Origin of the sequence: Nostoc sp. ChiVER01, from assembly GCF_034531155.1 — a bacterium.
In the GTDB taxonomy this organism is placed as follows: domain Bacteria; phylum Cyanobacteriota; class Cyanobacteriia; order Cyanobacteriales; family Nostocaceae; genus Nostoc.
Genome location: NZ_JAVRBS010000025.1, coordinates 1 through 57,671, shown reverse-complemented (window position 1 = coordinate 57,671; position 57,671 = coordinate 1). Strand labels below are relative to the sequence as shown.

35 protein-coding genes (1 of these 35 running past the window's edge) are annotated in these 57,671 nt (G+C 41.7%); 20 read left to right on the top strand and 15 right to left on the bottom strand.

Translation table 11 applies throughout. From position 1 onward, the window contains the following. The 4 genes from RMY00_RS26685 to RMY00_RS26670 form a co-directional block, all read left to right on the top strand. Positions 1-593, top strand: partial view of a bifunctional 3'-5' exonuclease/DNA polymerase gene (locus RMY00_RS26685; protein WP_322650430.1) — the final stretch only. The gene continues 1,186 nt to the left of window position 1, outside the view; only the last 593 of its 1,779 coding nucleotides appear in the window; its start codon lies beyond the left edge, outside the window; its stop codon occupies positions 591-593. Between the two features lie 380 nt (positions 594-973). After that, complete coding sequence (locus tag RMY00_RS26680) at positions 974-1,276, top strand: hypothetical protein (protein WP_069069453.1); 303 nt, start codon at positions 974-976, stop codon at positions 1,274-1,276. A gap of 282 nt (positions 1,277-1,558) precedes the next feature. Continuing rightward, the gene (locus RMY00_RS26675; protein WP_221704341.1) at positions 1,559-1,774 is read left to right on the top strand and encodes a hypothetical protein; all 216 of its coding nucleotides are present in this window, start codon (positions 1,559-1,561) and stop codon (positions 1,772-1,774) included. A 124-nt stretch (positions 1,775-1,898) separates the two neighbouring features. Next, a complete protein-coding gene (locus RMY00_RS26670; protein ID WP_322650429.1) occupies positions 1,899-2,078 on the top strand; it encodes a hypothetical protein in 180 nt (59 codons plus the stop codon). Positions 2,079-2,170: 92 nt separating this feature from the next. Here the strand turns inward: RMY00_RS26670 and RMY00_RS26665 are convergent, their stop codons facing one another. From RMY00_RS26665 to RMY00_RS26655, 3 genes are all read right to left on the bottom strand, one after another. Next, the gene (locus RMY00_RS26665) at positions 2,171-2,464 is read right to left on the bottom strand and encodes an HNH endonuclease (protein WP_094345565.1); all 294 of its coding nucleotides are present in this window, start codon (positions 2,462-2,464) and stop codon (positions 2,171-2,173) included. A gap of 340 nt (positions 2,465-2,804) precedes the next feature. Next, positions 2,805-3,494 (bottom strand): hypothetical protein, encoded by a 690-nt coding sequence (locus tag RMY00_RS26660; protein ID WP_322650428.1) that lies wholly within the window; start codon positions 3,492-3,494, stop codon positions 2,805-2,807. A 142-nt stretch (positions 3,495-3,636) separates the two neighbouring features. Further along, positions 3,637-4,719 carry a site-specific integrase gene (locus RMY00_RS26655; protein ID WP_322650427.1) on the bottom strand — a complete coding sequence of 361 codons (1,083 nt, stop codon included), beginning with the start codon at positions 4,717-4,719 and terminating at the stop codon, positions 3,637-3,639. A gap of 235 nt (positions 4,720-4,954) precedes the next feature. Between RMY00_RS26655 and RMY00_RS26650 the strand changes: the two genes are divergently transcribed. The 4 genes from RMY00_RS26650 (at position 4,955) to RMY00_RS26635 (ending at position 9,935) form a co-directional block, all read left to right on the top strand. Then, the gene (locus tag RMY00_RS26650; RefSeq protein WP_289791823.1) at positions 4,955-5,341 is read left to right on the top strand and encodes a four helix bundle protein; all 387 of its coding nucleotides are present in this window, start codon (positions 4,955-4,957) and stop codon (positions 5,339-5,341) included. Positions 5,342-5,491: 150 nt separating this feature from the next. Next, positions 5,492-5,986, top strand: coding sequence for a hypothetical protein (locus RMY00_RS26645; RefSeq protein ID WP_322650426.1), 495 nt, complete (start codon positions 5,492-5,494; stop codon positions 5,984-5,986). Between the two features lie 48 nt (positions 5,987-6,034). After that, positions 6,035-9,313 (top strand): caspase family protein, encoded by a 3,279-nt coding sequence (locus tag RMY00_RS26640; RefSeq protein WP_322650425.1) that lies wholly within the window; start codon positions 6,035-6,037, stop codon positions 9,311-9,313. Positions 9,314-9,455: 142 nt separating this feature from the next. After that, positions 9,456-9,935, top strand: a complete 480-nt coding sequence (locus RMY00_RS26635) for a hypothetical protein (protein WP_322650424.1) — start codon at positions 9,456-9,458, stop codon at positions 9,933-9,935. 151 nt (positions 9,936-10,086) lie between these two features. Here the strand turns inward: RMY00_RS26635 and RMY00_RS26630 are convergent, their stop codons facing one another. Next, complete coding sequence (locus tag RMY00_RS26630; RefSeq protein WP_322650423.1) at positions 10,087-11,727, bottom strand: hypothetical protein; 1,641 nt, start codon at positions 11,725-11,727, stop codon at positions 10,087-10,089. Between the two features lie 14 nt (positions 11,728-11,741). Next, positions 11,742-13,943, bottom strand: coding sequence for a CHAT domain-containing protein (locus tag RMY00_RS26625; protein ID WP_322650422.1), 2,202 nt, complete (start codon positions 13,941-13,943; stop codon positions 11,742-11,744). 46 nt (positions 13,944-13,989) lie between these two features. Between RMY00_RS26625 and RMY00_RS26620 the strand changes: the two genes are divergently transcribed. The 9 genes from RMY00_RS26620 (at position 13,990) to RMY00_RS26580 (ending at position 24,940) form a co-directional block, all read left to right on the top strand. Continuing rightward, the gene (locus tag RMY00_RS26620) at positions 13,990-14,166 is read left to right on the top strand and encodes a hypothetical protein (RefSeq protein WP_322650421.1); all 177 of its coding nucleotides are present in this window, start codon (positions 13,990-13,992) and stop codon (positions 14,164-14,166) included. 16 nt (positions 14,167-14,182) lie between these two features. Next, positions 14,183-16,585, top strand: coding sequence for an NACHT domain-containing protein (locus RMY00_RS26615; protein ID WP_322650420.1), 2,403 nt, complete (start codon positions 14,183-14,185; stop codon positions 16,583-16,585). 91 nt (positions 16,586-16,676) lie between these two features. Then, positions 16,677-17,738, top strand: coding sequence for a trypsin-like peptidase domain-containing protein (locus RMY00_RS26610; protein WP_322650419.1), 1,062 nt, complete (start codon positions 16,677-16,679; stop codon positions 17,736-17,738). Positions 17,739-17,745: 7 nt separating this feature from the next. Then, positions 17,746-18,999, top strand: a complete 1,254-nt coding sequence (locus RMY00_RS26605) for a hypothetical protein (protein WP_322650418.1) — start codon at positions 17,746-17,748, stop codon at positions 18,997-18,999. 84 nt (positions 19,000-19,083) lie between these two features. Beyond that, a complete protein-coding gene (locus RMY00_RS26600) occupies positions 19,084-20,166 on the top strand; it encodes an XRE family transcriptional regulator (protein WP_322650417.1) in 1,083 nt (360 codons plus the stop codon). After that, positions 20,154-21,068: a MoxR family ATPase gene (locus tag RMY00_RS26595; protein ID WP_322650416.1), complete on the top strand. Its 915-nt coding sequence runs from the start codon at positions 20,154-20,156 to the stop codon at positions 21,066-21,068. Before RMY00_RS26600 ends, RMY00_RS26595 begins: the two co-directional genes overlap by 13 nt. Then, a complete protein-coding gene (locus tag RMY00_RS26590) occupies positions 21,058-22,224 on the top strand; it encodes a hypothetical protein (RefSeq protein ID WP_322650415.1) in 1,167 nt (388 codons plus the stop codon). Before RMY00_RS26595 ends, RMY00_RS26590 begins: the two co-directional genes overlap by 11 nt. Beyond that, positions 22,215-22,853: a Uma2 family endonuclease gene (locus RMY00_RS26585; RefSeq protein WP_322650414.1), complete on the top strand. Its 639-nt coding sequence runs from the start codon at positions 22,215-22,217 to the stop codon at positions 22,851-22,853. The genes RMY00_RS26590 and RMY00_RS26585 overlap by 10 nt, the downstream gene beginning before the upstream one ends. 56 nt (positions 22,854-22,909) lie before the next feature. Beyond that, positions 22,910-24,940: an NACHT domain-containing protein gene (locus RMY00_RS26580; RefSeq protein WP_322650413.1), complete on the top strand. Its 2,031-nt coding sequence runs from the start codon at positions 22,910-22,912 to the stop codon at positions 24,938-24,940. A gap of 62 nt (positions 24,941-25,002) precedes the next feature. On the opposite strand, the gene RMY00_RS26575 is transcribed toward RMY00_RS26580, so the two are convergent. From RMY00_RS26575 to RMY00_RS26530, 10 genes are all read right to left on the bottom strand, one after another. Then, positions 25,003-25,773: an HIRAN domain-containing protein gene (locus tag RMY00_RS26575; RefSeq protein ID WP_322650412.1), complete on the bottom strand. Its 771-nt coding sequence runs from the start codon at positions 25,771-25,773 to the stop codon at positions 25,003-25,005. Continuing rightward, complete coding sequence (locus tag RMY00_RS26570; protein ID WP_322650411.1) at positions 25,770-26,690, bottom strand: HipA-like protein; 921 nt, start codon at positions 26,688-26,690, stop codon at positions 25,770-25,772. Before RMY00_RS26570 ends, RMY00_RS26575 begins: the two co-directional genes overlap by 4 nt. A gap of 100 nt (positions 26,691-26,790) precedes the next feature. Next, entirely contained in the window at positions 26,791-28,101 is a 1,311-nt protein-coding gene (locus tag RMY00_RS26565) for a clostripain-related cysteine peptidase (RefSeq protein ID WP_322650410.1), read from the bottom strand. A gap of 76 nt (positions 28,102-28,177) precedes the next feature. Next, positions 28,178-29,965 carry an Hsp70 family protein gene (locus RMY00_RS26560; RefSeq protein WP_322650409.1) on the bottom strand — a complete coding sequence of 596 codons (1,788 nt, stop codon included), beginning with the start codon at positions 29,963-29,965 and terminating at the stop codon, positions 28,178-28,180. 29 nt (positions 29,966-29,994) lie between these two features. Then, a complete protein-coding gene (locus RMY00_RS26555) occupies positions 29,995-31,869 on the bottom strand; it encodes an LpqB family beta-propeller domain-containing protein (RefSeq protein ID WP_322650408.1) in 1,875 nt (624 codons plus the stop codon). Next, a complete protein-coding gene (locus tag RMY00_RS26550) occupies positions 31,866-32,645 on the bottom strand; it encodes a hypothetical protein (RefSeq protein ID WP_322650407.1) in 780 nt (259 codons plus the stop codon). The genes RMY00_RS26555 and RMY00_RS26550 overlap by 4 nt, the downstream gene beginning before the upstream one ends. Then, positions 32,645-33,832 (bottom strand): CHAT domain-containing protein, encoded by a 1,188-nt coding sequence (locus tag RMY00_RS26545; protein ID WP_322650406.1) that lies wholly within the window; start codon positions 33,830-33,832, stop codon positions 32,645-32,647. Before RMY00_RS26545 ends, RMY00_RS26550 begins: the two co-directional genes overlap by 1 nt. After that, on the bottom strand, positions 33,829-37,938 hold the full coding sequence (locus RMY00_RS26540; protein WP_322650405.1) for a caspase family protein: 4,110 nt from the start codon (positions 37,936-37,938) through the stop codon (positions 33,829-33,831). The genes RMY00_RS26545 and RMY00_RS26540 overlap by 4 nt, the downstream gene beginning before the upstream one ends. A 113-nt stretch (positions 37,939-38,051) precedes the next feature. Further along, on the bottom strand, positions 38,052-39,263 hold the full coding sequence (locus tag RMY00_RS26535; RefSeq protein ID WP_322650404.1) for a CHAT domain-containing protein: 1,212 nt from the start codon (positions 39,261-39,263) through the stop codon (positions 38,052-38,054). Then, a complete protein-coding gene (locus tag RMY00_RS26530; protein WP_322650403.1) occupies positions 39,260-43,312 on the bottom strand; it encodes a protein kinase domain-containing protein in 4,053 nt (1,350 codons plus the stop codon). The genes RMY00_RS26535 and RMY00_RS26530 overlap by 4 nt, the downstream gene beginning before the upstream one ends. A 276-nt stretch (positions 43,313-43,588) precedes the next feature. Between RMY00_RS26530 and drmD the strand changes: the two genes are divergently transcribed. The 3 genes from drmD to RMY00_RS26515 all read left to right on the top strand — a co-directional run bounded on the left by drmD (position 43,589) and on the right by RMY00_RS26515 (position 57,496). After that, positions 43,589-46,864 (top strand): DISARM system SNF2-like helicase DrmD, encoded by a 3,276-nt coding sequence (gene drmD / locus RMY00_RS26525; protein ID WP_322650402.1) that lies wholly within the window; start codon positions 43,589-43,591, stop codon positions 46,862-46,864. Continuing rightward, positions 46,861-51,921, top strand: coding sequence for an Eco57I restriction-modification methylase domain-containing protein (locus tag RMY00_RS26520; RefSeq protein WP_322650401.1), 5,061 nt, complete (start codon positions 46,861-46,863; stop codon positions 51,919-51,921). The genes drmD and RMY00_RS26520 overlap by 4 nt, the downstream gene beginning before the upstream one ends. Before the next feature lie 91 nt (positions 51,922-52,012). Next, positions 52,013-57,496 carry a DEAD/DEAH box helicase gene (locus RMY00_RS26515; RefSeq protein WP_322650400.1) on the top strand — a complete coding sequence of 1,828 codons (5,484 nt, stop codon included), beginning with the start codon at positions 52,013-52,015 and terminating at the stop codon, positions 57,494-57,496. The last annotated feature ends 175 nt before the right edge of the window (positions 57,497-57,671 follow it).

Sequence of the window (57,671 nt, the reverse complement as noted above, 5' to 3'; positions counted from 1 at the left end):
ATCGCCAGGGGGCTGACTTACATCGATTAACAGCATCTTTAGTAACTGGAAAACATATCAATGAAGTGACTGAGGAAGACCGCAGATTAGCAAAAGCAATAAACTTTGGATTAATTTTCGGTATGGGCGCTGCCAAACTCCAAATTTACGCCCAAGTAAAATATGGGGTGGCAATGACATTAGAACAAGCAAAAGCTTTCAGTCAACGATTCTTTGAAGCTTATCCTGGAATAGCTAGGTGGCATGAAAACATCAAACGTAAATACATCCAAGGCATTAAGGAAAGTCGTACACTGGCAAATAGACGACGGAGATGGGTAAACAAGCCCCGACTATCAGAGCTATTTAATCATCCAGTACAAGGTTTAAATGCCGACATCAACAAATTAGCTATGGTAAAACTTTCAACGCCATTAGCTAAATTCAGAACAAAACTCATCTGTGTAAGGCATGATGAAATTGTACTGGAATGTCCAGAGACTGAAGTTGACCAAGTTAGCCATATATTACACAATTGTATGGTTGCTGCTGCCCAAAAGTTTCTCAGTCCTATTCCAGTTGTTATAGATATTAAAACATCAAATAGCTGGTGAATTATCCCAACTTGCCCAGTACGACTGAAGTTGGATTTGCAGTCAAACTATTCTGATAAGATTAGTCAAAAACTCAATTGCCCTCCTCACAGTATAGCTTGTGCAAAAATGTGGTTATAGGGCGTTTTTTTTGAACCGAAGCACCGCACCATCCCTACCCTATCCACTCTATCCACTATTTATGGCTATTCCTGAATCGGTATTCTAGCCATTATAAATAAAGGAACTATTTTAACTATATCTGCTTACGCAGATTGAGAGTGAATCAAAAGTTTAAAACCCGCTTAATTGGGTTTTATTTGTGTGTCTATAAACTCTGTAACTGACAAATAGCTGATGTAATAAATGAGTTACAAAATTTACCTATTTGAGGTGTATTAATGTCTAATCCCCGAATTTTAGGGGCAAGAGAAATTCATCTAATTTCACTCTACAGTCACTGGGAATTTGGTATGAAACCAGAAGAATTTTATGCCAAATGGGATGTGAGTTATGAACAAATTGCCTTAATATGCTGTCGTTCTGATTCTACGGTCAGAGGTTGGTTTAAGCAAGGTAAGTTTAGACGCTATCCTCAGCCTAATGATTTACGACATTTGGCATTCATGGACTTTTTACTGGAACATTTTGAAGAAGTTCCCGAACAACTTTGGCAATTGCTATGTCTGACTCATTCGCCTTGATCTCAATAACATTTCTATTCTACATATAGCAATCCGGTTTGATTACTGAAAGGTTTTTAAAACAAAAACTTTGTCCTGCAAGGTTTTCAGACTCAGTACACAATATTTCATTCCAGTCGGAACGCTATATATCTGTCCAATAAATCTAATGCACGCATAATTCTAATTGTCAATATCAATTTGACCTGTCTTTGAGTATAGCTCCTCGTTTAAGGTAAAATTTGGCGATTTAAAAGCACATAGCAAGCATGGTTATTTTACAGAATTTTTAAGGGGTAGAATATGACTTATTCTGAGCAATTAAAACCGTGGTGTATTGTCCGTGATATTCCCAATCAAGAAAATATTGTTGTGACAAGATTCCGCCGACGTGATGATGCTGTTGCTTATCTGCAAGTGTTGAAGCAGTCAGCGAGAAATATTGCTTTTAAAATCATTTTTAAGGCTCAAAACGTCAATATGCCACGGGAGAATGAAGCTTTGAACGGTTCCTTTTGAGAAGATTTGAAAATAGTAAAAGTACTAAGTTAAAACATCCTCTTCTTCTGGATCAGCACTCATAACAGCCCGTTCAATAAAAGTAGGGACTTGGGCTAAAATAAGCTGAAGATTACCTACAACAGTGGCAAAGGTGTTTATGCGATCGCAAGAAGGCGGGCGGGTACGCCATCGCGCTCATCTGCTTTACCGCTCCCACTCTCATCAACCACCATGCGATACTCCCGGAGGGAGCAGCCCTTTGGGCGATCGCAGTCCTAAAACTGACCGACAAGTGTTTGCTCCCGCAACTGCACTCTCATAGCGTGAGTGTGAAAGCGCAAATATTACAAAGGGCAATCGACTTCATGTAGTGCAGGGTGCGTTCATCAAGGTTCTGTAATGTTCGTGCATCACTCATTTGAACAATGACAATTGACCAGGAGAAATATTGCCTCGTCGGAATCGATGGTAGTAAAGATGACAGCCACTACATAACGGGGCAAGATTCTCTAAGCGATTGTCAGAAGGGTCAAAATTAAAGTGGTGTACCTGAAGTGTATAGACTCGGCGCTGGGATAAAGTTAGCTCTGGTGGCTTTTGTCCAGGACGCAGGCAAACGCGATTGCATCTAGTACAGCGCCAATCAAAAGATTCTTTGATAGAGGTGGCGATTTCTTTCCAATTCTGGGGATAGCGGCTGGTACTCATGAAAATACTTGAGAGAGCAACAACATGAGGTAATTCTAATCGATTAAGTACTCTTAAGTGGTATTTGTGGCACAGAAACCTGTTTAGAACTTTGACGAGTATAGTACAGACAGCTTTTATACCAACAATATAATCAGGACTAAATGTGATTGAGAAGTGGTGAGATAGAAAGCGATCACCTAACTATCTCCTAAGTACAAAAGAATATTTATTACGCTTTCAATAATATTTAAAGCTGCTATTTTGAACAAAAAAAATTCTAGCACTCGTGAGAGAAACTAAACTGGTGTTATGCCAAAAATCAACAAGTGTGTAGGCGTATTTAAAATTAATAAAAATACTAACTTACCGAATGATATGATCCCGTATTTTCGTTAAATTCCCATCCCATACCCGATTTATCCTTGCCCTTGCACCATGCCACAAAAAGCGGTGGGTGTAGCTTATTTCGCTGCTCCCGTATAGTTTCTACGCTTACACCAAGTCTTGAAGCTAAACCTTCTTCCGTCAACGGTTGCATTCGGGGAGTATGCACAATGAATGATGAATTGTTGTTGTACGATTTATTGCCCCGCTTTTGTTGATTGTTGAGATGATTTTGAATTTTAATAATCGCCTCAGTAAACTGTGTCATTCGGGCTGTTATCCCCTCAATTTTTTCTGATAAATCGGCGAGATTATGGATTGCTTCGGTTTCGTTGCTAGATTCACTTGAAAACTGTGACTCCAGCTTATCAAGTCGTGAGCAAATAGCTAATATCGTTTCATTCGTAGGACTGCTGTTACTATTATTACCATTAACTAAGTACTCCTCAACACTTGCCTTAATCTTAGAGTCGAGGCGTTTATCTAAATTATCGCCACCAATTGCATCAAGGTTATCTAGATCATCTAGGTAGAGTTCGATAAATTGGGTCAGCGTGGCTGTTGCCGTCGTCCCTTTCGACTTACAACGGGCAATAAACTGCTCCCACATCTTTTGGTCGCAGTTAAAAGATGCCAGTTTCTTGTTTTTCCCTGTTTGGCTCATGTCTAGGTAATGTCTAGGTAAACCGGGACTGGACGCGACCGAGTGAGCGCGTCATCCCGAAAAGATAACTACCTTGACACTATCATTTTGGAGCGCATGAGCGCGATGGCGTACCCGCCATGAACCGGTGGCGATTGCTTTTTTACCGATGTTTGCTTTTTTTACGCAGTGCGTGAGAAGTCCCAACACGCCCGACATGGTGAATGTACTTTGCAGTCGTCGCAGGAGAAGCATGGCCCAAATCTGCCTGCAAGTCAAAATCAGAAGCTCCATTTTTCTTAGCCAGCGTCGCGTGAGTGTGGCGCAGAAAGTGGGCACTGAACTTAATTCCCGCAAAAGCAGAAATTTCCGCCATCATTAACCGCAATCCGCGATCGCTTAAAGGTTTACCTCTGTCCCGCCGGCTGGGACTAGGAAACACCGGCTGATCGTTGCTGGCATCGCCACGGTAATCCAGTAGCACTGCACTCGTCTCCGGATCGAGACTAATGGTTCTGGTTTTATTTCGTTTCCCCGTCACAGTTAACAATAGACAATCTCCATCCTCCCGAAACTGCCGCCAAAATAACCCCGGCGTAACTATACGCTTACCATAATCAGAAGTTTGCCGCGCAATTTCTCCCGCCCTCACTCCACTGTAAAAGACGAGAGTCAACAGCAGCCAATGCATCTTATTAGTGTTGTGTTGCAAATCTACTTCAATCGCCGCTTTTTCCAACTTAGCAATCTCGCGTTCCGACAGAATGCGCTCTGCGAGCTTATCGTCCCACTGGATACTTAAGTCCTTGCCCAAGTCGATAGCAAAATAACCAATAGAAGCTCTAGTACCCCATTCCCACAAACTTTTAATCGCCGCAGTGTATTTAGCTGCCGTATTTTTACTAATTCCATAAGTATTTTTCTGTCCCCGTACTGGCTTTTCATCCTTTAGCCAAGCAAGATAAGCGTGTAGATGGAATAACGTTACCATCCTCAAATCAGATATCCCAAACCGCGACTGCATATAATCGGCAAGCTCATAACCAATTTGCCGATATGCCCGTCGCGTTTGGTCGCTTTTAATAGTGACAGAATGCACCCATAGCTCAATTAGCTGCTCCGTCGAATTAATTCTCTGGCGGTTGGGAAAATAATAATCCACAAGCGCAACTCGGGCTTCATCAAGCGGTAGAGTCACCACCTCCACAGCAAGTGATTCCACGCTTTTGACGGGTAAATTTTCCATAATAAAATTCCCCAACCCCCACTGATAATTATGATGCCGAGAATGACAATTCCCGGTATCTTCCCGGTATCTTTATGATAGTTGTTTCCCAGACACCATCAAATTGCCCATCTAGAATCATCTATATCGTATATACGCGGATATCCCGTATGCGATGATGGTAGTGAGAAGAGTAGGGGAAGTCGGGGGAGATGGGGAGGTAGGGGGAGTGAGTAAATATTACAACTTGAAGCAAATGGTTAAAGAACTGGTTAGAAAGCATCAAGATTTAGAAATTTACAAGATGGCATTCGATACGGCGATGCAAATTTTTGAATTATCGAAAAAGTTTCCTGTGGAGGAAAGGTATTCGCTTACCGATCAAATTCGTCGTTCATCCCGTTCTGTGTGTGCGAATTTAGCTGAGGCGTGGAGGAAGCGTCGATATGAGGCAGCATTCGTCGCTAAATTGAATGACTGTGAAGCAGAAGCAGCCGAAACTCAAACCTGGATAGAGTTTAGTGTTAAATGTGGTTATTTGGATGTTGAGATTGGTCGAGAACTCTACGGAACCTATAACCAGATTTTGAGTGGATTAGTCAATATGATTAATCATTCTGAATCTTGGTTAATGAAACACTAAGAGACTTGCAAGTAAATAACTATTCCATCGCTTTTGAAGCTGGGGGAGAAAGAGCATTTCCTTCCGCTACTCCCCCTACTCCCGCTACTTCCCCCACTTCCCCTACTCTTCTCACTTCTCACTTCTCCACAACAAAAGCGCGAGGGACTGGTGGAATATCCGCAGATAAATATAAAACTTCTCTCAGAAGAAGACCGGGAGTTGGTGAAGCAGGCCAAGCAGCGTGCTGAGGATTTGCGCTTAACTTTTAAAGAGTTTGTGCTGGATTGTATTAGAAACGCACTCTCTGAAGAGAGTCCGGATGATGCAGATAGTGCAACTGCTGCCGAAATTGAAGCTTTGAAAGCTCAAATCGCCGCCTTGTCAGAGAAAGTGAGTATTCCCTCTGCGACCAAAACAGAAGTGCATACCCTCCAGGAGCGGTTAAATCAATTGCGGGTGGGTATTTCAAATGAAATTAAAAAGGATAGGGAGCAACTTGCTTCTTTGGCGCTGGCGCTCTCCCGACTTGAAAGCCAAATTGAACAGCTGGTGCCTTCTTTAAATCTTCAAGTGGATGGCGAAAGTAATGACGACAGTGATAGCGACTGGCTGTTTGGGGAAGGTTCTGGTGGTGTGGGAGGAGAAGATGTTGAGAGTTTTTGAAATTCGCTATAAAACAATTATATTGACCAAAAAATAAGTCCCAAGGTAATGAATCGAGATGCATTGGTAGTGGGAATTAATCAGTATCCTTTCTTAAAAGATACTCCAACAAGCAAAGCGAAACATCTTTTTACCCCTGCTAACGATGCCGAAGCGATCGCGCAACGTTTAGAAGAATATGGTGATTTTCGCGTGCGGCGACTACCAGAAACGATTCAGGGTGAACAGCGTCGAGTCACATCTGATGGTTTGGTCAAATCTGAGACTTTGGAAGATGCGATCATCCAATTATTCAACCCAGTAGGCGAAAATATTCCAGAAACAGCACTGTTATATTTTATTGGTCATGGTTTACGCAAAAATCGCGGCGGAGTAACTGAAGGTTTTTTAGCTGCCAGCGATGTTGATCCCCGAAAGAATCAGTGGGGTGTTTCCCTGCGATGGCTGCGAGAACTGTTGCAAAAAAGTCCCGTCAAGCAGCAAATCGTCTGGCTGGACTGCTGCTACAGTGGAGAACTATTCAATTTTGTAGAAGCAGATTTGGGGACATCGCTTCAGGAACAAACGCGGTTTTTAATTGCTGCATCCAGAGAATTTGAATTTGCACAGGAAGATATTCAGGGAAAGCACGGGGTATTTTCCAAAGCACTTTGGCAAGGACTCGATCCCAGACAACAGCCAGATGGTTTAGTCAACAATGACAAATTAATTGAGTATATTGCTCAAACCCTCAAGGATGTTCCCCAGCAGCCGATTTGGTATAATCCCAACCGGGAAATTATGCTCACTGGTGAACGAGAAGATGTTCTCATCCACATCCCAAATGGAGTTTGTCCTTACAAAGGGTTACGCTTCTTTGATATTGAAGATGCTACCTATTTTTATGGGCGGGAAGTATTGACCCAAAAGCTGATTCAGCACGTTCAAGTGGGTAAAGGAAATTTTTTGGCAGTACTGGGCGTATCGGGGAGTGGTAAATCTTCCTTACTGCGGGCGGGGTTGATTTACCAGTTACAGCAACAGCGCAGATTACCAGGGACAGAGGAATGGAAAATTCGGATTTTTAGCCCAGGAGAGCAACCTCTGGTGAGTTTGGCAACAGCATTTATGGATGAGTCAGCCACAGATATGCAGCGTGCAGAACAGCTAAAAGTGGCAGACGAGGCGATCGCACAAGGAGAAACGGGACTAGCACGATTAATTAGAGCATCGCGATCGCCTCGCACCCTACTAATTGTCGATCAGTTTGAAGAGATTTTTACCGTTTGTCAGAGCCACAGCGATCGACAGCAGTTTATTTCTAGTTTATTGGGGGCGCTCAAACAAACAGAAGATAAACTCTGCATAATATTTGCTATGCGTGATGATTTCTTGGGTAAGTGTGCTGCATATCATGAGCTAACTGATTTGATTCAAACTAATCTGGTGATGGTAACTCCCATGTCTTTAGAAGAGTTGCAGCAAGCAATCCGAGAACCGGCAGCGAAACTAGGACGGAAGGTAGAAGAAAATTTAATCAATGCTATTCTCAAAGACTTGGGAGTTGAGGTAGGACAACCCACACAAGAAGCTGAACCGGGAATATTGCCTTTGTTGTCATATACTTTAGAGCAGCTTTGGCAACGACAGAAACTGAATTGGTTGAAGCTAGATAGTTATCACCAGTTAGGCGGGGTGCGAAAAACTCTAGAAAATTTGGCAGAACAAACTTACAAGGAACTTTCGCCTGAAGAACAACGGGTAACGGACTTGATTTTTATTAATTTGACTCAGTTAGGGGAAGGTACACCAGACACACGCAAGCAAGTTCCGCAGCGAGATTTAGTTTCTTTGGGTAAATCTGCACAGTTGGTACAAGTAATTCAAAAGCTGGCACTAGCGAAGTTAATCGTCACTAGCGAACAACGCAGAGGTGAAGAGAAGGTGGCGGTAGTGGATGTAGCTCATGAAGCTTTGATTCGCCATTGGTCAAGGTTGAGGGAGTTGCTGGATAATAATCGGGAGGCGATTAGAACTGAGCGCAGAATTCAGGCGGCAGCTGAAGAATGGGAAGATAAAGGTAAGTCTGTTGATTACTTGCTTACAGGGTTAAGATTGGCAGAAGCCGAGAAGTTCTTGCAAGAGCAAGTTGATATTGTACCACCGTCAGGTTTGAGTCGTGAGTTAATAGAGTCTAGTCAGAAAGAGCGCGATCGCCAACAAGCAGAAAGCGATCGCCGACAGAAACAGACTGTGATTGGACTGGTATTTAGTTTATTAATGACCGCAGGTTTTGCGCTTATGGTCAGTTTTCAACTGTGGCGTGTTTCAGAACAATTAAATGCTAATAAATTACTGGAAAATTTAAAATTACAAATTAGTAAATCAGTTGCTCTTTTAGGTACAGAAAATCTTATGATAAAGAAGATAGCTATAACTGATAAAATGATTTGGCTAGCTGTATATAATAACAAAGAACAGGGATTAGGTTTATGGCAATATAATTTACAAACTCAGCAGCTAGTAAATCGATATTTAAGTAACAGTGAAGTTAGTTCTCTCTGGACAGAAGGGGAAGAAATTTGGATAGGTGTAAAAGATCAAGGTGTACTACATGGAATGATTAAAAATGGTAGTATGACATTTCAGCTTGTACAAACAATAGCCAACAAAATCACGATTTTTAGTTTAGTTAGGGACAAGCAAGGACGCTTATGGATAGGAACTGATAATGGAATTTATCGAGAGTCTGCCAAAGGATGGGAACATATAACCAGTATTCAATCTCTATGTAAGAATTTACCAAATTCATCTCCTAAACTATATGTAGAAAAAATAGTGATAAATTCAGAACGTGACATTTTATGGATGGCAACCCAGGAGGGTCTTATCCAATGGCAGTTAGGAAAACATAATGATTCTCCAGAATGTTACTCTCAATCACAACACCAGTCAAATACTCTAAAAGAAATTCCTAATGACTTAACTGCTTTAGCGTTTAATGACAAAACAAGCATTCTAGCAATTGGTAGCTTTTATGGAGATGTCAGCCTAATTTTAAAAAAAATAGATACTCACAATATAATAGATTATAAGTTAATCAATTATCCAAGATTGCCAGATACAACAATAAACGACTTAGCAATACTGCCTAATAATTCAATATTAGCTGTAAATAAACAAAGTTATGTTTCTCTATACGAAAACACTAATAATACGTGGAGTAAATTACCTATAGGAGAAGGTAAAGTTATAGAAATACATACTATGATTTTGGGAAAAGATAAATATCTCTGGCTGGGAACTAGAAAAGGAGCTTATCGTTCTAAAGAACCTATATTTAAATGAAATGAAGGATAAATATCAAACTAAACAAATTTTAGAGCGATTATTTTTATTTCTTAACTTATCTAGTGAAGGGAGAAAAATATATTATTATATTGAAGTTAATTAAAATTATGAATTAAGATTTTAAAATACAAGGAAGACAATGAATATTGAATTTTCTAAGGCTATTACTAACATCAGAACTGATTTGCGTATAGGTTTGTCTGACAAGGTTAATTACAGTAAGCAAGATACTAACTTATTTAAAATCAGTCGTACACAAGAATTGTCCAGTGAAGATTTACAATACCTTTTATTTGGTCAAACTTCTGAAAATATAATTCCATACGGTTGGATTGAAGCTAGCTGGAATTATATAAATAAATTTCGTTGTAGCTTTGGTTTTAATCTTGAAGAGGTACTGTTATATTCTATAGTTACTATCGTTGGTACTCCAGATATACCCGTACCTGTAACTCAAGAACAAGAAAATACGATTAGAGAATCTCTAGAATCTATACCAGAATTTAAAATTGAAAGACTATGGGTAAAATCGCCAGAAGAACTAGCAATTATTTTAGATAATCGGGTAAGACAGGATCAACGCTTTGAAGGAGGTGATGTAGGCCCTTATGCACCTTAAAAAAAGAAGTCTGGTAAAAATTTTAAAGAGAATATACTATAGATACTAGCACTCCTGTTCTATAGGCCAATACTGAAAAATTGAAGTTGTATAAGAGGCATATGAGCTTTATTTGGGAAGGACATGTAGTAGAGAATAAGAACAAATTTGCTCATTTCTCTTTTGTGTTTTCCCCCGCCAAATTACTCAAACTACGGCTGGCGACATCTGCACTCAATCCCCAAAGTATCAATTCCAAATAATTAGAAAAGGGGTCAGCACCAAAAGTTATCCCCTTTTCTACATATAAAGCGCGTATCCCTACTAACGATAATCCTACTAACAACGTTAAAGATAACAGTGGTCGCACAATCCAGAGTGTTGTTTCTGCTCGTAACTCATTAGATACTCCCGCGATCGCTATCAAAAGTCGGCGCAACCACGCAAACCTATTTGATTTAGTTTTCTGCCCAGCAGCAGCCAATATAGCCGCAGCCGCTTCATTTGCAGCTGCTGTCAAACTAGGATCGGGTTTTTGATCTGCTCCCATCATGGGATTACTGATTTCTACAAGACTATCCTGTATTTGTTGCAGCAATTCTTTAGCTTGATCATCGTTCTCAGATTTAATCCTATTTCGAGCTTCAGTAATTTTGGCTAATATTCCTTTTTCACCACCCACAGCAGGGTCTTGTTCCATACCTTCTAACTGCTGTTCGATTTTTCGGAGGCTAGTTAAGCAGTTAAGACGCTCTTTAATCTTGGCTAAATCTGCGTTCACTGTTTCTAAATCCATCTGAGAAACAGAATTCCTAACTTTGTTGACCATCGGAGTGAGAATTTCTTGGTCTTGTTGGTCAACTTGAGCAATCATGTTCTCTACTTCGTAGACTTTCGCCAAAGCATCCGATTGGGGAATCCCCTTCTCTTGCATATATTTGAACAATCTGCCTAAAACTATACCCACCAATAAAACAAAAATTGGCATCGCTGGGCCAGTACGCATACTTAAATCCACTGGAATCGACAGTCTCCCCTCTCGACCTTCCATTGTCAAGTAAACTGCTCCCGTATATCGGTCGGGAGGAATTTGCGATCGCTCCCACTTCAAAGGTAAGCTAATAATTTTATTAGCAGCTAAAGTTTGGGGACTTAGCGGGGGTTCTACCTCGGTTTTGGTAATTTGATAGTTAGTTTGCTTCCCTTGTAAAATTACTTCAGCACTGGTAAGAAGCACAGTTGCTTGATTGGGGTTATCTAAATAAATTAGCCGTTGAGCTTGGAAAGCACTGTCCGGGAGTAATAAATGAGCTAAACCACAATCCCAACTGCATCGGACTAATTGCAACTGAACTTGTTCTGAATCTTTTACAGGTACTAATGCAGGTCTAGCTTTTGCTTTCACTGTTAAAGGAATCACCAAAGCCTCAGACCGCTTTTGACTAGGTAAAAGTATTTCAATCTGTCCTTGATAAGTTCCTGGTAACTTTACACCATTGAGCTTCACCTGAAAATCTGTTGGTAAACCCGCTTCTAGCTTGCGTTCCCCGATTAACTCTATCTGCTGACGACCAATTACCTCATCACCTTCGGTTCGCTTCAAATCTGAGGGTAGGAATGTCCAAGCAGTGATACTCCCTCCAGAAGCTGTTAACCGAATGTTGCTAATTAAGGCATTCTCTTCCCCAAGCCAACCTTTAACTTCTAACGGCTTGTCTTTGGCATCAACTTCAATTTTGACGTTAGTTTGAGCAACAGCCGGAGCAGGACAAATGAGTAAAATCAGCAGTGCAGCAGTAATCCAGCGTTTCATGAGTAGTCAAGCAGTTAATTATGGGCGAGCGCACGAGCTAAAGCAATCTCATAAGGAGCATACAATGAATACACTAAACCCAAAGGATTGAGGTTTTGCTGAAGCATTTCTCGCCGCACTGTCAGCATAGCTTGTCCTAAAGGTTCTCCGCGAAATACTCGCTTCAGCAGGGTAATGGCATAGAGTTCTGCAAATAATTCTGGTACAGGGCATTCCGTACCAATTACGCCACTAGCACCGGCCGAGCGAAAGTCATCAATTAAGCTGATGTAACTCTCCGGCCCATAATCCCCAGTAGCGCAGCCGTTGAGTAAGACTAAAGGGCGATGCTGCCAGTTTACCTCGCAGGCTTCGAGAAAATTACTGGAAATTTTGTCATCGCTCAGTTGCAAGTAAGGCAGCTGCTCGATTTCATCTATACCGCCGTGACAATAAAAGTACACAATATCTAAATCAGAACTGTAAGTTGCCCAAATATTCTCCAGTTCCATGATTTCTTCAGCTACTAGCATTTTCACGTAACCAAGTTGTTCAATTTTAGGCAGGTGGTTTTTCCAAAACCTAAAATCCCGCCAGACGTTGAAATTGATATACAAAGGTTGATTATTGGCAATTTGCCATACAAGGCTAGGCGTTTGAGAAAGTTCACCACTTGTCCAAGCTGGTAGTTGCTCTATGGCATAGCGATAGCCCCAAAAAGCATGGGGACAAACAACTTTATAATTATCTTTAAAAGGGCAATCAGTACAGTCTATGTCATGATTGAGAAATTCTTCGCAGACATGAACTTCTTTACTGGTCATTACCTTACGCTCATACAGTAGCGCCCAAGGGATTGTTGACTTTCCCAATCCTAAAATTGGGTTAATGGGGTTGACTTGGATGACACTATCGGGTTTCAATGCGGCGCGTAATTTTTCGCCACTGTCTTCACCTAACGTTCGACCTTTGTTTTCGGGGAGCAATGAGCGATATAAATATCGTCCAGCATCGGCTAACTGAGGTAGCCAGGTATTCAGCAACTTCATATCGCCTTGGGTTTTAAACTGATAACCCTCTTTTGTCGCCGCCATTGAGTGCAATTTTTGCCGCACTCTGGCGATCGCATTTCCTAACCCAGATTGTAAATTTGTACTGTAAGATACTAGTTCTTGATTTCCCTGTGTTCTGTCTAGAAAACGTAGGTCAGTGCTACCATCTCGTGTATCAACTTGTACATCTACAGTTAAGAATCGCTCAGGCAGCAGTGCTAGCTTTTCATGAGTCAGCAAGTCAGTGGTAGTAAAGGTAATGGTAGCAGTTTGAGGTGGGCGCAGTGACTCTGGGATTTCTGCCCTGGCTACGGGGATGATGAGGACTGCAAGTTGCTTTGACTGGAGCAGATATCCGCGATATAACAAGTCCACCTGAATGTAGCCTCGACCTTCAAATAAGTTAGGTTTAACGGTGAACTGTACAATATCCGATACACCACTGCGGGGTAAGGTTAGCTTTTTGAGAGTTGCATCAATGTTAAAGTCCTTAGAAGCCACTACTAAATCTAGAGGTAGGGATTCCGAGTCATTCCACACCTGAGCCAAGGCTTGATCTGGAAATGGAGTCGGCTCATTCTCTATTCCTTTTCGTTCTGGGCTGATGTCTACAAGCAATAAATAAGTCTGTCCGTGAATTAAGGGTTCGCTGGGTGGAACAGTTATGTGATGGCGTAGCCCCTCGCAGGCATCGTCAGGGTTAACAAAGTAAGTATTAAAGTAACGATAGTTTTCTACATAGTCAGAGATTTCTTGTATAAAAAGTAGCTGCTTAACAGTGTGGTCTTGGTTGGAAAGACGCAGGATGGAACTGGTAAGGCTAATTACCGGGTTTGGTAGATTGTTAGGTTCACCTTTGATTTGACCATCAAAGGTGGTAATTTCTTTTGTCTCTCCGAATAGTTCTTTCTCTAAGTAAGCTAGACTTGGTAACAATTCTCTGGGGATTCGTCCGTCTAAAGCATCTAATTTGACTTTTCCTGCTTCAAAAAGCTGATGTAAAGTGGAATTTGCCTGAATTATAGTAATTAATTCTGGTTCAATAAACTCCCAGTAATCAGGATCGAGAGCTAGTTGCTGTCCTACATCTTGCAGAAGTGCTTGTTCATCTTCGCTCAAAGGAATTTCCAGTTTTTTCAGCGCCAGTAACAGAGCTAGTAGAATTTTGGTAACGGAAGAATTCATTGAAGTAGGTTGCTTGTAATACTTTATACGGTTAAAATTCTTAGCTATGAGAAGAGAAGCACTTATAGTTGGTATCAACCAATATCCTTTTTTAAAGGATACACCGACAAGTAAAGCCAAGCACCTGACTACCCCAGCAACGGATGCGATCGCGCTCACAACCATAAAACCATCAGTATTTTCTACAGTATACTTAAGCGTGTCACCTACAAAGTTGACATAAATTAAAGGTTGAGTCGATGGTGAAATTAGACCCCAGCACTATCAATAAATTTGTAGAAATCCTCAGACCATTTGTAGAGTCTGAGAAAGAACGCCAATCTTTCCTAATCGCTGCCCTGGGTAACGATGCACCTGCGTTGCAACACATTAGTTGCGGTGGTTCTGTAGCAACTTTTATACCCCATATGTTGAGTAAGCTAGCATATTTTGGTGGTAGAGAAGCACTTTGCGCGGTCTTGGAATATGCGCGGGAGCAAATGAGCGTCCATGAAAATATTCAGCAACGTATTGATAAACTTATTCGTCAACTTAATTTACCAGCTTCTACAACAAACGATGTTGATGGGCTTGTGCAAAAAGTAAGGAATGGTCTATATGATAGAATCCAAAACTTGCATGGAACCATACAATTATTAGATATCGCCCATCCAGTAGAAATTGACCGTCTTTATGTTGATGTCAATATTCTTGAGGAACCTTGTAGCTACTCTCGTTTAGAAATTGATGAGTTGTTACGGGGTCGTGAGCAAAGAGAAGATTTTAATCGTTTTGGTTTATCCAAAGTGCGCGAGAGAGTCACGGGACTTCAAGCGGTAAAGAAATACGCAAAATTAATGATATTAGGAAAACCGGGATCGGGGAAAACTACCTTTTTGCAGCACGTTGTTATTGAATGTAATCAGGGCTATTTGCTAGCTGACCGTATACCAATTTTAATTCGGCTTAGGGATTTTGTAAGACAAGCCAAAAGAGTAAGTAATTTTAGTTTCGATTCTCATATAAGTTCCTACTTGCGGGAAGTTGCTTCTCAACAAGAAGTGACAGCGCTACTTTCAGCAGGTAAGTTTTTATTGCTACTGGATGGACTTGACGAAGTTCCCGAAGAAAACAGTGATGCAGTGGTAGATGAGATTGAGTTTTTTCTAGATAACTATGACCAAAATAACTTTATTATTACCTGCCGAGTTCAAGCGCAAAAATACAGACTCAATCGTTTTAACTATGTCGAAGTTGCTGATTTTAATTTGAAACAAATAGTAAAATTTGCTCACAAATGGTTTGCGGCTAATTCTCGGAATGGATTACAGGAAGCCGAAACAAAATCATCAAAGTTAATAGAGCTATTTAACTTGCCAGAAAACCAAAAAATTAAAGAATTAGCAGTTACCCCTATTTTGCTAAGTTTAACCTGTAGAGTATTTGATGACAAAGGTAAATTTTACTCGAAACAATCTGAACTTTATGAACAAGGATTAGAAATCTTACTGTCAAAGTGGGATAATTCTAGGAGAATTAAGCGTTATTCAGTTTACCAAAATTTATCTATCGAACAGAAGCGGAAACTATTAACTTATTTAGCTGTTCGTAAATTTGAACAAGAGCAATATATGTTGTTTGAACAAGATGAAATTCAAAGTTACATAGCTGAGTATCTCGATATTTCGCTAGAAGATAGCCAAATACTACTTGAGTCAATAGAAGCACAGCATGGTTTAATAGTAGAACGGGCACAGCGAATTTACTCTTTTTCTCACTTGACATTTCAGGAGTATTTTGCAGCTAAATGGTTTTGTGAACAAGCTGATTGGCAAGTACTAGCGAAACATATTTCTGAAGCACGTTATCGAGAAGTATTTTTGGTTACTACTGAGCTATCCTCTAATAGTGGGCAACTACTAAAAATTGTAAAAAATGAAATTGATTCTATATTAGATGCAGATAATGAACTTCAGAATTTTCTTGCTCGTGTTTATGCAAAATCCCAGTCTATTAATATTCCCTATCATTCAGCAAAAATTAGAGCTTTCTATTTTTCAATAAATCGTAATGATATTCTTGACTTTCAATCTACTTCAAATTTTTCCTCAACATCTACCTTTGATATTAATATTAATTCGGTAATTAATCCTGAATATGCTCCTGATTGTGTCCTTGACTATGAACTTGCTTTATTGCTATACAACGCCTATTGTATAGCTGCTGATCCACCTATGATAGATGCTTCTAGCTATTCCCATGTTAATCAACAGTTTCTTCAAGGATATGAAAAGCTAACTACATCACAAATTAAAGCTGAATTTAGATTAAAACTTGAAAAGATAAAAAACGTACTACCTAGCTTTTCATGGGAAGACTGGGAGAGTTATAAAAACTGGGGGTTAACAGAAGGTCGAATTTGGGCTAATAAACTTAGAGAATTAATAGTGACATATCGAAATGTTAGACATAGCCTAGACTATCTTAAGAATGAACAATGGGAATTACTAAAACAATACTATGATGCCAATAAACTATTAATAGATTGCCTAAATAGAGCTAGTACAGTGAGTGATACGGTTCGACAAGAAATAGAAGATACTTTATTTTTACCCCTAGCTGAGATTGAGAAATACAAAACGACACAAAGCAACTTGGAATAATAAGTGCCAACTACATATCACTGCTAGTTATCACATATTTATCTTGTTTTCAACTAAAATATAACCTCCTTAACCTAGAGGATCAGTAACAGTGACCGTACAGCTATCCACACCTGACTTTCAACAGCTTACCCGCATCGTACAGAATTTACCCGACTTTGCTAACGTGCGCGATCGCCGTCGTTTAGTCGCAGGTGCATTACAAGGTGTAGCCCAAGCAGATATTATCCTGGCGCGGTTAGATTTGGATGGTGCGCCAATGGGTGTTTCTGTGGAAGTGGTGCGATTTTTAGCTCAATTTGGACGAGTCGCTTACGATAAAGAAGCCCTTGCTGTCTTCCTCAACTATATTCAGCCTTACACTGGGGATGAAGATAAAGACTTTATCGTAGAACTATTTCAGAACTACCCACTTGATGTTCCAGTCAGTCTTAGCCGTGGAATTGGCAACTGGAAGGGAATGGATAGTATGGCTGATATCAAAGAAAAGATTATTGGGGAAAATACATTACGCGATATCTACATTTTAAACTTAGCTCTGGAAGCCTCCAAAGCTGTAGTGCGTATTGCTACTATCAAAGGTGCGGGTACAGGGTTTATGATTGCACCTGATTTACTAATGACGAACAATCACGTCATTAAAACTCAGGAAGTAGCGGAAAAAAGTAATTTTAGCTTCAACTATCAACTAGATATCAATGGTAAAGAATGCCCAACACAGATTATTGGGGCTTTACCGGATGGTGCTTTTTACACTAACGAAGAACTGGACTATACAGTAGTAACCCTGAAAGAAGTACCTGACTTCGGCAAACCCTTAATCTTCAAAAGTAAATTAATGCGGCGAGATGACCGCGTAGCAATTATTCAGCATCCTGGCGGTCATTTGAAGAAAATCTCCATACAGAATAACTTTGTTGCTTACGCCGATAATCAAGTATTGCAATATACTACTAGTACAGAACCAGGTTCATCGGGGTCGCCTGTTTTCGATGATGATTTTCAGGTGGTTGGTATTCACCATAGCGGTGGTATGTTAGTAGAACCAAATACCCAACAAAGGTATTTACGTAATGCAGGAACGAGTGCGATCGCATTGTTGAATGACCTCCAGAAAAATGCACCGGAGATTTACGCCCATTTATCGAGATAGTTAGACAATGGCGATAAGTAGCGACTTAATACAAAAAATATTACCCTTACTTAGACCCCTGATGGAGAACGAAAGCCAGCGTCGGGGGTATTTAATCAGGGCATTGGGGACTAATACGCCTGTGCAGTATCATCTGGTTTTGAACACGCCCACGAATAATTTTATTCCTAATTTGATAAATGAATTAGTTGCCTTTGGGGAAATTTCTCCTGGTAAACCTGCACTTTGTGCTTTGTTAGAAGTCATTCGTGAGGATGTAGGCGAAGACGTAAAGGTAAGCATAGATGATCTGCTAAAAGCTATTAGAGCAGAAAATATTTGTAATACATCCCGTATTTCTAATACTATTATTCAACAAGTTGACCAATATTTATCTAACAATGCCTCAATTCCTCTGGAGAGGTTATTGCTGCAAGAGGCGAAAGATTTAGTTAAGGTTTTGCAGGGTAAAATTGATGCTTGTCCTGTAGTAATATCAACTGATAATAAGTCTCAGTGTTTGCAATGTATTGAGTATTTAGAAGCAAAAAGTGAACCATTTCTGCAAATCATTGCAAGAATTATTTATCATGACCATAATTCACAGTATGTACCATCGCTGCTTAGAGCATTCAAAATTATTGCAAATCAGGCTTTACCCTCTCAAAATAAATTTCCAGATGAAAAAAGCAGATTTATTAGGTTATATCCTTTAGCACTTGCAACATATATGGTGTTTATCTTGGGAGTTGAAGAGAATCGAAACCAGTTACTCAGAGATATTTTAAGTATTCAACTAAATAGACAATTAGATTTCCTTCCTAATCTTCCTCTAACTTGTACTTTGACCTATCTTTATCATTACTCAGATTCCATATTTAATACTATTTTATGTAGGACTTCTTCTGTGCCTGTTATTGAACGAATTAAACAAGTTCTGCTTCCTTGGATTGATGAGTTTGTACTGGATGCAGATACTGCCTTCTATCGAGGAGAATTTGTGCTAGGTCTAGCAGACATCGAATCTGAAAAACCTGAGTATTTACCGGAGGAGAGAATCCTGACATTGAGGGGGCGTTATCTGTATGCTTTTGAAGCAATTCCAGTTATTCAAGAATTTATACGTAATTCTTCACGGTGGCTTCTGGATTTATATCCTTCTCTAGAACAGTTACTTTGGATTTTCGATTCAACAGCTTCACGACTTGATGTAGATGGATGGGGTCGTGTTAATGGCTTTTGTAGAGGGGCATTCGCAACTTATAGAGGTCAGCGATATTAATGAGCAGTTCTAAGTCAGTAGGTCAACCTGACTCGGAATTTATCGGATATCTTACGTTTTAATTTTTTTGCAGTTAGTTAAAACATGGCAATAAATAGTGATTTAATGCAAAAAATATTGCCTCTTCTCACCCAACATTTCAAGGATGAGAAGGATTGCCAATCTTATTTAACAAAAGCTTTTGGTCTTAATGAAACTATATCCAAGCGTATTACATGGAATACTTCAAAAGATGTTTTTATAACTGATATGGTTAAGGTACTGGATATCTATAGCGAAATTACCCCCGGCAAACCTGCAATTTGTGCTTTACTAACAGAAATCCGTAAAGATGTCGGCGTAGATATCCAGATAAACATTGATAAAATTATTACAGAGTTTCAAGGTTTCCAAACACCAGCGCATTTACTATTTGACCTGCTGTTGCAAATGGACTTCAAATCACAGGCGCGGCTAGTTAAAAAAGTTATGGAATTACACCGAACTGCTGCTTTTTTAGTTCACGGCGAACCTTACTGCGGACAGCAACTTTTGGTAAATCGTTTGTTCCGGTTGAAGCCAGAGTGGAAAAATATCTCGCCAATTAAAATCGACGTAAGTCACAACGGTGCAGGTAGAAGTATCCCTCACCTGTGGCGACAGCTAGCATCTTGGTTTCGTTTACCGAAAGATGTAAAACCAAAGGAGATTACTCACAAAATTTGCGATCGCCTGCTAACTAAAGATGTGATTTTTATATTTTACACCGTGGATTATATGCCGCCAAAGGTTTTAGTGGCATGGCTGCAAGAATTTTGGGAACCACTGGTGACACAAGTTGAAGCAAATTCCCTTCCCACTCAACAGAATACACATTTACTAATGTTTCTGGTAGATAATAGCGGCAGTGTTTGTGAATCAAATGTCCTGTTGGCAAAGCAATTCGATGAACCGGAGTATCCCCGCATCCCTCTGCACTTACCACCCGTTAGTCCCTTTGGGTTAGATGTTTTGGATGATTGGATTGACATGGTAATGGCGATGGAGAGTATGCGAATACCTACTGGGTTAACAGCCAAAATATTGTTAGAGAAGACAGAAAACGGTGTCCCAGAATTTGTTTATGAAGAAATTTGCTGCCACTGTGGTCATAGTTGGGAAGGAGAGTTAGCGAAATGGTTGATTTAGCAAGTGTACTCACCGCCAATGGTAAGCAATATTATGCAGGCAAGCCAATTTCACCCCAGGAGTGCCAACAGTATGGGCTTTCTCCTTACTTGCCATCTTCAGAACTTATTAAAGCAGTTAACCTTGCCATTTTCTTAGAAAAACGTCCCTTATTGCTCAAAGGTGAACCGGGATGTGGTAAAACCACCTTAGCGCAGGCGGTAGCTTACGAGTTGGGTTTACCCTACGAAACTTGGTATATTAAGTCTACAACCAGAGCCAGGGATGGACTCTACACTTACGACGCTGTTGGTCGTTTGCACGATGCTCAACTTGCTCGCATGGGGGAAGCTAGCAATTCCAAAGTCGAGAATTTAGACAATTACATCAAACTGGGGCCTTTGGGACGTGCGTTTAAAAATGAACAACGCACTGTAGTGCTGATTGATGAAATTGATAAAGCTGATATTGACTTCCCCAATGATTTGTTGCGAGAGTTAGATGAACAGAGGTTTACGATTGAAGAAAAGGGAGAAGAAGTAAAAGCAAATTACCCTCCCATTGTCATCGTTACCAGCAACGATGAAAAGGATTTACCTGATGCTTTCCTGCGGCGGTGTTTGTTTTATTATATTCAGTTTCCTTATTCACAGTTAGCTAATATTGTCAAGTCACACTTTTTGGAATCTTCTCCTGATTTAGTAGAAGCTGCGGTGAAGCGTTTTAGCGAATTGCGGCAGAAAATGGAGAAGGGGAAAGCAGGTAAAAAAGTTAGCACCAGTGAGTTGTTGGATTGGTTTGCAGTATTGCGGCAATTTCCTGAAGATGAGGTTTTAAAACAGTTGGAGGGAGAAATACCTTTTCCAGAAGTTCTGTTGAAGAAATGGGAAGACCATTTGCGGTACTTGAAGTATGAAACTTGAAGAACTACCCCTACTGGATATTTTTAACAACCTGCGATCGCGGCATGGTTTACCGTTGGGTGTTGAAGAATATCTGGTGGTTGTACGTAGTTTAGAAGCGGGTTTTGGAATTAGCGATCGCCAAGAATTAGAGCAGCTTTGCTGCATGTTATGGGCAAAATCTGAGGAAGAAAATCGCCTGATTCGTCGGTTATTTGAGCAGATGTGGAAGCAAATTGAATCGCACCCAGTAAATTTTGATTCACCTACACAAAAAAATTCTCAAAATTCCATAGACCAAACGCCATCAAGCACTGACACACCAAATTCAATTTCACACTCATTTACACAAAAAAATTCCCAAATATCTGAAGAACCTTCAATTGATGAACCATTACCTGATTTAGAGACAACTCCCACTATTACCCCAGAACCAGTGCAAGCCGTCCAAGCAATGCGGAGTAGTCGCGGGGATAGGGAACTCAAACGCCCTCGTTATATGCTTTTGACAGAGTATTTTCCCGTTACTAAGCGACAAATGAAGCAATGCTGGCGTTATCTGCGTCGTCCGGTGCGCCAAGGAGTAGCCACAGAGTTAGATGTTGAGGCGACGGTAGCCAAAATTGGGCGTGAGGGTATTTTACTCCAACCTGTAATGATGCCTCCGCGTACAAATCGCACGGATTTGGTGTTACTAATTGACCAGGAAGGCTCGATGGTGCCGTTTCACGATTTATCGCGGCAGTTGGTGGAAACGGCACAACGGGGAGGACGATTGAGAACAACCAATGTATTTTATTTTCACGACTACCCGGACGAATACCTATATCGTCATCCGGCAATGCTTGATGCCAAAGCTGTTTCTGAAGTGTTAGAGGAAATTGGCGAACGAGCGGCAGTATTAATTATTAGCGATGCTGGCGCAGCACGGGGGAATTTTGACCAAGAACGGGTTGATAATACTAAGGCATGGATTGAGCAGTTACAGCAATCAGTGCGTTATTTTGCTTGGCTCAATCCGATGCCGAGTGAATGCTGGCGACAAACAACTGCTGGGGAAATTGCCCGTTTTGTGCCGATGTTTGAAATGAGTCCGCAGGGGATGAATGCGGCAATTAGTGTGTTACGGGGTCGATATATTGTAGTAAAAGAGTTGGATGAATCTTTATGCTTTTAGAGTTAAGACAATTGAGGATTCAACCGGGACAGCAACTGTTACTTGAGGACGTTAGCTGGCAGCAATTTGAAAATATTTTGGCGGAATTAGGAGAACATCGCGCTGCCAAAATTTCCTATAGTCATGGTTTTTTAGAAATTATGGTTCCCTTAGCCGAACATGAAAAAGCCAAAGAAATTATTGGCGATATAGTCAAAATTTTACTGAATGAACTAAGTATCAATTATGATGCTTTAGGTTCAACCACCCTAAAAAACGAAAAAATGAGTCAGGGAGTAGAACCGGATACTTGTTTTTACATTCAAAATCAAGCGGCAGTTATTGGTAAAAATCGCATAAATTTAAGTGTAGACCCACCTCCAGACTTAGCCATAGAAATTGATTTAACTTCTCGCACGCAATTGGATAATTACCAAATTTTGGGAGTACCAGAACTTTGGCGATATGGAAAACAAGGCTTAGAAATTAACGTCTTGCAAGGTGGAAAATATGTAGAGTCAAATTTTAGTCCTACTTTTCCAGATATTCCGATAATTGAGCTAGTAAATCAATATGTCCAGCAAAGTCAAGTTGTTGGTAGCAGCCAAGCAATTCAAGCTTTTAGAAATTGGCTGCGGGATAATATTTAATTGTGCCTTTTATTTGGAATGAGTTATTTGCAATGGCAGTCACTTGAGGTTATTTGATGCCTACCACAAACAAGGAGCGGGAAATACGAATCGCCCAAAGAAGGGTTGAAGGGTTTGCCCAGCAGTTTGGGGAAGCACACCGCAACTTGGCTCGTCACGCGGCGTTTCCTTTGGTACTTACACCCGATTTACTCTACCAAATTTGGGCAAACTTTGTCCCTGAAGCCTCTTGGACGGCGGTAGCTCATGTGTTGCTGTCGCGGTTGTGTCGGCAGGTGGGTTATGAGATGTATGAGATGGATATTCCTGACCGTAATTTGTTGTTGCGGGAATTGAAAGAGCAATTTGGACAGGAAAGATTTGATGATCTGGGGGAGTTTTTGCTGGATTATGTGGCGCAGCGACTGACTGATGATGACGCAGATACGAGGGATTTGCGGGAGGTGCAGGAGTGGACGGCGTTGGCATATACTAAACCGGATGAGGCGGCGCGGGAGTTAGCAGAGATTATCAGTTTAAGAGTAAAGCTGGAGGATGTGACGGAAGTTTTTCGTCTTACCCCATTGATAGAAACTTTTGCAGAACCATTGACAGAAGCAGGATATGAGCCGTTATTAGTTTATACACGTGGAATAGGTAACTTTTTTCATGGAAACCTGAAGACAGCGCAAACACAATTGAGTAAATTGAATATCAGCGATGGTCAAGTCAAATTTGCTGGAGTAAATTTAGAAATTCCAACACAAATTCTAGATTTGTCAAGATATCCTGCTCTACCAAAGAATGAAATAGCCCAGAATGTTCTAGGTAACGACAATACTATAGTTCAGGGTAATAACAACTTGATGGTAACTATTCAAGAGTTAATCCTTGGGCAGCAGACAACAAAACCAATAGGCAACCCTGCTCGACCAAAGAATGAACGGATACTACTAGCATCAGTCAAGGAAGAAGTTACAGCACGGTTAAAGCAATCTCTACACAATGCTGTGCTGATTAATTTGGGAAAACAGTCACAGCCGCAACAGGTGAAGCGACCTTGGGATGCTGAAATAAAAATTGGTTTAAAGCCTGCTGAACCTCTCCCAAATACCACAACAATTTTAAAAGTTTTTGACTCGGAAGAAATTGCAGGTAAACTATTAATTTTGGGTGCGCCAGGGTCGGGAAAGACAACCACACAATTAGAACTGGCTCAAGAATTAATTAAACGTGCGGAAGAACAGCCTGATTATCCTGTTCCCGTTTTATTTAACTTATCTTCTTGGAAAGATGACCGACAATCTATAACTAATTGGTTGTTGGCAGAACTTAAATCTAAATATGGTGTTTCAACTAAACTTGGTAAAGAATGGGTAGAGAATAAGCAATTACTACCATTACTTGATGGTTTAGATGAACTTGAACCGCAGCGTCAAGAAATTTGCGTCTATGCAATTAATCAGTTTTTAGCAAGCGAAAATAGAGCATTTTATCTAGTTGTATGTAGTCGAAGTGAAGAATATAGTAATTGCATTACCCAATTACAACTTAACGGTGCTATTTATTTACAGCCCTTAAGCAACAGTCAAATTCGTGATTATTTAGCCTCTGTAAATTATATAGAATTTTGGTCAACTATCAGTAATGACTTAGACTTACTAGATTTAGTTAAAACTCCTTTAATACTTAGCATTAGTGTTCTAGCATTTGGAGAACTATCTGCTCAAGAATGGCAGCATTTGAACTCTACATCAGACCGTCTTCAGTATTTACTAGATGCGTACATAACACGGGTGTTTACACGGAATATTCAAAGTAGAGTTTATACCAGGGATAATATACCAAGTTTAAAACAAACACGGATTTGGTTAATTTGTCTGGCAAGAACGCTTCAGGAACAAAGTCAAACGATATTCTCAAGCGAAGAAATACAGGCGCTAAGTAGGTTACAAAAGTATTGGCGTGGTGAGATGCCTTGGAACTATCGCCGTTTTTTAGACTATGCTACCGAGCGATTAATTTTGCAAAGAATCGGAAGGCAATATATGTTCATACATAAGTTATTACAAGACCATTTTGCCCAAATGTCACTACCTCAAGATTAAGTCTGATGTGATTTAGAGCATTTCCCATTAACCCTGTTTTCCTAAAATTAAGCAATTAAAATTCACGAAGACATAGCAGCACTCGCAATCTCTGCAATAAGCGGCTGATACTGAGAACTTGAGAAAGGGCGAAAATCATCTTGAGCATCGACACTCATTTTACACAGCAGGCGAAATTGAAGTGGAGTTAGAGGTTTATTGACACGCTCTACCCAAACCTCTAAGTTAGAATTTTGTCGAAGCAACTCAAAAATTTCTGCCAGCAAATATCGTGGACAATAACCGACGATATAATGGTCTTCAGTGTTTAAAATTAAAGCCTGAGAATCGTAGGGATTTTGAAATTCGTGAGCTAGCCATAACTTTTGCCCAAATTCAAGCTGATTAATCCGCTCAATCGCGCTGCTTGGCAGATGTCGCAGCCCATGCGAGAAAAAGTAAAGATGGTACTGTCCTTGTTCATCAACTTCTGGACAAGGAAAAACAGCGAGTGTATCTGTTTCTCGTTCGCCACCACTGCGGGCTAAAATTGTAATTGGGTCATTTTCATCATTCGGAATATTGAGCCATTCAATAAAACTTGAGTAATCGGGACGCGATCGCGACATTAACCGATTAGCAAACACTGGAAATAATTGAGTTGATGTATAGATTTCATCTAAGCGTGGAAAGGAAGACAAAGCTTTAAAAGCAGATTTCTCTTCAGCCTCTTTTACACCTTGGGTATAGACAAATTGATAGATACCTTGGTCAAATGTTAACCGACCAATGGGGAACCAAAAGCGACTAATAGGGTCTTGCCAAGCTAAAAATAATGTTTTCGTTGTCTTCAAGATAGTGTTTCCCTCAAGGTAAGTAGCCTGTGTTTGTTGATTTCCAGAATGGACTGAGCAAAATTACTCGCTTCGGGAGAGATGCGGGAGAGGTTAATACGATTAAAAATATCTAAAATATTGGCTTTGGAAATATTTTCAAGTCGCGCCAACCACACACAAGCTGCTTCGGGATAGCGATTAGCAACGAGTGAGAACACATCAAAAGTTTTAAGAGTCTTTCTATTATCAACACTGCCATAAAACGCTGAGAAACATTTGTTTGCATAAGCCTCAACTGAGCGTTTCTGTCTTTGAGAGTCAGAGAGGTCGCGTCCTAAACTTGAAGCATGGTCGTAAGTAGGTGCTAGGTGTTCCGTTTCTTCTGAAGTCGATGCTGTTTTCATTCGGACAATCCCCCAGTTTTCGTGGTGACGGTCTCCATTACCAATCCACGCATCTAGCAGAAGATAGCCAACAAACACATCTACTGCTGTTTGGATGCCAGAGGGCGGTGTCCAATCAATGGGTAAATTTACAGATTCGCCTGCGATCGCCCTCAGCACTACATCTATTGTATGTTGTGATATACCATAAGTCCCAAACGCAGGGTAGTTCGGCACAATTGAGGAAAGAAGCTCGTTACCATGAACAAGCGTCCCCCCTTGTGATAAAAAGTTGGGTGAGACTACACCGCGCGAGCCTTCCCAAGTTGAAGCCAATTCATAAACAGCATGGGGAAGTCCCAATAGGGAGCATAATTCTGATGCGACTTTTTCTGCCCAGTCTTCCCCCAGGTTTTCTCGGCTTTGCTTATAAAGACAACGACCAAGTTCTTCGTGGTCAAACCAAAACTTATATTTGCTACCTAAAGTTTCATTTGAGGATGCTTCATAAGCTTTTTGTGTAACAAGTAAGATTGGAAATTCCGAGGTCATAAATCGAAGATATCGCAGGCTAACACCTGGAAACAAAATAATACTACATTTTCCTATCTAACTGGGTCAAAATATTTTACTTTCACTTGATACGCAATCCTTAAACCAAATCATTAAGCCTCTGCAAAAACTCTCCCCACCCACAACTAGCAAAATCTGACCTCTCGTAAAACTGACAATAACCTCTCATTGGCGAATAAATCGACAGCCCCTTCACACGTTCAAATCTCACACCTGAAGTCATATTTGCTAAAATTAATTGCGGTTCAACTTTAACAATCATCAAATCCATTACTTCATCAATAATCTGGGTTAATTCATCACTATCCCCAGCATATTTATCCCATAAAACATTTAAAAAATCATACAAATCTACAAAGTCACTATCCTTAAAACGCACGGCTTTACGTTGAGCATGGTACAGCGCTTTCTCAGTATAAATATCTTCTTCTACCACCAATTGACGCAAAACATCTGCCAATCTTCCCAACGCCTCAGCTAGTTTTTCAACCACTCTCAAATTAGTTGCTGATTGAGTAATTTGAGTGACACTGCCCCGCGATTCTCCCTCGTAGTAGCGCCCGTACTCCTGTACAATTAACTTTGCCAATACTTCCGATGTCATTTCTGGATGGGCGGTTAAATTCTGCAAAATTGCTGTGTAGGGATAACCTGTTAGGGGTTCTACCTCTTGCGATGCAACCATATAATTAGCATTTGTTCGTAACTGGTAAGCCACTTCCACCATGCCCATTAAACAGGCATCCATGCCAATTAAGCTAACTTTTTTACCCGTAATCGCTTCTGCTTCCTGAAAAGCCTGCTGAAGTTTGGCATTATCCAGGAAATCTAAAGACGAATCATCAAAAGCGATCGCTCGTGAATCTTCATCATCTAGTTGCAGCACTTCTGTAATTGAGGAAAGGAAAAAAGCACGGGACAACCGCCGATTATTTCGGGTAAGCGATCGCACTTCATCCTGACTCGCCTGAATTTCCACACTACGCGATCGCGCAAAAGCATAGATGTCATCTTCTTTCCAACCAGTACCGTGATTCCACAAAATCACCGCGTAGTTTTCTGCGGGATAATTTTCAATTCCCCAAACAATAAAGTCTCGTAATGAGCGAGGATCGCCCGTATTCTGCTCTGGGATATTTTCAATTTGCCTGGGTTCTTCTGAAGGGCGAATATATATGCGGTATGTGTGTTCGCGGTCAGATAAAGTATCAAACTGCACCAAAACAGCCACATCTGGAGTAGACCCCACAGCTTCCATCTCTGCAATGTCTTGATAGCCTTGCGCCTCCATCGGAGCCATCAAGCGTTTACCTTGAAGTTTCTCGAAAACCTTACCGTTATCTCCGGCCATGTAGACCATCATAGTCCAGCGACGATTATTTTGAGTCATGTTTCAACATTCTGCATTTAGAGTTCTTCTTTTTATACAAATCTATCGCTGCGATTACCGCAAATTCCACAAACTATTAGTTGATGATTTTGCTTTTGAGTTCGGTAAGTAGTTCCTCTGCTTGGTTAACGTCGCGGCTATTAATAGCTGCTTTCAAGTTTTCTAAAGTTTCTAACAGTAGATTGTCAGATGTTTTATCTTGATTAATCACACGTTGCAGTCGGGTTATTTCTTCTTCTAACTGAAAAATTCGATTGGTAACAGCGTCTTCATTTTCATGCACTTTCGCTTCTTCAAGTTTCTGGTCTACCTCTTGTTGAGTCAAGCGATAAAAGCGGTCAAATGTCTTCTCTACAGGTTGTCCATCGGTGGTGATATCTTCTGCTAATACATGGAGAATACCATCATGGTCAACTTTGAACATACAATTAACCCGAACCTCCCCAGCCGGACGAGTAGTTGCTAGGTTGAGAACCACTTCACCGATAAATTCATTGTCCCCGGCAATTGGTCGTTCACCTTGATAAATGCGAAAGCGGATACTTTCTTGTCCGTCGCGCTGAGTAGTAAAAGCTTGGGAACCCTTGCGCCACTTGGTAACTGGTATCGGTTCATTGGCACAAATAATCGCATCCATCTTGCTGTTAGCTAACTCAATTCCCAAAGACAAGGGTGTTATGTCCCAGAGTTTCACCTCCTCCCGAAGATAACCACATAATCTTGCCCCCTGAACCGCCGCACCTCTGGCTACAGCTTCATCTGGATTTACAGAGTCGTTGATTGTCCAACCGTAGCGATCGCGCAGTGCTTCTTTGATAGCAGGTAATCTGGTTTGTCCACCAACTAATAACACTTGGTCAATATCCTTGGCTTGTAACTTTGCTTCTTTCAAAGTTGCATCGCAGATATCTAAGGTGCGGTTGATAAAAGGTTGCACAAGTTTTTCTAACTCAGTACGAGTTAATATTGCTTTTAGCCCCAAATACTGTTTTTCTACAGTAAAAAGATTTGGAATACTAATTTGATACTCTGTGGCTTGAGTCAGGGCAATTTTGGCAATTTCTGCTGTTTTTCTGAATTGGGAACGCAAGCTATTATCTTCTGCAATAGGTAAATCTACATCATGCTGCTGCTTGAACGCTTTCTTCATCCAACTCATAATTGCTAAATCTAAATCATCCCCACCTAAATGGGTATCGCCGCTAGTAGCCTTTACTCGAAACAAACCATGTTCAATTCTCAGAATTGAAATATCAAATGTACCACCACCCAAGTCATAAACCGCCACTGTTTGGGGTTCTGTACCCAAGCCAAACGCTAAAGCCGCAGCCGTTGGTTCATTAATTATTCGACGAACCCGTAACCCAGCTAATTCTCCAGCTTCTTTCGTAGCCTGACGCTGAGACTCGCTAAAATAAGCCGGAACAGTAATGACAGCTTGGGATATTGTTTTACCCAAAGTTGCTTCAGCATCTTTTTTCAGCTTACGCAGTACTTCGGCAGAAATCTGTGGAGGTGTAAAAATTTCTTCACCAACACGAACAGCAACTTTGCTCTGCTGCATTTCTGCAATAGTATAAGTAACTTGAGTTTGGTCGATGCGTACCCGTTCGTCACGAAAGGTACAGCCCATAAAGCGTTTTACGGAGTAGATGACTTGACTGGGGTGAGTGGTGATGAAACCCAAAGCTGATTTACCAACAATGGGTTGATTTGTTTGGCTATCGAACATCACAACAGAGGGAGTGAGGCGATCGCCTTCTGAGTTGGATAAAACTCTCGCTTGTCCTGTGTCTGGTTCCCAAATGGCGATCGCTGAATTGGTTGTCCCTAAATCAATCCCTAAAATATCTACCTCACTCACCGTCTACTCCCCTTTCAATTTTAGATTTTTTAATATGTGTAGCAACTTAAACCAGAAGGTGTACCTACCCATAATTTAGTCTCTTTATCTTTACCAGTGCTGATGGTAAGTGCTGTAACTCGATTTGCTCCTAAGCCACTATTGTGGATGTTAAATTCGTTGATTTTCCAGCTATTACCCTGACTTAGCAGACAAAATAGCCCCCTATCTGTCCCAACCCATAAACTGCTATTGTTCCTATCCCATACCAAGGCTGTTATGACTCGGTTTTCAAGCTCAGGTATTAGTTCCCAGTTGTCAACATTGCCTATGTATAACCCCTGACTTGTACCCACCCAAACCTGTTCTGACTCATCTCTATTAATTGCTAGTAGCGATCGCACATCTGCGCTACCTAAGTTACCAGTAATTGGAGTCAGTCCTTTTGTATCAGTTTTATATAACAACAATCCTGCCGAAGTACCTAGCCAAACATGGTCTGTGACAGCTTGGGCAATTGCTTGCAGCCATCCCCTCACAGGTAGTACTTTGTTAGAAATTACTTGTACCCAAGCTGAATTTTTGTACTGATAGAGACCATCTAACCCAATTGCCCAGTAGCGATCGCTTCCAGCAGTTAGGGTTAAAATTGGTTCAGAAATATTGGGCGCGGTTTGCAGTTCATTCTGCTGTTTTAAGCTATGTAAACCACTACTCCAACTCGCAACCCAAACAGTTTCTTGGTCTTGGCTGGTGATGATAGCGCGGATATCTTGACTGGCAAGTTGTCCATAGCGCCGCCAACTTTCGGTAAATAAGTCATATCGAAATAAACCTAGTGCCGTACCAATCCATAAAATAGAACGGTCTGCAAATTGCTGCACTGACAGTGCTTGCACTAAACTACTGAAAGTGGGTGGAGATTTTTCGCGGGAAGCTAACCCAATGACATCAGGGGGATTGTCCGTTAAGTGCAAAAGTATTTGTTTGTTCTCTCCGCGCAAGAGTCCATCATGAGTACCAATCCATACTTGATCGTCTCTACCTGCTAGCAAGCTGGTAATAGATGCATTAAATCGCTTTTCTGTCAAGGGTGTCCAACCAGTTTCTGTTGCTAAACCCACCTGTCCGCCACAGGCTGCCCAAACTCCTTGCGGATGGGGAGCTATGGCAGTAACTTCACCAGGATATGTAGTATCAATTTTGTGTAGTTTGTTCGTTGATAAGTCAATGCGTACCAGTCCGCGAAAAGTGCCTAACCACAGGTTTTCACCTTGACGAGCTAGCGTGAGAACATCTGGCTGCACGCTGTCGCTAGTACGCACCCAACTAGCATTTTTGTAATTATAAACGCCTTGAGCATTGCACAGCCAAATATCATTTTCGTCAACAATAGACATTGCTCTTGGAGGAAACCCAGCAGGAGGTAATTCGATAGCGGGTTTTCGGTCTGGAGTGTTGATAGCATAAATACCGCTAGCAGTTCCAGCCCAAAGTTTACCAGTAGAGTCCAAGGTCAAACAACTTACCTTTACCTCGCCCAGAATGTGGTAAGGTCGCCAAGTATCATTTTTTAGATAATAAATTCCAAATTGTTCGTGAGCAGCCCAAACTTGACTCGCACCATCTACGGCAACTGCTAACACTGAGTTACCTGGCAAACCATGTTCGCTGGTATATCTAACAAATCGATTTAATTCCAGCTTCCAGTGCAGTATCCCTCCCCCAGTCGCCAACCATAAATCTCCGTGCGTTGGGTCAAAAGTTAAAGAGCGCACATGGCGCTGACTTGCCAAGTTACTCCATTCTAAAAACGTTTTATCGCTAGGTTGTTCCTGTTGCGGTGCAGTATCAGCAACGGGGATAGGCAAATCTTCTCCCCCTACTGGCACAGGTAAATCAAGTTGGTAGTCTTTACTACTCATAATTTATTGGTGCTGGTAATACGCCCCCACTCCTCTTTTAATTTGTCTAACTCAGCTTGTAATTCATAATTCTGGTCTTGCTGCTGTTCGATACATTGATTGAGAAAATTATGCCAGTGTTCTTGACTTTTTTGCTGTTGCTGCCAAAGTCCATAACGTGAATCTTTATACAAACGTTCTGTTGCTTGCTTTAAATTTTGTAGCTGTCGGTTTAACGCTCCCTCCCAAATCTTCAGACGTTGGTATTGCTGTGTCAAGTTTTCTTGGGAGTTACGAGTTATCCAAACTACCCCCCAAGGTAATTCTTCTAAAACATCAGCTAAACTAGCGGTAGCGTCACTACATAAACCCTGGAGATTAGCGAGCAATTCTGCATCCTCAGCGTTGACATCAGGATCTAATAACCGAAAAATATGCTCCAGTAGCATATCTTTATCAATCGCTTCTTGGTCTTTGAGACTAAATTCTGTTGTCTGTTCTTCCTGGTAGAGAAAATTATCGGTTGCGACATCTTGCTGTTGCGTATCGTCTTCATCCTGGGTGAAACGTTGAATTTGGCTACGAAGAGAGGCAATTTCTGCTTGTAAGCGCATAGACTGGCGACGTAATGCACCAACAACAGCCTGAAATTCGTTGTAAGCTGCTGCGAGATTTGTTTCCAATGGTGCAATTGTTTCCCGTACAGTAGTAATTAAGAAGCGCAGTTGTTGCAGTTGCGTCAGTAACTTATCTAATTCTGCTTGGGTAATTGCTGAGGTAGATGGGTAGTTTGTCATCAGGCGACACCTACTGTAGCCAGAGGTTGAGTTAGTCGATAGTAAGACGGACTATAAAGACCATAAGCCAGACCTAAAGGATTATTGTACTCTTCTATAAAATATCTGCGGGTAGCTTGTAGGGCTTCCCCAATTGTCATTTGTTTATCTATAAAAAATGTATAAAATTGTTGAGCAAACGCCGCAGCAAAACGGTCGGGAACAGGACAAGCGGTTGCAATTACTGCCTCCGCACCACGTTTAATAAACATTTGGGGTAAGTTAAAAGTTTTGCGTAAGGCATCAGTTCCACCTGCTGACTGACAGGCATTTAGAAAAACTAATGGTTGGCACTGAAATCGTTTATCTTCTTTTACCAAAATAAAAGATATAGCCCCTAATTTAATCACTAAAGGTTCGCCTTCTTCTCCTTCATCCTTTAACAGAGAAAATAACAGCGTATCTACATCTAGTTCTTCTGATAGACAGTGACAAGCAAAGTGCAAAATATTATGGTTAGCTTCTATAAAATAATCTAGTAGGTTTTCTCCATTTTCAATTTTTGTTAATTTACCTACTGCTGAAAGCAGAGAACAACGGCTATTTTGCAAGGTGCGAATCAATTTTTGAATTAGTAGCCATTCATTTTGATGAGCTTCTCGCAGTCGATGATGCAGACAAAACATCATATCTAATGGTGTGGTTCTGTCTGCCAAAAAGCGAGAGATATCTTTTTCGGGAGTGAGAATTCGAGCCGGGGTGTAGCGCAGTCCCCAAAACATTTCTGGATTAGCTTCTTGATAATTATCCCCTGCATATAGTACTTCCCAAGGAAAAAGTACCCGCTCAGATATAAACGTAGGTGCTGGGGTTTCGCTGCCCATCATTTTACAACGACCTTCGATAATTTGACGGGACCCTTCCTCTTCAAAAAATCTGCGGTAAGCTGCTAAACCCCACTTTGCCAGTTCTCTCATTTCTTGCTGGCAAGTTTCTGCATCTAATTTGATACTTTTGGCTTGATTAATTGCTCTTTCTAGTCTCCAAAAAGACTCTAAAACATTATTTGTAAACTTTAGAAGTTCTTCATCACTGGCAGTTATATTAAACTTTTGCCAACCAATATTATAATAATTTTCTTTAGGGATTACAATTGGTAAAAAAGATGCCATCGTTTGATGGCGAATAGCGCTACTAATACCGCTCATTCTTCTCTCCCGTTTTCTATATTGAGAGAGAAATTTAGGCTATGAATTGGTCGCATCCCATCTGCAAAGTACACCTGAACTAAAGCTGAGGTATCAGTAATTTCATTTGGTACAACTAGGGTAAACCAGCCTAAATAATCACCTTTAGCAGTGAGTGTCATCGTGACAGGTAAATCTGGAATCACTTGCAGACCATAGGTTACGATGTGTACTTGTAGATTTTCAAAGACGAGATTTTCTGCTACTTCGATGACTCTATCTTCATGCCACACAGGGGGATTTCTTCGCAGAGTAACACGAAAACGAGCGATCGCACCAGGGGATAAGGGGTCATCAATTTCCCGTCCTATAGGTTCGACAATAGCATAGCCATCACCAGGAACGGGACGGTAAGGACGCGCCATTGGGTCGCCAAACAGAACGTAGGCTAGCCAGTCGAGGGAATCAGGTGCAGATGCACGGGCTAACTGACGGCTAGTATAAAACGCTTCACCCAAGGAAGCACCAGCCCACAGACGGTTGTAAAAGCAGCTTATAAAGGCAGCTTCTACTGCTGGTTCTACAGCCCAGAGTGAACCTGTAAAGCCGCTACATCCAGCGCGGATAAAGGCGGATGCCCATGTGTTTTCTAATGCCGTCAATTCTGATATATCGGTTTTCACGTAACTCAAGGTTACAAATGGGCGATTGCGCCGCAGGTTTAGTTTGGCGGGACGCATTTGGAGTTCTATGTCTTCTGTGTCGTTGATATTATCTAAGGTTACGGGAGCGTTACGAAGGTTGACTGCATCTGAGGACTGACTGTAGCGAATTAAATGCAGACCCCGCATAGCTTCAGTGGAATCATGCAATACACCTGCTGGTAAAGGCTGCGGTAGAGGTGCGCCGGGGGCTTCGAGGAGGGTAGCCCACAGTTCTGGTTGTTCGACATTGGCGTAGTGGGCGACGTTAACTGTACCTACAGGAAACTCGTAGGGTCTGGTGTCGTTTAATTCTTGTAGCCATCGGCCAATGATGAAGCGTTCCGCGAAAAATCTTTGACCATCATATAATAATTCCCAAGGTATCCAGGCTTCTTGGTCGGCGAGAATTAAAAGTGTAAAAGTAGAATTTTGGGGTATTAAACTGCGAAAGTCGCTTTGTAGTTCTGTGGGGAAGAGATGCTGAAGTAGGTATTGACCAAGGGAAATTAAACGAGATTTTCCCTCGGTGGGTAAACTACCAGATATGTTTTCGAGTGTAGTTGCTAACGATCCATGCACCTGTTCTATCCAACTGCTAGAAAATGAGTCTGATGTATAAATGTTATTATCGGGAAAGACTGAGGGAAAGCGGAAGCTTTTTAATTGATATTGGAATTTGCAGGTGGAGTTGTTTTCGTTCCAGATTGTTTGGATGCGGAGGATAAAATCTGGTTGCGGAACAGGACGGGGTTGGGCAGTAATGCGTTGAGGGGTGAAGGAGACTTCATCAATGTTGGCGACTTGAATTTGGGTTTCTAGTTTTGTCTCGAAGGTATCGCCTCGGTAGATTTCGGCGGTGATGGTGGCGGAACCTGGGCGGAGGGCGGTGAGTCGGAAGTGGGCGGTTTGGATTTCTTGGGCAGTGTCAGGATCTAGAGGTAGGCTGGCGGTGTTGTCGCCGTTGAGTTGTAAACCTGGGGCGTTGAGGATGATGTTTAGTTCGTTGTCAACAGCAGTTTCATATATAATTTTTATAACATGGGTATTTTGATGGTCGGATAAATTAGAATTTAAACTGATAGTAATTTCTAAATCTGTACCTACCGACACTAACATCGGTGCAGTAGATATTGCTACATAATATGTTAAGTTATAGTCTGAAAATTTATTTTTTGTAAAAAGTGATTCAAATGTTTGATTACTCTCTAATAAAGGGATAGGTTCTCCAGTCTCAATGTAGGTACTTAGTTGATCAAGTATTTGAACTCTTTGAGCGTTAATCAAGTTATATTTTGATTGCTGCTCTGGCATAGCTTGGATTAGTTTATGGATTTCCTCTAATCTTTCCTCTAATCTACTAAACTCAGATGAAACTTGATTATTAACTGGTTTTAAATCATTTATATTAATATCTTTATTGACAGGTTGAGGACGATAGCTAGATATAAAAGACTTTAAATAGTCTAATCCGGGAAATACCGAATTTTCCATAATCACTACAGGGGGAAGTAATGAAATTGGATTGTTATGAGTATGGATTTGCTGAGATTTAATATCAATTACCCAAGAAACAAAGACAGCACTTCTTTCCGAGTGGGAGATTTTTGTTTGCTTTTTAATAAACTCTATTAAAGAATGAGGACATTCATCTTCAAACACCAAACCTAAAAGACCATTTGGCATTCTAGGGCCAGGTTTTAAACCAAAATCATAAGATACGATTTGCGTAATGTTGAAAAACTTATCACCTAGATCCACAATCTGCTTTTCGGTGAAGCCATCAGCTTTGGTAAAAGCCACTAAATCTACTGATAGAGGAGTTTCCTTCAAGCCTATAAAGTTAAACTGTGCAAACTCTTCGTTTCGAGATAAGTCATAAACTTGTTTGTCACTAATCAAACGGGTTCGCAGTTCAGAAATAAAACTAATTTGCTTAGATATTCTAGTTTTATCCGTTGAAACTAAATTTTGGTCTTCTTTTCGTGTCAGTTCTTCTTTAATCTGTTGCTGTAAATTATCAATGCGTTGCTGTAAATCTATACCTACTTGAGATCGCACACACTCTAACAATGCCCAAATCGCTTGTTTTCCTGGAGCTACTTCACCATAATCTACAAGCTTGCAAACTATATCTGGGATAAAACTTGCCACAGCACCACCCCAACTAATTTGTTGCAACACAGGTGCATTAGTACCCAAAGCCAAAACTAAAAAGGGACGACGGTGTTTCTCTTCTTCCAAAAAAGGTCGCAGCAGTTTCACCAGTTCATTGATAGTGTTAGCATCTAAGGATTGATTTTTTGAACGCGGTTTAGCCCTTCCTTGAATCAGCTTAATTACTTCGCCGTGGTTGCTAATCAGTGGAGATTGGGGAATTTTCGTGGTTTCGTCGTACTCTTGTAATTTCTGTTCAACCGCGACTGTCAGCCTCAGGTTTGTGATCCATTCAAACTCTGGAACTAGATGGGGGTTAAGTCCTGCCAGAAGCGCCCCTGTAAGAACACCATGTTTACCATCTAACTGCTGATAGCCGACTTCATAATCGCGGGATGCAGCAATCAAAAAGCGATCGCACTTCAAACTTTTCCCTCCCAGTTCGGTATCGTTGAAGTTGAGCAATTCTCCTGCAAAACAGCAATCAAGCCAGATAATCTGCTGTTTTACTTGGCTTTGCTGCAATATATCCCATAAATCTCGTAGCGATAAACCCCATAAGTTTTTGTTAGGGCTAGCATCACTAGTTGCTAAAAAACCTTGCGTTAAACTTTGTCTTAATTGCTTTCGCAGTCCATGTCCAGCGAAAAATAACAACGCCGTCTCTGGAGGCTTCGCACTTTCTGGGATAAATAAATCGAGGATTGCTGCTTCTAATTCTTCTGTCTTAACTACTTTATCTGGGTCAACCTGCAATTTCCCATCTATAATGCTGGCTGGAAAGCGCTTGACTCGGAAGTTACCGTGGGTTTCTAAAAGTTGGGCGATCGCTTCTGCATCAGCAGATGGGGTAGTCAAGTGCTTGGCTTTACTTGTCAGTGTATCTTTTAAAAAAGGATATTGATTGATACCAACTACTAAAGCGTCCCGTCCTCTAAATGGGTATAGAGGATATCTCTTAAATAGAGCAGCGATAAACTCTTGTTCCTCATAGCTAACCAACGGCTCAATATAATTGAGGAAAACACCCAAAGCTTCTCTTCTATAAGCTACCTGTCCAAACTGGGACAAAAAACGCACCACTTCCACAGCAACAGCCATCGGCGAGCCATCTAAATCTAGTCGAGCTAAAATTACATTAGCTTGGGGTACACCTTCTAGTACACCTGCGACTAAATGACGACGCGCACTCACATTAGCAAAGCCAGGTGAATTTTGGACTATGCGGGTGAGGCGTTGAAAGTCAGTTGTTGAAAGCTGAATGCTCAATTGTCAATACTCCTAAGCAAGAAGGTTGCTATATTTAGGCAATCGACCAGCAAAATTATTGGCATCGTAATTACTGCTGAAGCAGTTCTTTCAACGGGTTGCTGAACTGCCAATCACGAGGAAGGATAGGCTATTGATTGCGCTAATTGATAACTCGCCGGACTATAAACACCATAAGCCAACCCCAACGGATTATTAAACTCCTTCAAAAAATACCACCTCGTCGCCTGTAATGCCTCCCCAATTGTCATAATTTTAACAACTACCTCACCAGTTATTTCATCTTCGACCACCATCCCCCTTAGAAAAAACTCATAAAACACCTTCGCAAACGCCGCCGCAAACATATCCGGAACCGGACAAGCCGTAGCAATCACCGCCGCCGCACCATGCTGAATAAACACTTTGGGTAAATTGAAAGTCCTCCGTAACTCATCCGCACCCCCAGCCGACTGACAAGCATTAAGAAACACCAACGGCTGACAGAGAAATTTCCCCTGGCGCAACAAAAATTTGTAAGTTTCCAACTCTAGCACCAAGCCATTTTCTGTTATCTCTTCATCTTGAATAAAAGAAATCAGCAGCTTATCACCCAGTTTACTTTCCTTACAATGGCAAGCAAAATGCAACATATTATGGCTAGCTTTGTAAAGATATTTAAGTAAATCATCACCTAAGGGATCGCCGGATCTACCATTAGTCAAATTGCAAGCTGTACCCAACAACGTAAAACGGTCTTTTGCTGTCAGCCTCACTAATCTTTCAATTTCTGGCCTTTCTTTTTTATGAGCATGAAGCAACCTATGATGCAAGCAAAATAACATATCAGAAGGTTGGGCTTGCTCCAAAACATAATCTGCGATATCTTTTTCTGGGTTGAGAATTCGAGCCGGGGTGTAGCGCAGTCCCCAAAACTTCTCAGGATTTCCCTGTTCGTAGTCCTCTTCACTCCCCTCAAACAAAACTTCCCAAGGAAAGGGCGTAACTTCAGAAACAAAGGTTGGAGCTACATTTTCATTTAAGCGACTGGTGAGGATTTTATTTGGTCTATCTTCACCAAAAAATGCTTGATAAGCTATCCGTCCCCATTCAGCTAGTTTAATTAAGTATTTATGACATAAATCCGCATCTAGTTTGAGGCTTTTTTCTTGATTAATAGTTATTCTTAAAGCATCAAAGATGTCTAAGATTTCTTCTGTATAAGTTTCCAAAAATTTATCAGTAGGTCTGGTAAAATCCCAGCGTCCAATCCAGTATTTATTTTCGTCAATTACGATTTCCAAAGCAGCTGGCGTGACAATTGGACTCACAGTTCCTCTGCTCATAACTGTTCCCCAACCTTCAACGAAAACCGCAAATTGTGAACAGGTTCTATCCCATTCTCAAAGTAAACCTGAACTAAAACTGAGCGACTTTCCATCTCAGCAGGGGCAGTAAGTGTAAACCAACCTAAATAATCTCCGGTAGCTGTGCGCGTCATAAGTATTGAATCACCAGGAGTAACCTGCAATCCGGACGTGACGATAAAAACACGTAAATCATCAAAACTTAAATCTTCAGCCACCTCCATTAAACGATTCTCGTACCATACAGGAGGAGTACGGCGCAGGCTAACGCGAAACCTGACTGTGCTTCCTGGGGATACTGGGTCGTCAATTTCTTGACCAATGGGTTCCACAACCGCATAGCCCTGTCCCTGTACTGGTCGATAAGGACGCGCCATTGGGTCACCAAATAATACGTAAGCCAGCCAGTCTAAGGATTCTGGTACAACGGTTTTAGCCAATCTACGAGCTGTTTGGAACGCCACACCCAAAGTTTGCCCTGCCCAAATGCTGTTATAAAAAGCACTAACAAAAGCTGCTTCCACATTCGGTTGCACCGCCCAGAGAGAACCAATAAAGGCACTACAACCTGCTCTGACAAAGGTAAAAGCCCAGGTTTGCTCTAATGCTGTTAATTCCGCTTGTCCTGCATTTAGATAACTCAAAGATACAAGGGGATGATTGCGCCGCAGACTCAGTTTGGCTGGTTGCACCTCACGCTCAATATCCTGAATATCGCTACTGCTATTCACCCGCACTGGCGCATCCTGGCGGTTTGTTGTGTCCACAGATTGACCATAGCGAATTAAATGCAAGCCACGTATTGATTCAAACAAAGTAATATCATTAAATATACCAGCTTGCATGGAAATTGGCGGCGGTGCGCCTGATGAGTGCAAAAGCTCAGTCCAAAGTTCCGCTTGTTCCACACTAGCATAATGGGCAACATTGACCGCACCCACAGGAAACTCATAGGGTCGTGCTTTTTCTAACTCCCAAAGCCATCGACCAATAATAAAGCGATCGCCTAAAAATTTCTGCCCATCATGCAACAGTTCCCAAGGAAACCAAGCATCCTGGTCAGCTAAGATTAGTAAAGTGAAAGGCTGATTAAAACTGGCTATGGTGCGAAAAGTATTTTGCAGTTCTTCTGGAAGTAAGGATTGAAACAAATACTGACCGAGAGAAACAAGGCGAGAACGGAAATCTTCTCTGAGGCTACTTGCTGCTTCCTCAAGGGTAGCTTTTAATAATGAGTGCGATCGCTCGACCCAAGTAGCAGACAAAGACTGCGAATTGTAGTCAACATCATCCGCAAATAGCAGGCGTGGTTGATAACTATCGATGTGATAATTGAAAGTACACGCGGATATATCTGCGTTCCAAGTAGTACGTGCTTGGAGAATTATATCTGGTTGGGGAACGGGGCGCGATCGGGCAGCAATTAGTGGGCGTAGTTCTGTGCCTTCAAATGCGGTAACTTCTACTTCGGTTTCGAGAGTAGTTTTGTAAGTTTCTCCACAGTAAAGCTCTGCTTTGATTTTGGTGCGTCCTGATCGCAGGGCGGTAAGATTGAAAGTTGCGCTCTGGGTAATATTGGCTGTGTCGAGGTCAAGGGGTAAGCTTGTAGCATTATCACTATTGAATTGGAAGCCAGGGGCAGTGAGAAATATGTTGAGTTCGTTTCCAGTGACTTCGTTGTGGGAGATTTCTAGAATGTATGTTGTGTTGTTATCCTTTAATAAGGTGAGACAAATCGCAACTTCTAATTCTCCACCAATTATTAATGAATCTGACGATATATTTTGTAATAAGTTATATGCTATAAATTTGGATTCAAACTCAGGTGACAGCGTAATTATTTGATCATAATTGGTCAATTGTCGAATAGCTTGCAATACCTCAGTGGCAGACTGATAGCGTTCTCTAACTTTAACAGCTATCATTTTTTGCAAAATTTCAGCAAGTTCATTGCTAATATTTACCTCATAGAGCCATAACATTTCCCCTGAAACTGCATCATACTCAAACTGACGTGGTAATTTACCAGTTAACAAATAAATACAAGTGACACCAAGAGCATAGATATCACTAGCATAAACCGAACGCCCTGCCATTTGCTCTGGTGCTGCAAAACCAGGGGTTCCACTAATAAAAATCGACTGATTGGAGGTCAGCAATGATGCTATTCCAAAGTCTATTAAACATAGACTTCTATCTTGGTTACGACGAACTATTTGAGTAGGATTAATATTTTTGTGGATTACCTGTTGACCATGAATATATTCTAATATTGGCAGAAAATCTTGAAGAAAATCTATGATATTAACTTCGTTCAATAAACCAGATTTTTGTAATTCTTGTTGTAGTGTATGACCATCAATATGCTCACAAACTAAATAAAAAGCTTCTTGAAATTCAAAATAATCTAAAAGTTGGGGCAAATTTGAGTGATCACCTATTTTACCTAAAATTATGGCTTGGTTCTCGAATTGTAATTTTGCATTCTGCCAAATTGATGTATCTTTATTCAGTAAAATAGTTCTATTTTTAGATGTAAATTGTTTAAATATGGCAATTGGTTCACCTGGTAGAGCTTCATCTTTAATCAAAAATTGATTAATTAATTTTTCAAATTCTGGAGGGTATAATGCAAAATTATTATTATCTTGGTCACTTAAAACTTTAATAATTCGATAGCGTCCTTTGATTAACTCACCTATAGATAAAGTATCTGGAGGATTTGTAACTATGGTATCTATTGAATCTGAATTATCCGACAATATATTATTCCAAAAAATTTCATAACTAGGTAAAGGTTTATTTCCTGCTTCTTTTACCCATCGTGTATCGGGTTTCCAAACTTCATTAGCTCCATCACGGCGACGCGTTTCAACAGTTACTTTACTAGCCTCTATTTTGAGAAAGTTATATTCCCAAGGGTAGCCAGAACCTGATTCTTGGAGTGACGCGCCAAAAACTCCAGCACCAATGATATTTATCTGCTGCCCACTAGTACTATATTCATAGCGATAAGAATTATTCTCATTCCGATGAATACCACCATGCAAAACTAGGCGAAATCCAGCATTAGCTAAACGCTCCATTACGCCACTATCGGTGATGCGATCGCCGAAAATACTATTGAGAGAATGATGCCAAACTGCAATTTTTAAACAATCTTCATAGGCTAGATTGCGGCGAATTAAACTCAAAGCATTGCTGAGTGCTTCTGAATTGATACTTGCACGATATTTGTTACGACGATGATCTATCTGCCAAGCGGAATTTAGCCCTAAAATCAGCAAATTTTGCTCTGGGAGATGCTGTAAACTGTATTGTTGGTTGTATTCTAGGGGATAAAGTTCTCCTTTGATAACTTCATAAAAACGGCTAAAATTAATAAAACGTTGTTTATATTGTTCTTTATCTAAACCCTCAATAAATTCTCCATTTTCATCTGTTAAATATTCCTCAATTCCTTCTTGAGAATATTCAGTATTAATTCTGGAGTAAGCCGCTTCTGCTAATTGCCAGTTAACGTCGTGATTACCAGGAACAATTACAATCTTCTGCGATTCAAGGTTAAATTCTTGAGATAAACGGTTTATAAATAGTTGAGCAGCAGCATATTCATCAGGAGTAGACTTACTAGCGATATCACCAGAGATGATGAGTGCGTCAAGACGGGAACACCCTAATTCGTAGCGTAAATCTTCAGCTAATTGAGCATACCAAGTACGGGCGTTATCAGTTGTGCCAAAGTGTAAATCAGAAAGGTGGAGGACATTAATTAAATTTGTGGATTTAGCTGACAAAATTTCTCTTACGAGTCTTTCGATTGCTTCAACATCAAAACGTTGATAGGTGCGATCGCCAATAGTTATAGCCTTTCCTTCTCCTATATTTACGTTATATTTACCAAGCTTCATTAGAACCTGCGGTTCATTTGCTATGAGTAACCTACGTAAAATTTCTATGTCCGCTTCAGTGTGTATTCTTGCGGTAATGCGGTTAATAATCTCAGTCAAATCATCGGGATTGCTCATCTCAAACTTTTAAATGACTCTAATTTATTACAAGTCCATGAAGTCTATTGAATAATGCACTCGAAAAATAGTTCATAAATACTACTAAGAAAATTACCGCACACTTCAAAGCATAAGAGCAAGCAACCTAAAATTTCAATGATTTTGAATATTGTAATATTTTCCCTTCTGCCCTGTATTATGTATCACTAATACTTAATCAACTCTCCGGCTATTTGAACCTCCAGTAGCTAAAATAGTGGGTCAAGCAAATCTCCGACAAAGGATGAGAGCAAAATGACGGCAAGCACTAAAAAAACAGGTAAAAATTTAACAATTCCCCAAGTGGGTATGCTTGCCACCGTCCGCAACCGCCGTGCTTTGGTTGCTTCTGTTGAACCGTTCGGCGGTACACCAGAAGGACAGCTACACCTTGTTCGTTTAGAATACACTGACTCAGATGGTATAGCTGAAGATAGTATTATTTGGGAGCGGGAAGTAAACGCCACATTGCTGGAGCCTACAGCCCTTCCCCAAGTAGCAACACAACCACCCATGCCTGCAACTGACTTTGATGCTCTACAACGGGCAGCACGGTGGACGGCACTTTCTCCTTTTCTCAACCACGATCGCACAACGCCAGAACTTCATTCTCCCATCGCCTCACCATTTTTTGGCGCAGTGCAGATTGAAGATTTTCAATTAGTGCCACTGCTGAAAGCTCTACGTATGCCTCGAATTTCTTTATTACTGGCGGATGACGTTGGACTAGGGAAGACAGTTGAAGCAGGCTTGATTTTAACGGAATTACTTCTACGTCGCCGCATTCGACGGGTGTTAATTATTTCTCCTGCCGCCCTCCGTAAGCAGTGGCAGCAGGAGATGAAAACTAAGTTTTCGCTGACGTTTGATGTCATCGACCGTGAGGAAACTCATGCCTTGCAGAAACGCTTAGGGCTAGATGCTAACCCTTGGCGGACTTACCCGCGTATTATTACTTCTTACCATTATTTACGCCAGCCTGATGTTTTAGAACAGTTTCGTTCTGCTTGCAGTCAGCCAGAAGGTTCTGCACAGTTACCTTGGGATTTATTAATTGTCGATGAGGCCCATAACCTCATGCCGTCAAACTTTGGTGATGATAGCGATTTATCTCAAATGTTGCGGGCTATTTCTCCTTGGTTTGAGCATAAGCTATTTCTCACTGCTACACCTCACAACGGTCATACTCGTTGTTTTTCTGGTTTGCTGGAACAACTTGACCCAGTGCGATTTACTCAAACTAGCGAATTTACAGACGCAGTTAAACAACGAATATCAGAAGTTGTAGTGCGTCGTCTGAAGCGGGAAATTAATCAACTGGATGAACAAGCAGGACGTACACCAAGATTTTGCGATCGCATTCCTCAACCAATTCCCCTATATTTCGGTGCGGAAGAGAGAAACTTGTCCACAGCCTTTGCAGAGTTTCGTGCTGCTGTAAAATCTGCGATCGCATCTTCAAAAAGAACTGAACAAATAGCCGCATTCTTCGCTATCGAAGTTCTCAATAAACGCTTGCTGTCCTGTCCCTATACCTTCGCCCACTCCTGGCATAGATTTAAAGCTGGTATTGAGCAAGAAGATTCAGCAGAACTGGCGGAAGTGCAAGCAGCGCGACGAGCAACTTTGGAAGACCTTGATGATGACCGGGAAGTAGAAGGCCGTCTGCAACACGCTGCTAAAACGACAGGTGCTTGGTTTAAACCTTTGCTATCTCGTTTAACCGCAGAAGTAGCTAGTATTGATGTTGCTCTGGAAGAATTGGGACTTATTTCGCAACACGAAGATTTTTTACCTAATCCAGAAGCCGATGAACGTTGGGAACGTTTGCTCAAGGAAATTAAAAAATATCTCCGCAACGGTAACGAATGGGTGAAGGAAAATCGGCTGGTTATCTTTACCGAATATAAAACCACCTTGGATTATCTCGAACGCCGTCTCAAAGAAACCTTTAAAAAAGACCCAAAAGCAATTCGGGTGTTATTTGGTGGGATGAGTGACACGCAACGGGAAGAAATTAAGCAAGCTTTTAATGATCCTGATGACCAAATTCGCATTCTGGTTGCCACTGATGCAGCATCAGAAGGGTTGAATTTACAAGAAACTGCTCATTTGGTATTACATTACGATATTCCTTGGAATCCCGCTCGTTTGGATCAACGCAATGGTCGTTTAGACCGCCACGGACAAGCACGAGATGTGATTGTGTTTCATTTTACTAGCGAAGATGATGCCGATTTGAAGTTTTTGGGACACGTTGTTAGTAAAGTAAATACCATCCGCGAAGAACTCGGTTCGATGGGGGAAGTGTTTGATGCTGCATTCCAGCGCAGATTTACAGACTTAGAAGATACAAATACAGTAGTACGCGGTTTAGATGAGGCGGTAGAAAAGCGCAAAGGACGCACCCAAATTCCCCGTGTTCCAGAGGTAGAAACAGGTAGCGAAGAAACACTAGCTCTGCAACAATTTGAACAAGAGATTGACTTAACCCCAGAAACGCTAAAAAGTACCTTAGAAATCGCTTTGGGTCTGGGTGTAGGATTACCTCGGTTTGAAGCGCCTGATGATCAAGGAAGATTGCGATTGCGTTCACCTATTCCACCAAAGTGGATACCTTTGATTGATGACCACTTGCGCTTAGAAACTGATAATGGTCAACCAGGGGCGTTACCAGCTTTAGTATTTGACCCACAACTTTTTATCCAAAATCGCAATAATCGTCCTGTATTTCGACCTACCAAAGATACGGTATTATTACACCTGGGACATCCACTATTTCACCAAGCTTTAGCCATGTTTGCTAGGGCTAGATTTCCAGGGGGAATTGATAATTTGTCCGTTAGTCGTTGGACTGTGCGTTATAGTGAAATTCCATCTGAGGCTGATGCTTTATTGTTATTAACGGTAGAAGAGTTAGCGGTTAATGAACTACGGGAACCCTTTCATCATTGGGTAAGAACGGTAAGATTTCCGATTATTAATAGCGAATTAGGTGAAATTTTACCCCATCTTCCCGCAGGTGCAGACTGTCCCTCTGGGGGTCAACCAGAACAAATTGCAATTCAACAGGCACAAGATTTATGGGATGAAATTTCTCCAGATGTGAGAGAAATTTTAAAAAATTTGGCTGCTGATTTGACCCAGCAGCTAGAAACTCAACTCCAAGCAAAGCGTAAAGTTGCATTAAAAGAAGAAACCGAACGCTTTAAATCTCGCCTCAAGGAAGTAGAAAAAGCGATGAAAGAAACCAGTATAGAAAAGATTAAAAAGGATGTTGATAAATTATTAGCTGATATGCAGCAACTTAGCTTTCTTCCTGAACACCGGCGCGAACAAGAAGAACGGTTGCGTGACTTGAATAAAGAGCTAGAATTACGTCTTAAACACTATCAAGAATTATTAAATTTTTTACAGCTTGAGCAATCTCGTGTATTGGAGAAAATTTTGCCGAAACGCTATAGCCTGCGCGGACAAGCTCAGGTATTTCCGGTTACAGTAGAAATCCGACTGCCAGAGGTGATGCAATGATTTATACCCTAGAGCAAGCCATTGACCGCTCTGCTTGGTGGGCTTCTTTAAAACATGGGGGTTTATTAATTGCACCATCAAGATTGGCTGAGTTTTTTGTAGCAGATATTGAGCCACTACCGAGTTATATAGAAGACCGTTTACGCCGGGATGTTACCCGTGTTCGTAATAGTGAAGAAGATAAAGATATTAGTACGTTACTGGATACTGTTTTACAAGATGTCCTCAAACTATCGAAAGATTGGTGGATTAAAGGCAACGCGGTTGATAGTAGCTGGTCGCAACGGGCAATTACGGGTGAAACAATTAGACCGCGACGGGTTTGGCAAGATCCTCATGGCGGGGTGTTACCTGTATTCGATACCGATGTTTTCTCCAGGTTGGGGATTGGTAAAGGACGGCGTGCAGTTTCTCGTGTAATTGAATGGTTGCGGAAGGCTAATCAAAAAATTGCCCTGCTGACCAATGGGCGACAATGGCGATTGATTCACGCTGGGTCAGATTATGATGCTTGGTGTGAGTGGGACATTGACCTGTGGTTTGAAGAAGGTAAACCAGGGTTACAAGTATTGGCGTTGCGGTTGTTACTTGGAGAACAGTCCTTACATCCAGTAGCAGAAAACAAACCTAGTCCTTTAATTACTGCAATCCAAGCCTCACGCCAAGGACAGGCTGAACTGTCTGATGTCTTGGGGGAACGGGTCAGAAAAGCGGTGGAACTTTTAATTAAAGAATCATCACCTGCGATCGCAGATCGTTCCAAAGACATAACACCTTTAGAAACCGCCGACAATCCAGTATCTAGCCGTGATATTTACATTGCCGCTACTCGCATGATTATGCGCTGTGTGGTGATTTTGTTTGCCGAGGCGCGTGATTTATTAGACCGCACTAACCAAATTTATTACGATTCTTACAGTATTAGTGGGTTACGAGAACAACTAGAACGTCTTTCTGGGGGACGTGCAGGCGATCGCTTGCGAAATGGTTACAGTGCATGGTCGCGCTTGCTGGCGCTGTTTCGCTTAGTATATTTTGGGTGCAGCCACGAAAAAATGCCCATCCCCCGCTACGGTGGCGGGTTGTTCACTCCTGGTGATGCTGAAGCTAAAGACCCAATATTACGCGCTTTGGCTGCATTTGAAAATCCCGACCAAACACCCTCAGACGCGGTGGTATATCGGATACTTGAATTACTGTCTCGCAGCAAGGTAAAAGTCCGTCAAGGGCGCAGCAGCACTTGGGTAGAAGCTCCAGTTGATTTTTCTGACCTGTCATCTGAGTATATCGGTATACTCTACGAAGGTTTATTGGACTTTGAGTTACGCCGCGCTAGAGAACAAGAACCAATATTATTCCTCAATTTAGGCGATCAACCAGCTTTACCCCTGTCACGTTTAGAAGGGATGGATGATGCGGCTTTAGCTGCACTGGTGGAGAAGCTCAAGCAGAAGTCAAAAGTGGCGACGGGTGAGGATGAGGAAGAGGCTGAGGAAGAAGAAGTTGCCGAAATTGAGGGCGAAACTGAAGAAACTGAGGAAATAGAAGCAGAAACTCCGGCTGAGACTGAGTTAGAGGAGTTAGAAGCAGATGGGGACTTGGTACAGGAGTTACGGGAACGCGCCTATCAATGGGCAGTCCGTGCGGTGAAAGCTGGTAAACTGGTCGCCAAGCCTCGAAGTAAGAAAGCAGCAGCTTTGGCGGAGTATGAACAGGCAGTTAGTAAGGTAGCAAACAACCTGATTGTCAGGATTATTTTACCAGGAGAATGGTTTTTAGTACGTTGGGGAGGGACACGCAAGGGTTCTGGAACATTTTACACTCGCCCCCAACTAGCGATTCCCACCACTCGCCGCACTTTACAAGCTTTGGTGTATGAAAAAGAATCGCCAATCCCTAAGAAACCAGAGGAAATTCTTGCTCTCAAAGTTTGTGATCCTGCTATGGGTTCTGGTTCATTTTTGGTAGCAGCATTGCGGTTTTTGACAGAAACTTTGTACGAAAGCTTACATTACCATAACCGCATTGAGGCTCATGGAAATGACAGCTTATGCCGTCTTGCCGATGGTACAGGCACAAATTCTTTAATGGAAGAGACACTCCCAGTTTTGCCAGACCACCCAGACTTTGAAGGTAGGCTGAAAGCGTTACTGAAACGCTACATCGTGGAACGATGTATTTACGGTGTAGATATCGATCCCTTGGCGGTAGAACTAGGCCGTTTATCACTGTGGGTGGAGACGATGGACAGAAGGCTTCCCTTTAGCTTTGTTGACCATAAATTGAAGTGTGGTAACTCTTTGGTGGGTTGCTGGTTTGACCGTTTTCGTGATTATCCTACTTTAGCTTGGGAAAGAGAAGGAGGGGATAAAAACCACACTCGCGGTGTTAATTATCAGAAAGAAACTTGGACAAAGGCAATTAAAGAAATCCGAAACAAGCGTCTTAAAACTGAGCTTAGAGATTGGATTGAGGGCAAACAGTCCTTATTTGAGCAAGTAGATGGAAAAACACCAGAAATTATTCATGATGAAGCTCTCCAAGTTCTTGATGAAATACACTCTCTCAAAATTAACCAAACAAAAGAGCGTACAGAAATTTACATTAATAAAATCATTCAAAACCGTGCTTTTGCTACTGTCAAAGAAGCTTTTGATACTTGGTGTGCAACCTGGTTTTGGAATGTTGATGAAATAGATGATGCTCCTCTTCCCTTGAAATTTTCAGATCCTAATTCCAGAACTAGGGAAATTGTGGCTCAATTAGCTGAGGAATATAGATTCTTTCACTGGGAGCTAGAGTTTCCTAATGTTTTTGCCGTTTCGGGAGGTGGTTTTGATGCCATTATTGGCAATCCTCCTTGGGAGAATTTACAGCCAAATCCAGCAGAATTTTTCTCCAATTATGACCCTTTATTCCGCACCTATGGTCGATTAGAAGCACTGACAGCTATAGAACGGATGTTCAGTGATGTTGATGGAGTTGAAAGAGAATGGTTGAGCTATTGCAGTAAGTTTAAAGCTTACGCCAATTGGGTACGAAATGTATTTTCTCCGTTTGGCGATGAGAATGATGGGGGCACAAATTTTAATTTAGGAGGAAAGAGTAAAAATTTACATAGTGCTTGGCGGGATAATCGAACTAATCGCAAAAGTTATGCTGACCCCTCACATCCCTTTCAATATCAAGGTGGAGGTCGAATTTTTACTGAAAAGCTTTTTCTTGAACTCTGCCATGCACTGCTTAAAAATGGCGGAATTTTTAGCCTGATAGTTCCTCCAGGAATCTATACCGTCAAGGGAATGAGCGAATTGCGTAATATTTTCTTAAACCAGTGTCAATGGACACACCTTTATGTCTTCCAAAATGAGCGTTTTATATTTAGAAGCATTGACCATCGAAACAAGATTGTTGTGTTAACTGTCAAAAAAGGAGGAGGTACATCTACTATTCTAACTCGGTTTCGATTAGGAGCAGGAGATTCGCCTGAAGCATACGAATTAGAATCGAATATTATTAATTCTGAATATTATTTTCCTATCTCAGTTACAGATATTATTCGTTTTAGTCCAAATACAAAAGCTATATTGGAAATTAGAAGCCTGCAAGACTTAAAAGTACTTAATAAAATTTATAGCAACTCTGTTCGTCTTGGAGATAAAAGTCAAAATGCTTGGCAAATCCGGTATACTCTTGAATTCATGATGAATACAGATGTTAGACTTTTTCCATCACGAACTAAATGGGAAGCAAATGGATATTACCCTGATGAGTACGGCCACTGGCTAAAAGGTAATTGGCAACTTTATGAAAATTCTCATTCAATACTAAAGCGTTCTGAAGGACTGATTTTTTCTATTGACGGCAGTTATGCAATTAAAATAGATGAAATTGAAGACGTAGCCCTACCTTTTTACCAAGGAGTAATGATTTGGCAATTTGATTTTAGTGCAGCAGGTTATGTTTCTGGTAGTGGAAATCGTGCAAATTGGGAAGCTATCAAATGGAATAAAAAGAAGATATTACCACAACTTCTTATGGGCTTAAATACTTATAAATCTACTTCAAAATATCTTCAAGGTTTAAAATTAGTATTTAGAGATATATCAAATGCTACTAATGAACGCACAATGATAGCATCGGTTCTTGAAGCAATTCCCTGCGGGAATGTTTTAGGAGTTTTAGAAATAATTGAAACATCAAATAGTAAATTAAGTATAGGCCTTTTAAGCTGCTTAAATTCTTTTGTGTATGACTATCATCTTCGTAATCGGATGGGAGGTACACATCTTAATCTTTTTATAATTGAAGATACTGCCGTATTAAGTCCTAAAAATATTCCTCAAAAACTTTATTTATTTTCTGCTCAGTTAGCTATTTGTGATGTTAAATATGCATCACATTGGTTAAATCTAAACAATGAATTTAAACTAAGGTCTCGACATTGGAAACAATTTTTTGCTCTTACAGAATACGAACGGCTCCGACTTCGCTGTATCCTAGATGCAGTTATTACTGAACTCTACGGATTAGAAATAGATGATTTAGCTTGGATTCTGCAAGATTGTGATTATCCAGCGAATAAAGTATGCGATAAAAGTTTTGCTCGCACTCTCGAACCTAAAGCATTCTGGCGCGTAGATAAAGAAAAAGATCCCGAACTCCGCCACACCGTCTTATCCCTCGTCGCCTTTCACGAATTAAAAAAAATCGGATTAGAAGCATTCCTCAACCTTAACGATGGTGAAGGGTGGATGCTACCAGAAACATTGAGATTAGCTGATTATCACTTAGGTCATGATGACCGCGCAATGCAACCGCAACCCGTAGCATCCAGATTAGGCGAAAGATTTCTTCCTTGGCAATTAGAAGGTACAGCAGAGGAGTCTTGGGAAGAGTGCGAACGTCACGCAGAGAATTTAAGACTACTCTTGGGAGAGAAATCGCTTGTTAACAATGACCAACTGAAGACAGAAAATAATCCTGATAGCACCAAAAATTCTTCCCCCGACTCGGTGCAACTTAGCATATTTGACCAACCAACAGAAGAGATATAATTTAGCTCAGTTCACCTCCATAGTAATCATTGGTAGATAAGTAATAAATATGACATACTAAACACGGTCGGCAAAAGATAGACACAACCCCATGCTCAACCCCATCGTCTACACAGAAAAAGTAGTCAGCGACTTCCTGCGCTATCAAATCACCGCCTATCCCTTCGCCGACGAGAATCTTTACCAACAAATGCGTATCCTCCTTAACCTAGAGGAAACACGCGCCACACCTTTATTTAAAGGCCCCTACATCAGCCTTAGCCGCAGCTTCCGCAAAGGTGCGAAAATCACTGACCTGATTTCTGAAGGCATTTTACATCCCCATCTCACCCAAATTGCCCCCTATCCCAACGTTTACGGTCATCAAGAGTCAGCAATTCGCGCCATCACAGTCAAAAAGACAACCCTAGTTTCCACTGGCACAGGTTCCGGTAAAACCGAAACTTTCCTTTATCCTATTATTAGTCGTTGCCTGCAACTACGAGATGAGGGCGCAGCCGCAGGCATAGTTGCCGTAATAGTTTACCCCATGAACGCCCTCGCCGAAGACCAACTGGGACGTTTGCGGGAATTACTCGCAGGTAGCGGTGTGACTTTCGGGATGTACGTGGGCAAAACTCCCGAAAACACCTCCGACGCACCAGGAAAGAAACTTCGAGATGGTGCTTCTAAACTCGATTACCAAGAAGAACTCGAAAAAGCCAAACGCGAAAAACAAACCTACGCCGTCTACCCCGCCGAAGAACGAGTATCGCGGGAAGAAATGCGAACAAAGGGGAAGCAACCCCGTATCCTGCTTACCAACGTCAATCAATTAGAATTGCTGCTCACCAGACAGCGAGATGTGGAATTATTTAATGGCGCAAAGCTGGAATTTCTCGTCTTTGATGAAGCCCACACTTTTACAGGTGCTATGGGGGCGGAAACCGCTTGTTTGATTCGCCGCTTACGGGCATTTTGCGGTAAAGGAACCACAGATACCACCTGTATTGCCACATCTGCCACCATTGTAGACGCAGAAAGCGGTGCAGATGCTGGGTCAGATTTTGCAGCGCGGTTCTTTGGGGTGCCTCCAGAAAATGTGGTCATGGTACAAGAAGAGTATGAACCCGACTTGTGGGCAGAGTTCCGACAAATTACCACAGCCCTCCCAGGAAATCCCGCCCAACACTTGAAAGATGTGCTAAATGCCGTCGAAGGTGGAGACAAGGCTGGGGAACTTGTACAAGCAGCATTTGCAACGATGACAGGAAACCTCATCGATGCAACTAACTGGGAAGAAAACCTTTACGAACAACTCGCCGCCAACGAAATTGTTTATCAAATTGCCCAAAGCTTAGAAACACCCCGTCTGCTTGCAGAATTTATTGCTGACTTAGTAAACCGCGTTGGGCGTAAAGTTTCGGAAGAAGAAGTTTTGTGCTGGTTAGCCTTCGGCGCGGCTTCTCGCAAACAACATCGCCCCTTATTGCGCCCCGTGGTTCACGGTTTTATACGCGGAGTTAGTGGCGCTGTCGTCACCTTTGCCCCAGAATTGGAACGTCCCAAATTGTGGTTATCAGCCGAAGATGCCACCAAAGATGATACCCCCCTCAATTCCCCCGCAAACAGAGGAGAGCAAAAAAAATTAAACTCCCTCCAGGCTAGGAGTGAAGTTATTGAGGAGTTATTTCGCCTTCCAGTCATGACCTGTACCACCTGCGGTCAGCACTATTTTACCCATCACATTGGTGACTTTAGTTTCTTTGGTAAATTTCCTGGTGGTGGACAAGCAATAGACCAGCGCGTAATCTGGAAACCTCTCGCACCAGAAAATGGAGGGAAGCGCGTTGTCCTCCTTGACCGCTTAATTACCACTGATGACGAAGACGAGACAGCAGAACTTGATGCTAATTATCCCAGTTCCACTGTTCCTTTATATATGTGTCGTCACTGTGGCACTTTACACTCCGAAACCGCTAATCGCTGTGACGGTTGCGGACGGGAAGGTAAATTAGTCACCTTACTCGCAGTCAGGCAAAAAGATAAAGCCCCAGGTAAACTCACAAGTTGCGTTGCTTGTCAAGCCCTTGGTCGCTTGGCACCTGGAGGTTATCGTGAACCTGCTAGAAATGTCCGCGCCGTAGCAGTTTCCGATGTCCACGTTTTGGCACAGAACATGATCCACCATGCCGAACGTCGTCGCTTGCTAGTCTTTGCCGATAATCGCCAGGATGCAGCGTTTCAAGCAGGATGGATGCAAGACCACGCTAGAAGATTTAGATTGCGATCGCTGATGTACGATCGCATTAAAAGTAGTGCTGTTTCCGTAGGCGACCTTACTGCCTACCTTGATGATATTTTAGAAGCAGACGACGAACTCAGTCGTGCCTTAATTCCTGAAGTTTGGCGTGTCGCCCGTAAAGAAGCCGAAGGTGTCAGACACAGCGAAGAACGCCGTCACTTTCTTCGCATTCAAGTATTACGAGAAATTGCCACTGGTGTAAAACAACGGATTGGTTTAGAACCTTGGGGAAGGCTGAAAGTTGAGTACGCAGGTTTATGCAACCAATTAGAATTTGCTGCTAAATGGTCGCTACTACTTGGTATTACTGAAAATAGCTTAGTTGAAGGCATTGCCTCACTCTTAGATGTAACCCGCCGCAGTAACATTTTACTTGATAGAGAAGGACGTATTTTCTCAAAATTCTGGCAAGCAGGAGATTTTGAAATTCAACGTGGGTACTTACCCTTAATGTCTGGTGTTCCCAAAGGACTAAAACTCAGACGTGCGCCTAGCGACGATACCAACCGCGCCCTACAATGGCTGAGTGAAAAAGGGGATACCTTACCCCGCCAAGTCGCCAAAAAATGGGGAGTTGATAAAGAATTAATCAACGAGTTTTATGACGAATTATGGCAACTATTAACTGAAGAATTACAGCTTTTAGTAACAGTAACTTTAACAGGCAACCGCAATCGGGCATTACCTCGTTGTGCAGGCGTGCGTCAAATTGATGCTGACAAATTACGTTTAACAGTCCACCAAGGTGTTTATCGCTGCAATACTTGTCGTCGCGTTCACTTGCGTCCTACTCCCCGTATGGCCTGCATGGCGTGGCGTTGCAACGGCAAGATAGAGTTTGAGCCAGAAAATCCTGATGATTACAACTTAATGGTACTTGACCAACAATTTACCATGTTGCGTCCCCGTGAACACTCAGCCCAAGTTCCCGCTCCCGAACGAGAAACCTTGGAACGTATGTTCAAAGGTGACAGTGAAATCCTCAATACCTTGGTTTGCACACCCACCTTAGAATTAGGAGTGAATATTGGCGGACTGGATTCTGTCTTAATGCGAAACGTACCGCCCTTACCCGCCAACTACAAACAACGTGCCGGTCGCGCCGGTCGTCAGCATCGCATGGCAGTTAATTTAACCTATGCCCGTCAAGCCAGCCATGACCGCGCCTATTATGCCGACCCCCTCAAACTTTTGCAAGGAGTAGTAACTCCACCCCGGTTTAACCTCCGCAACTCGTTAATGGTGAAAAAGCACGTCCACGCAGCCATACTGACAATCCTTAATCAATTGGTGCGTTCTGCTACCTCTATTACTGCTGGCGATCGTGAAGAAATTAAAGCAGCATTTCAACACTGTTTCCCAAACCAAGTTAAAAACTACCTATTTGATGAAAATGGCAACGTCCGCCCCTCTCCGCTAGATGTCAGTGTATTGGCTACAATTATTACCAAACATGAAGCAATAATTTTTGAACGTTTGCAAGAAATTTTTGGGCAGGGATGGCCCAAAACTGATGCCGTTGTAGTATCCGATGATGCCTTGCAGCAGTACATTCGCCAAACAGGAGAAAAGCTAACGGAGGTGATTAAGCGAGTATGGCGACGCTTGCAATGGGCGCTGGCACAGATGAAACTACTCGACGAAGTTCGCCAACGCAAGGGAACCCTCGACCCCGATGAAGAAGCACTGAGGCAAAGGTGCGATCGCTTGGTGAAAAAACTCAAGGGCATCCAATCGAAGAAAAAACGAGAAGCAGAAGGGTACGACGACACCAACACCTACAGCGTTTTAGCAGCAGAAGGTTTTTTACCAGGATACGGCTTAGATATTGGTTCTGTACTAGCAACCACCCAAGTGCCCCGACACTTTGGCGGATGGATCTCCGACTTTGAATTACCACGTCCAAGTGCGATCGCATTACGGGAATACGTACCAGGTAACTTAATTTACGCCAATGGCAACCGTTTCATTCCCCGTTTCTTCCATTTAGAACCGCAACAGCAACCAGTACTATTTCAAGTTGATATTGCCAACGAAGCAATTGTGGAAATTGGTACAGAAGTTCGAGGAACTGGGGCAGGATTAGGAGTAGCATCATTGCGGGCAATTCCCATCTGCGATGTTGATTTACCGCACCAGTCCCAAATTAGCGATGATGAAGATTATCGGTTCCAAATGGCAGTTTCCCTGTATGGTTACGAACAAAATCGCCATAACGGAGGACACGCCTATATTTGGGGCAATAAAACGATCCAATTACGCCGGGGTGTGCATTTAAGAATAGTTAACATCGGTGCTGCTAACATTATCCGCACTCCTGGAGGTTTGGGGTATCCAGTTTGTTTAGTTTGCGGGCAAAGTCGTTCCCCATTGGCATCAGAAGCCGATAAACAGGCATTTGCAAAAGAACATTTAGAAAGGTGCGGACAAACCGTACAACCCACTGGCTTTTTTGCCGATGTCATGGCAGATACTCTCTCTTTCCAAGACTGCGACAATCGAGAACAAGCTTACAGCATCGTCGAAGCAATTCGCATTGGGGCTTCCAACGTTTTGGATATGGAAATCGATGACCTACAAATTTTAATCATCGGTCAACCGGGGCGGGAAAGCGTCAATGCCTTACTTTATGACCCCATGCCCGGAGGTTCTGGTTTGCTAGACCAAATTATATCTCGCTGGTCGGAAGTGATTGCAGCAGCAAAAGAGGTAGTAGAACATTGCCCCTCCGCTTGCGAGACAGCTTGTATAGATTGTTTGCATACATTTCGCAACGCCCATTATCACCGTCACTTAAATCGCCATGAAGCAGCTAAAAAGCTAGATAAATGGGGTTCCATGCTGAAATTTAGTCACGAAATCCCATCGGGACTACCAGTAGTAGATAACACAGACGAACAACCAGTTAACGACAAAGAAAGCATTTTGCGAGATATGCTTATTCGTGCAGGATTTCCCAACCCCATAGCCCAACATTTTATCGACTTGGGTAGACCATTGGGAACAACAACACCAGATTTCTTTTATGAAGACCCTTCGGAACGTTCTGAGGGAATTTGTATTTACTTAGATGGGATGAGTAGACACCTGCATGGCGATCCGGAAAGACAACAACGCGATCGCATCATTAGGGAGGAATTACGCAATATTGGTTTTGAGGTGTTTGAAATTCCTGTTGGTAACTTAGATGATCGTCTAGTAATGGCGACTCATTTTTTCCGTATTGCACGGGTTTTGTTGGGCAAAACTAAAGCAACGGAAATCCGCGATAGCCCTAACTGGTTTGAGTGAGGATTGTAACTTTAAGGATAAGTGTGATTCGCTGCAAGTAAAATCACGGTAGTTAGTGTCACTTAAAGGATAAGATGGCCACTGCGGCAAGATTATCCTTTAATTTTCGGCAAGATTATCGGTTCTTGGCAACTTTTGGTGATCTTGGTTGGGGAAGGCAGAAGGCAGAGGGCAG

What these genes read in the sequence shown, in the direction of transcription:
- RMY00_RS26680 (WP_069069453.1), top strand. Translation starts at nt 974, where the DNA reads ATGTCTAATCCCCGAATTTTAGGGGCAAGAGAAATTCATCTAATTTCA.
- RMY00_RS26675 (WP_221704341.1), top strand. Translation starts at nt 1,559, where the DNA reads ATGACTTATTCTGAGCAATTAAAACCGTGGTGTATTGTCCGTGATATT.
- RMY00_RS26665 (WP_094345565.1), bottom strand. Translation starts at nt 2,464, where the DNA reads ATGAGTACCAGCCGCTATCCCCAGAATTGGAAAGAAATCGCCACCTCT.
- RMY00_RS26660 (WP_322650428.1), bottom strand. Translation starts at nt 3,494, where the DNA reads ATGAGCCAAACAGGGAAAAACAAGAAACTGGCATCTTTTAACTGCGAC.
- RMY00_RS26655 (WP_322650427.1), bottom strand. Translation starts at nt 4,719, where the DNA reads ATGGAAAATTTACCCGTCAAAAGCGTGGAATCACTTGCTGTGGAGGTG.
- RMY00_RS26650 (WP_289791823.1), top strand. Translation starts at nt 4,955, where the DNA reads ATGGTTAAAGAACTGGTTAGAAAGCATCAAGATTTAGAAATTTACAAG.
- RMY00_RS26640 (WP_322650425.1), top strand. Translation starts at nt 6,035, where the DNA reads ATGAATCGAGATGCATTGGTAGTGGGAATTAATCAGTATCCTTTCTTA.
- RMY00_RS26635 (WP_322650424.1), top strand. Translation starts at nt 9,456, where the DNA reads ATGAATATTGAATTTTCTAAGGCTATTACTAACATCAGAACTGATTTG.
- RMY00_RS26630 (WP_322650423.1), bottom strand. Translation starts at nt 11,727, where the DNA reads ATGAAACGCTGGATTACTGCTGCACTGCTGATTTTACTCATTTGTCCT.
- RMY00_RS26625 (WP_322650422.1), bottom strand. Translation starts at nt 13,943, where the DNA reads ATGAATTCTTCCGTTACCAAAATTCTACTAGCTCTGTTACTGGCGCTG.
- RMY00_RS26620 (WP_322650421.1), top strand. Translation starts at nt 13,990, where the DNA reads ATGAGAAGAGAAGCACTTATAGTTGGTATCAACCAATATCCTTTTTTA.
- RMY00_RS26615 (WP_322650420.1), top strand. Translation starts at nt 14,183, where the DNA reads ATGGTGAAATTAGACCCCAGCACTATCAATAAATTTGTAGAAATCCTC.
- RMY00_RS26605 (WP_322650418.1), top strand. Translation starts at nt 17,746, where the DNA reads ATGGCGATAAGTAGCGACTTAATACAAAAAATATTACCCTTACTTAGA.
- RMY00_RS26600 (WP_322650417.1), top strand. Translation starts at nt 19,084, where the DNA reads ATGGCAATAAATAGTGATTTAATGCAAAAAATATTGCCTCTTCTCACC.
- RMY00_RS26595 (WP_322650416.1), top strand. Translation starts at nt 20,154, where the DNA reads ATGGTTGATTTAGCAAGTGTACTCACCGCCAATGGTAAGCAATATTAT.
- RMY00_RS26590 (WP_322650415.1), top strand. Translation starts at nt 21,058, where the DNA reads ATGAAACTTGAAGAACTACCCCTACTGGATATTTTTAACAACCTGCGA.
- RMY00_RS26585 (WP_322650414.1), top strand. Translation starts at nt 22,215, where the DNA reads ATGCTTTTAGAGTTAAGACAATTGAGGATTCAACCGGGACAGCAACTG.
- RMY00_RS26580 (WP_322650413.1), top strand. Translation starts at nt 22,910, where the DNA reads ATGCCTACCACAAACAAGGAGCGGGAAATACGAATCGCCCAAAGAAGG.
- RMY00_RS26570 (WP_322650411.1), bottom strand. Translation starts at nt 26,690, where the DNA reads ATGACCTCGGAATTTCCAATCTTACTTGTTACACAAAAAGCTTATGAA.
- RMY00_RS26565 (WP_322650410.1), bottom strand. Translation starts at nt 28,101, where the DNA reads ATGACTCAAAATAATCGTCGCTGGACTATGATGGTCTACATGGCCGGA.
- RMY00_RS26555 (WP_322650408.1), bottom strand. Translation starts at nt 31,869, where the DNA reads ATGAGTAGTAAAGACTACCAACTTGATTTACCTGTGCCAGTAGGGGGA.
- RMY00_RS26550 (WP_322650407.1), bottom strand. Translation starts at nt 32,645, where the DNA reads ATGACAAACTACCCATCTACCTCAGCAATTACCCAAGCAGAATTAGAT.
- RMY00_RS26545 (WP_322650406.1), bottom strand. Translation starts at nt 33,832, where the DNA reads ATGAGCGGTATTAGTAGCGCTATTCGCCATCAAACGATGGCATCTTTT.
- RMY00_RS26535 (WP_322650404.1), bottom strand. Translation starts at nt 39,263, where the DNA reads ATGAGCAGAGGAACTGTGAGTCCAATTGTCACGCCAGCTGCTTTGGAA.
- RMY00_RS26530 (WP_322650403.1), bottom strand. Translation starts at nt 43,312, where the DNA reads ATGAGCAATCCCGATGATTTGACTGAGATTATTAACCGCATTACCGCA.
- drmD (WP_322650402.1), top strand. Translation starts at nt 43,589, where the DNA reads ATGACGGCAAGCACTAAAAAAACAGGTAAAAATTTAACAATTCCCCAA.
- RMY00_RS26520 (WP_322650401.1), top strand. Translation starts at nt 46,861, where the DNA reads ATGATTTATACCCTAGAGCAAGCCATTGACCGCTCTGCTTGGTGGGCT.
- RMY00_RS26515 (WP_322650400.1), top strand. Translation starts at nt 52,013, where the DNA reads ATGCTCAACCCCATCGTCTACACAGAAAAAGTAGTCAGCGACTTCCTG.